At 28.6% G+C, this 57,671-nt stretch carries 53 protein-coding genes, 1 tRNA gene, 1 pseudogene and 1 other annotated feature (1 of these 56 running past the window's edge); of the genes and pseudogenes, 49 read left to right on the top strand and 6 right to left on the bottom strand.

Annotation, left to right across the window (positions count from 1 at the left end; all coding sequences use genetic code 4):
* The 18 genes from mgtA to pyk form a co-directional block, all read left to right on the top strand.
* On the top strand, nt 1-623 hold the end of the coding sequence (gene mgtA / locus T347_RS0103435; protein WP_031543338.1) for a magnesium-translocating P-type ATPase. Its footprint begins 2,212 nt before the window's first position; only the last 623 of its 2,835 coding nucleotides appear in the window; its start codon lies off the left edge, out of view; the stop codon is at nt 621-623.
* Between the two features lie 53 nt (nt 624-676).
* On the top strand, nt 677-1,096 hold the full coding sequence (gene tsaE / locus T347_RS0103430; protein WP_031543336.1) for a tRNA (adenosine(37)-N6)-threonylcarbamoyltransferase complex ATPase subunit type 1 TsaE: 420 nt from the start codon (nt 677-679) through the stop codon (nt 1,094-1,096).
* A gap of 1 nt (nt 1,097) precedes the next feature.
* A complete protein-coding gene (gene tsaB / locus T347_RS0103425) occupies nt 1,098-1,664 on the top strand; it encodes a tRNA (adenosine(37)-N6)-threonylcarbamoyltransferase complex dimerization subunit type 1 TsaB (RefSeq protein WP_031543334.1) in 567 nt (188 codons plus the stop codon).
* Between the two features lie 47 nt (nt 1,665-1,711).
* Nucleotides 1,712-1,801, top strand: a tRNA-Ser gene (locus T347_RS0103420).
* A gap of 94 nt (nt 1,802-1,895) precedes the next feature.
* Nucleotides 1,896-2,537, top strand: coding sequence for a hypothetical protein (locus T347_RS0103415; RefSeq protein ID WP_031543332.1), 642 nt, complete (start codon nt 1,896-1,898; stop codon nt 2,535-2,537).
* Between the two features lies 1 nt (nt 2,538).
* Complete coding sequence (gene proS, locus T347_RS0103410; protein WP_031543331.1) at nt 2,539-3,960, top strand: proline--tRNA ligase; 1,422 nt, start codon at nt 2,539-2,541, stop codon at nt 3,958-3,960.
* Between the two features lie 13 nt (nt 3,961-3,973).
* Entirely contained in the window at nt 3,974-4,618 is a 645-nt protein-coding gene (locus tag T347_RS0103405) for a ribonuclease H1 domain-containing protein (RefSeq protein WP_031543329.1), read from the top strand.
* A gap of 1 nt (nt 4,619) precedes the next feature.
* Nucleotides 4,620-5,552 carry an alpha/beta fold hydrolase gene (locus T347_RS0103400; protein WP_031543327.1) on the top strand — a complete coding sequence of 311 codons (933 nt, stop codon included), beginning with the start codon at nt 4,620-4,622 and terminating at the stop codon, nt 5,550-5,552.
* 16 nt (nt 5,553-5,568) lie between these two features.
* Entirely contained in the window at nt 5,569-7,371 is a 1,803-nt protein-coding gene (gene lepA / locus T347_RS0103395; protein ID WP_031543324.1) for a translation elongation factor 4, read from the top strand.
* Between the two features lie 75 nt (nt 7,372-7,446).
* Nucleotides 7,447-8,247 (top strand): hypothetical protein, encoded by an 801-nt coding sequence (locus tag T347_RS0103390; RefSeq protein ID WP_031543322.1) that lies wholly within the window; start codon nt 7,447-7,449, stop codon nt 8,245-8,247.
* Between the two features lie 193 nt (nt 8,248-8,440).
* On the top strand, nt 8,441-10,282 hold the full coding sequence (typA, locus tag T347_RS0103385) for a translational GTPase TypA (protein ID WP_031543320.1): 1,842 nt from the start codon (nt 8,441-8,443) through the stop codon (nt 10,280-10,282).
* Nucleotides 10,283-10,349: 67 nt separating this feature from the next.
* On the top strand, nt 10,350-11,021 hold the full coding sequence (locus tag T347_RS0103380) for a nitroreductase family protein (protein WP_031543317.1): 672 nt from the start codon (nt 10,350-10,352) through the stop codon (nt 11,019-11,021).
* An 82-nt stretch (nt 11,022-11,103) separates the two neighbouring features.
* A complete protein-coding gene (gene eno, locus T347_RS0103375; RefSeq protein WP_031543314.1) occupies nt 11,104-12,465 on the top strand; it encodes a phosphopyruvate hydratase in 1,362 nt (453 codons plus the stop codon).
* Between the two features lie 73 nt (nt 12,466-12,538).
* Complete coding sequence (locus T347_RS03830) at nt 12,539-13,411, top strand: phosphatase PAP2 family protein (RefSeq protein ID WP_031543311.1); 873 nt, start codon at nt 12,539-12,541, stop codon at nt 13,409-13,411.
* Nucleotides 13,401-13,853 carry a Holliday junction resolvase RuvX gene (ruvX, locus tag T347_RS0103365; RefSeq protein WP_031543310.1) on the top strand — a complete coding sequence of 151 codons (453 nt, stop codon included), beginning with the start codon at nt 13,401-13,403 and terminating at the stop codon, nt 13,851-13,853. The genes T347_RS03830 and ruvX overlap by 11 nt, the downstream gene beginning before the upstream one ends.
* The gene (gene hpt, locus T347_RS0103360; RefSeq protein ID WP_031543309.1) at nt 13,834-14,394 is read left to right on the top strand and encodes a hypoxanthine phosphoribosyltransferase; all 561 of its coding nucleotides are present in this window, start codon (nt 13,834-13,836) and stop codon (nt 14,392-14,394) included. Before ruvX ends, hpt begins: the two co-directional genes overlap by 20 nt.
* 113 nt (nt 14,395-14,507) lie before the next feature.
* Nucleotides 14,508-15,482: a 6-phosphofructokinase gene (pfkA, locus tag T347_RS0103355; RefSeq protein WP_031543308.1), complete on the top strand. Its 975-nt coding sequence runs from the start codon at nt 14,508-14,510 to the stop codon at nt 15,480-15,482.
* A gap of 37 nt (nt 15,483-15,519) precedes the next feature.
* Nucleotides 15,520-16,959, top strand: a complete 1,440-nt coding sequence (pyk, locus tag T347_RS0103350; protein WP_031543307.1) for a pyruvate kinase — start codon at nt 15,520-15,522, stop codon at nt 16,957-16,959.
* Between the two features lie 41 nt (nt 16,960-17,000).
* Here pyk and T347_RS0103345 read toward each other — a convergent pair whose 3' ends face one another.
* Entirely contained in the window at nt 17,001-17,714 is a 714-nt protein-coding gene (locus tag T347_RS0103345) for a type III pantothenate kinase (protein WP_031543306.1), read from the bottom strand.
* A 68-nt stretch (nt 17,715-17,782) separates the two neighbouring features.
* Here T347_RS0103345 and coaD point away from each other — a divergent pair, with 68 nt between their 5' ends.
* The 12 genes and pseudogenes from coaD (at nt 17,783) to T347_RS0103285 (ending at nt 29,575) form a co-directional block, all read left to right on the top strand.
* On the top strand, nt 17,783-18,205 hold the full coding sequence (coaD, locus tag T347_RS0103340; RefSeq protein ID WP_031543305.1) for a pantetheine-phosphate adenylyltransferase: 423 nt from the start codon (nt 17,783-17,785) through the stop codon (nt 18,203-18,205).
* A gap of 245 nt (nt 18,206-18,450) precedes the next feature.
* Nucleotides 18,451-20,385, top strand: coding sequence for a threonine--tRNA ligase (gene thrS, locus T347_RS0103335; RefSeq protein ID WP_031543304.1), 1,935 nt, complete (start codon nt 18,451-18,453; stop codon nt 20,383-20,385).
* Nucleotides 20,386-20,393: 8 nt separating this feature from the next.
* A complete protein-coding gene (locus T347_RS0103330; protein WP_031543303.1) occupies nt 20,394-21,362 on the top strand; it encodes a Gfo/Idh/MocA family protein in 969 nt (322 codons plus the stop codon).
* Between the two features lie 124 nt (nt 21,363-21,486).
* Nucleotides 21,487-23,211, top strand: a complete 1,725-nt coding sequence (gene ptsP / locus T347_RS0103325; protein WP_031543302.1) for a phosphoenolpyruvate--protein phosphotransferase — start codon at nt 21,487-21,489, stop codon at nt 23,209-23,211.
* A gap of 59 nt (nt 23,212-23,270) precedes the next feature.
* A complete protein-coding gene (locus T347_RS0103320) occupies nt 23,271-23,747 on the top strand; it encodes a PTS sugar transporter subunit IIA (protein ID WP_031543301.1) in 477 nt (158 codons plus the stop codon).
* A 211-nt stretch (nt 23,748-23,958) separates the two neighbouring features.
* Complete coding sequence (gene infC, locus T347_RS0103315) at nt 23,959-24,504, top strand: translation initiation factor IF-3 (protein ID WP_031543300.1); 546 nt, start codon at nt 23,959-23,961, stop codon at nt 24,502-24,504.
* Nucleotides 24,505-24,529: 25 nt separating this feature from the next.
* On the top strand, nt 24,530-24,727 hold the full coding sequence (rpmI, locus tag T347_RS0103310; protein WP_031543299.1) for a 50S ribosomal protein L35: 198 nt from the start codon (nt 24,530-24,532) through the stop codon (nt 24,725-24,727).
* Between the two features lie 21 nt (nt 24,728-24,748).
* Nucleotides 24,749-25,105 (top strand): annotated as a pseudogene (gene rplT / locus T347_RS03750) (50S ribosomal protein L20); the annotation flags it as partial.
* A 597-nt stretch (nt 25,106-25,702) separates the two neighbouring features.
* Nucleotides 25,703-26,872, top strand: coding sequence for a phosphatase PAP2 family protein (locus T347_RS0103300; protein ID WP_169734488.1), 1,170 nt, complete (start codon nt 25,703-25,705; stop codon nt 26,870-26,872).
* Between the two features lie 156 nt (nt 26,873-27,028).
* Nucleotides 27,029-28,141, top strand: a complete 1,113-nt coding sequence (locus tag T347_RS0103295; protein WP_031543296.1) for a TDT family transporter — start codon at nt 27,029-27,031, stop codon at nt 28,139-28,141.
* A 64-nt stretch (nt 28,142-28,205) separates the two neighbouring features.
* The gene (locus tag T347_RS0103290; RefSeq protein WP_031543295.1) at nt 28,206-29,165 is read left to right on the top strand and encodes an L-lactate dehydrogenase; all 960 of its coding nucleotides are present in this window, start codon (nt 28,206-28,208) and stop codon (nt 29,163-29,165) included.
* 62 nt (nt 29,166-29,227) lie between these two features.
* Nucleotides 29,228-29,575: a hypothetical protein gene (locus tag T347_RS0103285; RefSeq protein WP_031543294.1), complete on the top strand. Its 348-nt coding sequence runs from the start codon at nt 29,228-29,230 to the stop codon at nt 29,573-29,575.
* A 23-nt stretch (nt 29,576-29,598) separates the two neighbouring features.
* Here T347_RS0103285 and T347_RS0103280 read toward each other — a convergent pair whose 3' ends face one another.
* The 3 genes from T347_RS0103280 to trpS all read right to left on the bottom strand — a co-directional run bounded on the left by T347_RS0103280 (nt 29,599) and on the right by trpS (nt 31,993).
* Nucleotides 29,599-30,636 (bottom strand): formate/nitrite transporter family protein, encoded by a 1,038-nt coding sequence (locus T347_RS0103280; protein ID WP_031543293.1) that lies wholly within the window; start codon nt 30,634-30,636, stop codon nt 29,599-29,601.
* A gap of 157 nt (nt 30,637-30,793) precedes the next feature.
* Nucleotides 30,794-30,970: a hypothetical protein gene (locus tag T347_RS03880; RefSeq protein WP_156952779.1), complete on the bottom strand. Its 177-nt coding sequence runs from the start codon at nt 30,968-30,970 to the stop codon at nt 30,794-30,796.
* A gap of 12 nt (nt 30,971-30,982) precedes the next feature.
* Nucleotides 30,983-31,993 (bottom strand): tryptophan--tRNA ligase, encoded by a 1,011-nt coding sequence (gene trpS, locus T347_RS0103270; protein WP_031543292.1) that lies wholly within the window; start codon nt 31,991-31,993, stop codon nt 30,983-30,985.
* A 146-nt stretch (nt 31,994-32,139) separates the two neighbouring features.
* Here trpS and T347_RS0103265 point away from each other — a divergent pair, with 146 nt between their 5' ends.
* From T347_RS0103265 to T347_RS0103250, 4 genes are all read left to right on the top strand, one after another.
* Nucleotides 32,140-33,111: an alpha/beta hydrolase gene (locus tag T347_RS0103265; RefSeq protein WP_051636045.1), complete on the top strand. Its 972-nt coding sequence runs from the start codon at nt 32,140-32,142 to the stop codon at nt 33,109-33,111.
* A gap of 1 nt (nt 33,112) precedes the next feature.
* Nucleotides 33,113-34,510 (top strand): amino acid permease, encoded by a 1,398-nt coding sequence (locus T347_RS0103260; RefSeq protein ID WP_031543289.1) that lies wholly within the window; start codon nt 33,113-33,115, stop codon nt 34,508-34,510.
* Between the two features lie 144 nt (nt 34,511-34,654).
* Nucleotides 34,655-36,436 (top strand): ribonuclease J, encoded by a 1,782-nt coding sequence (locus T347_RS0103255; protein WP_031543288.1) that lies wholly within the window; start codon nt 34,655-34,657, stop codon nt 36,434-36,436.
* A gap of 113 nt (nt 36,437-36,549) precedes the next feature.
* A complete protein-coding gene (locus T347_RS0103250; protein WP_031543287.1) occupies nt 36,550-37,620 on the top strand; it encodes a TMEM164 family acyltransferase in 1,071 nt (356 codons plus the stop codon).
* A gap of 18 nt (nt 37,621-37,638) precedes the next feature.
* On the opposite strand, the gene T347_RS0103245 is transcribed toward T347_RS0103250, so the two are convergent.
* The gene (locus T347_RS0103245; RefSeq protein WP_031543286.1) at nt 37,639-38,136 is read right to left on the bottom strand and encodes a hypothetical protein; all 498 of its coding nucleotides are present in this window, start codon (nt 38,134-38,136) and stop codon (nt 37,639-37,641) included.
* A gap of 309 nt (nt 38,137-38,445) precedes the next feature.
* Between T347_RS0103245 and oppB the strand changes: the two genes are divergently transcribed.
* The 13 genes from oppB (at nt 38,446) to rpmA (ending at nt 54,421) form a co-directional block, all read left to right on the top strand.
* Nucleotides 38,446-39,789, top strand: coding sequence for an oligopeptide ABC transporter permease OppB (gene oppB, locus T347_RS0103240; protein WP_031543285.1), 1,344 nt, complete (start codon nt 38,446-38,448; stop codon nt 39,787-39,789).
* Between the two features lie 18 nt (nt 39,790-39,807).
* Nucleotides 39,808-40,806 carry an oligopeptide ABC transporter permease OppC gene (oppC, locus tag T347_RS0103235; protein ID WP_031543283.1) on the top strand — a complete coding sequence of 333 codons (999 nt, stop codon included), beginning with the start codon at nt 39,808-39,810 and terminating at the stop codon, nt 40,804-40,806.
* 16 nt (nt 40,807-40,822) lie between these two features.
* On the top strand, nt 40,823-42,382 hold the full coding sequence (locus tag T347_RS0103230) for an ABC transporter ATP-binding protein (RefSeq protein WP_031543281.1): 1,560 nt from the start codon (nt 40,823-40,825) through the stop codon (nt 42,380-42,382).
* A gap of 3 nt (nt 42,383-42,385) precedes the next feature.
* Nucleotides 42,386-44,251 (top strand): ATP-binding cassette domain-containing protein, encoded by a 1,866-nt coding sequence (locus T347_RS03945; RefSeq protein WP_031543279.1) that lies wholly within the window; start codon nt 42,386-42,388, stop codon nt 44,249-44,251.
* Nucleotides 44,252-44,268: 17 nt separating this feature from the next.
* Entirely contained in the window at nt 44,269-47,016 is a 2,748-nt protein-coding gene (gene oppA / locus T347_RS0103220; RefSeq protein ID WP_031543277.1) for an oligopeptide ABC transporter substrate-binding protein OppA, read from the top strand.
* A 95-nt stretch (nt 47,017-47,111) separates the two neighbouring features.
* A complete protein-coding gene (locus T347_RS03825; RefSeq protein WP_051636044.1) occupies nt 47,112-49,718 on the top strand; it encodes a DNA translocase FtsK in 2,607 nt (868 codons plus the stop codon).
* A gap of 48 nt (nt 49,719-49,766) precedes the next feature.
* Nucleotides 49,767-51,527 (top strand): excinuclease ABC subunit UvrC, encoded by a 1,761-nt coding sequence (uvrC, locus tag T347_RS0103210; protein WP_031543274.1) that lies wholly within the window; start codon nt 49,767-49,769, stop codon nt 51,525-51,527.
* A 57-nt stretch (nt 51,528-51,584) separates the two neighbouring features.
* Entirely contained in the window at nt 51,585-52,058 is a 474-nt protein-coding gene (gene greA / locus T347_RS0103205; RefSeq protein ID WP_031543272.1) for a transcription elongation factor GreA, read from the top strand.
* A gap of 51 nt (nt 52,059-52,109) precedes the next feature.
* Nucleotides 52,110-52,994, top strand: a complete 885-nt coding sequence (gene rsmI / locus T347_RS0103200; protein WP_031543269.1) for a 16S rRNA (cytidine(1402)-2'-O)-methyltransferase — start codon at nt 52,110-52,112, stop codon at nt 52,992-52,994.
* Nucleotides 52,995-53,021: 27 nt separating this feature from the next.
* A complete protein-coding gene (locus T347_RS0103195; protein WP_031543267.1) occupies nt 53,022-53,357 on the top strand; it encodes a hypothetical protein in 336 nt (111 codons plus the stop codon).
* 60 nt (nt 53,358-53,417) lie between these two features.
* Nucleotides 53,418-53,498 (top strand) — a sequence feature (ribosomal protein L21 leader region).
* Between the two features lie 7 nt (nt 53,499-53,505).
* The gene (gene rplU / locus T347_RS0103190) at nt 53,506-53,808 is read left to right on the top strand and encodes a 50S ribosomal protein L21 (protein WP_031543265.1); all 303 of its coding nucleotides are present in this window, start codon (nt 53,506-53,508) and stop codon (nt 53,806-53,808) included.
* A 6-nt stretch (nt 53,809-53,814) separates the two neighbouring features.
* On the top strand, nt 53,815-54,129 hold the full coding sequence (locus T347_RS0103185) for a ribosomal-processing cysteine protease Prp (protein WP_031543263.1): 315 nt from the start codon (nt 53,815-53,817) through the stop codon (nt 54,127-54,129).
* Between the two features lies 1 nt (nt 54,130).
* Nucleotides 54,131-54,421 (top strand): 50S ribosomal protein L27, encoded by a 291-nt coding sequence (gene rpmA, locus T347_RS0103180; RefSeq protein WP_031543261.1) that lies wholly within the window; start codon nt 54,131-54,133, stop codon nt 54,419-54,421.
* 28 nt (nt 54,422-54,449) lie between these two features.
* Here the strand turns inward: rpmA and T347_RS0103175 are convergent, their stop codons facing one another.
* Nucleotides 54,450-55,316 carry an HAD-IIB family hydrolase gene (locus T347_RS0103175; RefSeq protein ID WP_031543259.1) on the bottom strand — a complete coding sequence of 289 codons (867 nt, stop codon included), beginning with the start codon at nt 55,314-55,316 and terminating at the stop codon, nt 54,450-54,452.
* Between the two features lie 54 nt (nt 55,317-55,370).
* On the opposite strand from T347_RS0103175, the gene T347_RS0103170 reads away from it, so the two are divergent.
* Together T347_RS0103170 and T347_RS0103165 are read left to right on the top strand one after the other, a co-directional pair.
* Nucleotides 55,371-56,144, top strand: coding sequence for a DnaJ domain-containing protein (locus T347_RS0103170; protein WP_031543256.1), 774 nt, complete (start codon nt 55,371-55,373; stop codon nt 56,142-56,144).
* 32 nt (nt 56,145-56,176) lie between these two features.
* The gene (locus T347_RS0103165) at nt 56,177-57,538 is read left to right on the top strand and encodes a Sapep family Mn(2+)-dependent dipeptidase (RefSeq protein ID WP_031543254.1); all 1,362 of its coding nucleotides are present in this window, start codon (nt 56,177-56,179) and stop codon (nt 57,536-57,538) included.
* Nucleotides 57,539-57,671: the final 133 nt, after the last annotated feature.

The following is a 57,671-nucleotide window of genomic DNA, read 5'->3' as shown; positions in this document are numbered from 1 at the left end:
TTGCAGCATTTTTACCATTTTTACCAATGCTACCATCACAGCTGCTATTACAAAATTTAATTTACGATTTTTCTCAATTTGTTTCTGTAATGGATAGGGTTGATGATACATTTATTCAAAAACCACAAAAATGAAACTCTAAAGAGTTCGTGCCTTTTGCATTAATAAATGGTCCAGTCAGTTCAATTTTTGACATCATTACCTTTGTTATTGTTGGTTGAGGTTTAGGTACAGTTCAAGCATACAATAATAATGATGCAAGCCTATTGGTGGGTATTAATCCAGAAATTGGAGTTGATGCAAAAGACTTAGCACAATCTATTTTCCAAGGATCATGATTTATTGTGGGATTAATTTCTCAAACAATTATATTCCATATTTTAAGAACTGAAAAATTACCATTTATAAAATCTAGATCACCATGACCAATTTTCTTAATTGGAGGAATCATAATGTTAGTTGCTTTCTTAATACCATATATTGAACCAATAGGATCTATTTTCAGATTTGCCCAGCCTTCACTAATTTACATTCCAATCGTGGTTGGTATAATTAGTGCTTATTGTTTGGTGGCACAAACTGTTAAAATGCTATTCATTAAAATTTATAAAAAGTGACTATAATAAAGTTGTTTAAAACAACTTTTTTTATTTATAATTAAATCAATGGAGGAATTATGAAGAAAATAAGTAACTCACTCGAAGATACAAAAAAAATTGCTGAAGAAATTTGTGAAGAATTAAAAAATATGCAAACACCTTTTTATATTTTAATGAGTGGTGATTTAGGCGCTGGAAAAACAACTTTTTCAAAACAATTAATCAAATTACTTGGTGTTGATGAAGTTGTAACTTCTCCAACTTTTGTGATAATGAATCAATACACTTCTAAAAGTGGTTTAACAATTAATCATATGGACGCTTATCGATTGAAAAATGATTCTGAGTTAGATATGTATTTGGACGAATTTGAAAACAGTATAAATATTATTGAATGATATGAGAATATTGATTTAGAATCAAATATTAACTATTTAAAAATAGATATTAAAAATATTGGTGATCACAATCGTGAGTTCACTATAGAAAGAAATTAATATGAATTTATTTATTGATACAAGCAATTGAAATTTTGTAATAATTTTAGAAAAAAATAATCAAATTATTGATAAAAAAATCATTCTTAATACTAAAAAAATTTCTGATATTGCAATGGATGAAATATCTAATTTACTTAATCAAAACTCATTAACAATTAAAAATATTGAAAATATTTATGTAACCAAAGGTCCCGGAAGCTATACTGGCGTAAGAATTGGTCTAACAATAGCAAAAACTTTAAAATCTATTGATAAAAAATATAATATTTTTTTAATTAGTTCCTTAAAATATCAAGCAATGAATGAAAAAGTTATTTCAATCTTTGATGCTAGAGGGAATAAATCTTATATTGGAATATATGATCAAGGTATATCTGTGATCGAAGAAACAATTTTATCAAATGAAGATATTCAAAATATTGTTGATCAATATTCTGATTTTGAAATTATTAAAGATTATGTTAACTTCGACTTTGTTCAAGCTTATTTGAAAGTAAAAGATTCATTTGATGAAGTTAAAAATGTTGATGATATCAATCCGGTATATATTAAAAACTTTATTTAAGAACTTATAAAAGAATACTTTATTATGTATAATATTAAAGTATTAATGGGTTAATACTCAAGTTGGTGAAGAGGACACCCTGCTAAGGTGTTAGGTCGGTTTCCGGCGCAAGAGTTCGAGTCTCTTTTAACCCGCCAGTTTAAAATTCTAAAAAGGATACTTATGTATCCTTTTTTATTTTATTTGGTCTACAAAATCTATATAATCATATATGTTAGAATAGGTGAAAAAATGAAACAAGAAAAAAATAAGTTCAAGGACAAATTTAAAAAGTTTTTTAGAACATTATTATTTTGAAAACCTATTGATTCCTCAATAGAATCAGATTACTTTGAAGATATTTTAAACAAATTATTTTTGGTTAATAAATCTGAAAAAGAAAATATTTTAAAGATTATCGAAAAGAGAGATATTGAAAGTCTACTTTTTTATACAGATAGCAGAAATATAAATCACATTTTAGATAACGGAATTGAATTGTTGAAAAATTTAAAGCTTGATTACAATGAAAATTATCATGTTTGAACTTTTTCGCAAGAAGAGGATTCGATCAATTTAGAGTTTGACGTATCGTCTAGAGGAAATTTTTGAAAATGATCAAATGATTTAGATTTCAATGCATCAAAATTTTGTGTTTTAGCATTAGATCCTCAAAAAATTAAAGAGATATCTGAGAAAGATTGGTTATTTGATATTTCTTTAAACAAGGTAAGTATTTTAGAGGATATTCCACCAGAAGCGATCAAATGAATTATTGTTCGTGATCGCAATGGATATAAAAATGCTAAAGAAGCAATTAAAAGAAATAAATTAAAAGCACAATTATATTTCGGAAGAAATGGTGTTGTTAAAGAAGAACAAGGAGTTAATTAATATGGCAAAGCAATTAGATAAGATTACACCAAGAGATGTAGATTTCTCACAATGATATACAGATACAGTTTTAAATGCAAAACTTGTAGAATATGGACCAGTTAAAGGGACAACTATTTTTAGACCTTATGGTTATGCGATTTGAGAATTGATGCAAAAACAACTTGATTCAGAATTCAAAAAAATTGGAGTTCAAAATGTTTATTTCCCACTATTGATTCCTGAATCTTTATTCAACAAAGAAAAAGATCATATTGAAGGATTTTCTCCTGAAATCGCAACAGTTACTAGAGTTGGTGATAAACAATTAGATGAACCATTATATATTCGTCCAACATCAGAAGTTTTAATGGCAAGCTTCTTCGAAAAAGAAGTTAATTCATATAGAGACTTACCATTAATTTACAATCAATGAGTAAATGTTATGAGATGAGAAAAAACCACAAGACCATTTTTAAGAACTTCAGAGTTTTTATGACAAGAAGGTCATACAGTACATAACTCAGCTCAAGAAGCTGAAGAATTAACATTAAATATTTTAGACATCTATACAAAATTCGCTAGAGAATTTTTATTATTACCTGTAATTCAAGGAAAGAAAACAGAAAAAGAAAAATTTGCGGGTGCTCAAGATACTTATACAATTGAATCTCTAATGCATGATGGTCAAGCATTGCAATGTGGTACATCACATTATTTTGGTCAAAACTTTTCAAAAGTTTATGATATCAAATTTCAAAACAAAGAAGGTAAACTTGAAAATGCTTACTCAACTTCATGAGGAGTATCAACAAGACTAATCGGTGCTATCATTATGACTCACTCTGATGACAATGGTTTAGTATTACCTTCAACAATTGCTCCAATTCAAGTAGCAATCATTGAAATTAAAGAAGACGAAAAAGTTATTGCTGTTTCAAATTCAATCAAAGAACAACTTTCTGATTTAAGAGTTAACATTGATAAAACTGATAAATCATTTGGATTTAAAATTTCTGAAGCGGAAATTAAAGGTATTCCAATTAGAATTGAAATCGGACCAAGAGATTTGGAAAATGGCATGGTTACTATCTCAAGAAGAGATACAAGAGAAAAACAATTGGTTGAGTTAAGTAAGGTTGAACAAACGGTTCGTCAAATGATGAAAGAGTATGATGAATCTTTATACAAAAAAGCTTTAGACAATAGAGAAGCTAGAACTTCAAAAGCCTCAACTATTGAAGAGTACATTGAAAAATTAAAAGAAAATCAAGGATTTGTTTTAGTTCCATTTTGTGGACAAATTGAATGTGAAAATGAAATTAAACAAAAAACTTCAACAAATTCGCGTTGTATTCCTTTTGATGTAGAACAAAAAGAAGGGAAATGCTTCAATTGTTCTAAACCATCAAAAGCACTAGTTTATTTTGCAAGAGCTTACTAATTAGGAGGAAATGATGTCTAAAAAATATTACGCGGTTAAAAAAGGGTTTAAAACTGGTGTTTTTGAAACTTGAGAAGAAACAAAATCATATATTGATGGATTTTCAGGAGCAGTTTATAAATCTTTTAAAACAAAAAATGAGGCGTGAGATTTTTTAAGAAACAAACCAACCTCAGAAGTTAAAGCTAAACCAATTGTGAAAAAGCCTTTTGGATTGGAAGACCTAGTGAGTGCTATTGCGTATACAGATGGAAGTTACCTTTCGGAGGGCAATAATTATTCATATGGAACAGTTGTTTTGTGAAAAGATAGGGAATATTATTTTTCACAAAGATTTAATGATCAAGAAAATGCATCATTAAGGAATGTTGCAGGGGAACTTGAAGGTGCTAAAAAAGCAATGAAATTTGCATTTGATCAAAAGATTCAATATTTGATAATTCATCATGATTATCAAGGAGTTGCTTCGTGAGCAACAAGAGAGTGAAAAGCTAATTTGCCAGCCACACAAGCATATCAAGAGTTTTATGATCAAATTTCTACAAGAGTAAATGTAGAATTTAAATGAGTAAAAGGACACAGCGGTGATCATTATAATGATTTAGCTGATCAATTAGCTGCAAATGCAACTTTTGAATTATATGAAGGAGTTAAATAATATGCGAAAATTTCAATTACAAATGTTAGATGGAAAAGAACTAACAACTTTTGAGTGAAAAGATGTTAAAGAACCGATTGCGGTTATTCAATTTGTTCATGGTTCAGCTGAAAGAATGACAAGGTATAATGAATTTGCTGAAAGAATGAACAAAAAAGGAATCATAGTTGTTGGTGCTGATCATAGAGGGCATGGTGAAAGTGCTGATTTAAGCAATGCTGAACTAGGTTTCTTTGCTAAAAAAAATGGTTGAAACACAATTGTTGATGACTTAAAAGTAGTTAATACTTATATCAAAAAAACTTATGTAGGATTACCAGTTTTTATGATGGGACATTCAATGGGTAGTTTTATGGCTAGAACTTATGCAATTAAATACTCACAAACAATCACTGGATTAATTTTAAGTGGAACAGCTGAAAAACCAAAAGGTTTAATGATGATGTCAATTTTAATTTCAAAAATGGTACAAATTTTTAATGGAGCTAAGAAACCTTCAAAATTTATTTGAAATCTAAGTTATAGATCATTAAATAAAAAATTTGATTCTTCAACAGCAAACGGATCTGAATGACAAACAAGAGATGAAGATATTCAGGGATGATTTGTTAATGATGAATTATGTGGTCAAGTTTTTAGCGCAAGTGCATTTAAAGATATGTTTAAAGGAATGTTATTTAATTCTAAAACAAGCAACTTTAAATTAATGAGACAAGATCTTCCTATTTTAATTGCATCAGGTGATGATGATGTTGTAGGAAATTATGGTAAAGGTCCTGAAAAAATTAATTCAAAATTTGTTAGAAATGGTTATAATTCAAGATTGGTTTTATATCCTAATTTAAGACATGAAATTTTATTTGAACCAGAAAAACTAGAAGTGGAAAAAGATTTAACTAATTTTATTAAAGAAAATTTAAATAATCAATTTTAGAAAAAGGGAGTATCCAATGGATAAGAAAAAAATAAGGAACTTTAGTATTATTGCCCATATTGATCACGGTAAGTCTACTCTTGCTGATCGTATTTTAGAACATACTAAAACTGTTGAAAAAAGAGAAATGCAAGAGCAAATATTGGATTCAATGGATATTGAAAGAGAACGTGGAATTACAATAAAATTAAACTCTGTTCAGTTGCAATACAAGGCAAAAGATGGTGAAGAATATGTTTTTCATTTAATTGATACTCCTGGTCACGTAGATTTTTCATACGAAGTATCTAGAAGTTTGGCAGCTTGTGAAGGTGCTATTCTTGTTGTTGATGCAACTCAAGGAGTTGAAGCACAAACACTTGCTAATGTATATTTGGCACTTGATAGTAATTTAGAAATTATTCCCGTAATCAATAAAGTTGACTTACCAAGTGCTGATGTTGAAAGAGTTAAAGCTGAAATTGAAAATATCATTGGTCTTGATTGCAGTGAAGCACCTCTAATTTCTGCTAAAACAGGTTTAAATATTGAACATGTTTTAGAAGCTATAGTTAATAAAATACCTTATCCAAATGATGCTGATGATTTTAAACCACTTAGAGCTTTAATTTTTGATAGTTACTATGATAAATATTTAGGTGTAGTTATGTCAATTAGAGTTAAAGAAGGAACAATTAAAGTTGGCGACAAAATTCGTTTAATGTTCAACGGTGCTGAGTATGATGTTACTGAAGTTGGTGTTAAAACACCAAAAATTTTAAAAACCGGATCACTAGAAGCTGGAGAAGTTGGTTGAATAGCTGCATCAATTAAAAATATTAAAGACATTAACGTTGGTGATACTATTACAAATGCTGATAAACCAGCAGAAGAACCACTACCTGGTTATAAAAAAATGAAACCAATGGTTTATTGTGGAATTTATCCAGTTGATACAAATCGTTATCAAGATTTTAAAGAAGCGCTAGAAAAAATTGAATTATCTGATTCGTCATTAGTTTATGAACCAGAAACATCACAAGCATTAGGGTTTGGCTTCCGTTGTGGTTTCTTAGGACTATTGCATATGGAAGTTATTCAAGAGAGATTAGAGCGAGAATATAACTTAAATCTAATTGCAACAGCCCCATCTGTTATCTATAAAGTATTTTTAACTAATGGAGATGTTATCGAAATTGATAATCCGGCTAAATTGCCAGATCCACAAAAAATCTTAAAGATGGAAGAACCATTTGTAAACGTCAGAATTGCTACACCAAAAGATTCTGTTGGTGATTTAATGAATTTATGTCAACAAAAACTAGGTATCTATAAAGATTTAGAATATGTTGATGATCAAAGAATGATTTTAGTTTATGATATGCCACTTGCAGAAATTATTTTTGATTTTTTTAATAAATTAAAATCTATATCAAGAGGATATGCTTCTTTTGAATATGAATTAATTGGTTATAAAGAATCAAAACTAGTAAGAATGGATATTTTACTTAATGGAGATATGGTTGATGCCTTCTCAATGATTGTGCATTCATCATTTGCATATTCACGTGGTTCAGCCTTAACAGCTAAATTAAAAGAATTAATTCCTCGTCAAAACTTTGAAGTACCAATTCAAGCTGCGATTGGAAATAAAATTTTAGCAAGAGAAACAATCAAAGCTTACCGTAAAGACGTTACTTGAAAATTACATGCTGCTGATAAATCTCGTAGAAAAAAATTACTACAAAAGCAAATTGAAGGTAAAAAGAAAATGAAAGAAATTGGTAGTGTAGAAGTTCCTCAAGAGGCGTTTGTTGCAGTATTAAAATTAGATGACTAATATATAACATTTTAATCTAAAACAATTTAGGGACTAATGAGGGAAACTTCATTTTTTCTTTAAGGAAAGGACAATATGAATAAATTTGAATATGAAAAAGATTTTTTTGACATAGTTGATGATGAAGTATTTTTAATTGAATATTATCCTGAATTCAAAGGAGAACCGACGGCTAAATTAATTGGTGATAAGTGAAGAGAAATATTTAACTATTCAGAATATAGAGAATATATTAGTGATATATTTTCAAAAATTAAGCCAGTTTTTATCGGTCTAGAATCTGATCAACTACCAGATGGTGTTTCAGATATGTTGATTATTAGAATGAATGCATTAACAACTGTTGCATATGATTATCAACAATTTTATTTAACTTTATTAGAAGAATATGGTTCGAAACCATTAAATGAATTAGGGATTGATGCTTTAATTGATCGTACATATTTTGAATTGATGAATGCATATGTAGAAAGCTTTCAAAATACATTATTAAACATGGAAATAGTAGAACCATTCAGCCTATTTTATAAAGATTTAAAAAATTTTTTCGAAGATTTTCAAGTTGCAAAAACTTCTGAACAAGTTAATGAAAAAATATATCTAATTCAAGAGAGCCTATCTGATTTTATTGATTCACTTGATGAAACTGATATTGATTTAGATCCTGAAGAGATTGCTCTTGCTAATGTATTTTTAAAATTTGCAACTTATATTGAAACAATTATTTATTACTTGATAGTGGTTCATGAAACTTTACAAGACAAGGCAGAAAAAAATGCTGGTTTAGTAAATGATGAGTTAAAACTTTACATTCTTGAGCGCGATGAAAGAATTCAAATGGTCGAAACTATGAATAGTCATATTGTAAAAAACTAAACAAACTTTAAAAAGTTTGTTTTTTTATTTTCTTAAAGTTTTATCAAAATTACCAAGTAATGATCTTTTTACCTACTTTGTTCGATAGTTTAATGAAATTTACCACAATATCGCTCTTTTAGAAAGGTTAGCACTTTTTTAATTAGTTAAAAAATGGTATTATTTATAAGTTAAATAAATAAAAGGGGAAAATATGTCAAATCAAAAAATTATTAACATTGCTGTTATTGCTCACGTTGATGCTGGTAAATCTACATTAGTAGATGCATTATTAAAACAAGGTGGAGCATTCAGAGATAATCAAGAACTTATAGCTCAAGTTATGGATTCAAACGATCAAGAACGTGAACGTGGAATTACAATTTATTCAAAAAACTGTGCGATAGAATATAACGGAATTAAAATCAACATCGTTGATACTCCTGGCCATGCTGATTTTTCATCAGAAGTTGAACGTGTTTTAAAAACAGTTGATACAGTTATTCTTTTGGTTGACTCAAGTGAAGGGCCAATGCCACAAACAAGATTCGTATTACAGAAATCTTTAGAATTAGGATTACGTCCAATTTTAATGATTAACAAAATTGATAAAAAAGATCAAAGAGCTTTAGAGGTTGTTGATGAAGTATTAGAACTATTTATGGAATTAGATGCTAACGACAAACAATTAGAATTCCCTACTTTATTTGGAATTGCTAAAAACGGAATTGCACAATATACAATGACTGAAGAATCAGAAGATTTATCACCATTATTTGAGACTGTAATTAAACAAGTTGGAGCATACCCAGAAGAATTAGCAAACAATTCAACAAGATTACAAGTTTCTACATTAGCGTATGATTCATTTATTGGTCGTTTAGGAATCGGAAGATTATTTGAAGGATCTATCAAAGAAGGTCAAACAGTTACTGTGGCTACTAATGATGGAAAAACAAAATCAGGTAAAATTTCAAAATTAATGATTTATCAAGGATTAGCAAGAGTTGCTGTTAAAGAAGCTTTCGCAGGAGAGATCGTAACAATTGCTGGTATTGACGATATTTCAATTGGTGATACTATTTGTGATCCTAACGATGTTAGACCAATGGAACCAATTACAATCGAAGAACCAACAATGTCTATGAACTTTTTAGTTAATACTTCACCATTTGCTGGTAAAGTAGGAAAATTTGTTACATCAAGAAACATTCGTGAAAGATTAGACAAAGAATTAGAAGTTAACGTTGGATTAAGAGTTGAAGCTTTAGAAAACTCTTCAATTGAAGGATTTAAAGTTTATGGTCGTGGTGAACTACACTTATCAGTACTTATTGAATCAATGAGACGTGAAGGTTTTGAGTTGGCTATTTCTAAACCAGAAGTAGTTTTACATAGAGATCCAATGAGTGGTGATATTTTAGAACCAATGGAAAAAGTAATTATTAACGTACCAAGTGAATACTCAGGAACAGTTATTAATAAATTAAACCAAAGAAAAGGTTTAATGATTGATATGGATTCTGATGGAACAAGAGATAAAGTTACTTATATCATTCCTTTAAGAGCATTAATTGGATTCCGTTCAGAATTTACAAATGATACTCATGGTGAAGGAATTATGGTTAGATCATCACATGGTTTTGAAGCTCACAAAGGTGAAATTGAATCACGCCAAAATGGTGTAATGATTTCAATGGCAAACGGTAAAGCTTTAGCTTATGCATTAGGAAACTTAGAAGAACGTGGAATTATTTTCGTTTCTCCTCAAACTGAAATTTATGAAGGAATGATTGTTGGTCAACACTCAAGAGATAATGATTTAGATGTTAACCCAACAACTGGTAAAAAATTAACTAATACTCGTTCATCAGGAACAGATGATTCAGTTAAATTAACACCACCACGTACTATGACACTAGAAGAAGCTTTAGAATACATCGAATGAGATGAATTAGTTGAAGTAACTCCAATCGACATTAGATTACGTAAAAGATGATTATCACAAGTTGAACGTAAACAACATAGAAATGACAATAAAAAAGTTATTAACTAATAACTTATTAATGTAAAATTAAAATAACTCAATTATGAGTTATTTTTTATTAAAAAAAAGGAGAAACATGAAATTAAAAGATAAAACAGTCGCTGAATTGATGACAGAAAGACACAGTGCAAAACTTTTTCAAAAAGGTTTTAAAATTGAACAAGATATTTTAGATTCAATTGTTGAAGCTATTCGTATGAGTCCTTCAAGTTATGGGATGATGAATCAAAGAGTAATTGTCTTAGTTGACGGTGAATTTAAAGAAAGTTTAAATCCAATCTTTTTTGGAGCACCAAATCATTTAACTGCTTCAGCACAAATTTTAATTATTACAGATAAAGCTGATAAATTAAAAAATGAAACTATGCCACTTACTATTAATGCAAAATTTGAAGGTAAACCCGAAGAATTAAAAGCAAAATATTTCGAATCTTTTGCAAAAATTTGAGATGCAAAATTTGGAGCACCAAACGATATGAATCATGCTAATTTTTGATCACAAAAACAAGCATATATCGCATTAGGGATTGCTCTTGTTGCAGCTGAACAGTTTGGTATTGATGCATGTCCTCAAGAAGGATATGATCGAATTAAATTAGAAGAACTATTTAGATCAAAAAATCTATTAGCAAATGATGAGGAAATAACTTTAAGTATTCTACTTGGTAAAATTGAAGGTGAAGAAGGAATTGGTTACTTTAAAAAAGTAAGAAAAGATAAAAAGGACTTTGTTAACTACATTAAATAAGGTATTGCCTTATTTTTTATTTTTTAGTTGTTTATTCAAATAAACATAATATAATTATCTTATATACATAAGGAGAGAAAATATGTCAAAAATTGTTAAAATTTTAGGACGTGAAATTTTAGATTCACGTGGTTTACCAACAGTTGAAGTTGAAGTATGAACTGATTTTGGTGGATATGGTGTTGCTAAAGTTCCTTCAGGAGCATCAACTGGTGCTAATGAAGCTTTAGAACTAAGAGATGGTGATAAAAAACGTTTTGGTGGAAAAGGTACTTTAAAAGCTGTAGCTAACGTAAATGATAAAATCGCACCAGTATTAGTTGGAATGGAAGTTCAAGATCAATTAGCTTTAGACCAAGCTATGATTGATTTAGATGGAACAGAATTCAAAAAAAACTTAGGAGCAAACGCAATGTTAGGAGTTTCTTTAGCTGTTGCTAGAGCTGCTGCTAATGAATTAGAAATGCCATTATACAAATATATCGGTGGAGTACAAGCTAAACGCTTACCTGTGCCAATGTTAAACGTTATTAATGGTGGAGAACACGCTGATTCAGCAATCGATTTCCAAGAATTTATGATTATGCCAGTTGGAGCACCAACTTTCTCTGAAGCATTAAGATGATCTTCAGAAACTTTCCAAGCTTTAAAATCATTATTACATGATAAAGGTGATATTACAGCTGTTGGAGATGAAGGTGGATTTGCACCAAACTTCGCATGAGCATACGAAAATGAAGATTTAGCTTCATTCCAAGCTAAAACTCCAGCTGAAGTTGCTTTAGACTTATTAGTTGAAGCTATTAAAAAAGCAGGATTTAAAACAGGTAAAGATGGAATTATGATCGCAATGGATTGTGCTTCATCAGAATTATTCTTAGAAGATAAAAAATACCACTTCAAAAAAATTGAAAAAGTTACTGGTCAATCATGAACAATGACTTCAGATGAAATGATTGCTTACTTAGAAAAATTAGTAAACAATTACCCAATTATTTCAATCGAAGATGGATTAGACGAAAAAGACTGAGATGGATTTAAAAAATTAAATGATCAAATCGGTGGAAAAGTACAAATCGTTGGAGATGACTTATTCACAACAAACCCAAGATTCATTAAAGAAGGAATCGCTAAAGGTGTTGCAAACTCAACATTAATTAAATTAAACCAAATTGGTACATTATCAGAAACAATTGAAGCAATTACTATGACTCAAAAAGCTGGATGAACAGCTGTAGTTTCACACCGTTCAGGAGAAACTGAAGATTCAACAATCGCTGATGTTGCTGTAGCATTTAATACAGGTCAAATTAAAACAGGATCAATGTCAAGATCAGACAGAATTGCTAAATACAACAGATTATTACAAATCGAATCTGAACTAGGTAAAAACGCAATTTACGATGGATTTGCAACTTTCTACAACTTATCAGAAATTAAATAGTATTAATTAATTTTAAATAGAACCTCGGTTCTATTTTTTATTTGATAAAATAAATTAATAAAGAAGGAAAAATATGGGTAAATTAAGACTTAAAAAAGATTTAAAAACTATCAATTTAATACTAGTTTCATCGATGATTACTTTATTTTTAACTTTGTTTTTAGTGGGAACTTTCAAAGATTTACAAATTAGTCAAAGTATTGGAAACAAAGATAGTTTTTATGGAGTTTTATTTGATTATTTTGGATTTGTAGCTCCTTCAACTTATGCAATGATAATTGTTTGTTTAACTTTTAATTTTTGAAAACAAAAGAAAAAATTAAAATATATTTTACCTTTAGAAGTTCTAACGTATTTACTTGTTGTTGGTATATTTACTTACTTGCTTATTGATGATGTTGACTTTAAAAAAACTAATGATCTTTGATCGTTTGTAATTAACGCATTAGTTTATTTATCAATATATGCAATTATCATTTATTTTTTTAATAGTAAATTTAATAAAATTGAATATAACAAAGAATTTGCTTTTAGAATTATTATTGCTTTAGTATTTATTTTATTAATGACATTAACAACTGAAGTTTTAAAAAATATTTTCAACAGACCAAGACCAAGAAGTGTTTTAGAAGGTGATGTTATTTATAGAGAATGATGAAATATTTCTTATTCTGGTGTTGGTGGTAAATCATTTCCATCAGGTCACACAACGGCTGCTATTCTAATCATTAGTATGGCATTAATTTTTAAAGACCAAAAAATTAAAACAATGTTCATAATATTGGGGTTATCTCAAGCGATTTTAGTAGGTATGTCAAGAGTTGTTATCACCGCTCACTTCCTTTCAGATATTGCAATGGGAGCATTAATTTCAACAACATTTTATTTATTGACAGAAGAGTTAATAATGCCTAAAATTTTAAGGAGAGTTAATCATGGAAAGTAAAATTTTAGGATTAGATATTGGTTCTAAAACAGTTGGGATAGCAACATCGAATGGTGTTGTTGCAAATCCTGGACCAACAATTAGATTTGAAGAATGAGAATTTGAAGAAGGGGTTCAAAAAACTACTGATTTAATAAATGAATATAAAGCAGAAATACTTGTTATTGGTTATCCTAAAAATATGGATGGATCAATTGGTGAAAGAGCAGAAATGGTCGACTACTTCATTGAGGGAATTTTAGCCTACAATCCTCAATTTACAGAAGCAAACATCATCAGAATAGATGAGAGAAGAACCACAAAAATGGCTAAAGCAATTATGATCGAAGCTGGAATCACAAGAGAAAAACAAAAAAGATCTAAAGATTCCTTAGCAGCACAATTAATTTTGGAACAATATTTAAACATCAAGGAGAAAAACAATGAAGCACCCACTAGTTAAAGAAATCATCTTTTCAAGAGAACAAATTCAAGAAAGAACAAAAGTTCTTGCTGAAGAAATTAGTCAATATTATAAAGAACAAAAAACCGAATCTTTATTATGCATAGGATTACTAAAAGGATGTATTCCATTTTATGCTGAATTTATAGCTAATTATAATGGTAATTGTGAAACTGATTACATGGTTGTTTCTTCTTATAGAGGAGGAATTAAAACATCAGGTGAACCTAAAATATTATTAGATGTTAATACCCCTTTAAAAGATCGTGATGTTTTGATTATTGAAGATATTATCGATTCTGGTTTTACATTAGAATACATTAAACATTATTTCATTAATCGTGGTGCTAAATCAGTTAAAATAGTAACTTTATTAGATAAAAAAGTTGGTAGAAAAGCTGATATTAAACCTGACTGATATGGTTTTGATGTTGATGACGAATTCATCATTGGATATGGCCTTGATTATCAAGAAAAATTAAGAAATTTACCATATATAGCAACTTGTGATACAGATAAATTAAAAGACTGAAAATGATAATTTTAAAAAGAAGTTTGAACCTTTCAAACTTCTTTTTAAATACCCCTTTTAACAGATAATGTTATATAATTAATTTGTATTATTTTTTCAATAAAAAGAAAGAGGAGTTAATTATGATTAAAAAAATCGGAGTTCTAACTTCAGGTGGAGATGCACCTGGAATGAACGCAGCAGTTGCTGGTGTTGTTAGAGCAGCTCATGCAAAAGGAATTGAAGTTTACGGTGTTCGTGACGGATACCTTGGTTTAATAAATGGTTGATTTGAAAAGTTAGATATCGACTTTGCACAAAACATTATGAACCGTGGTGGAACAGCATTAGGATCAGCTAGATTACCAGAATTTAAAGAAGTATCAGTAAGAGAAAAAGCTGTTAAAAATTTAAAAGATTTCGGTATTGAAGCTTTAGTTGTTTGTGGTGGTGACGGAAGTTACATGGGAGCACAAAGACTAACTGAAATGGGAATCAATTGTATAGGTTTACCAGGTACAATTGATAACGATATTGTTTCATCAGATTACACAATTGGTTTTGATACTGCATTAAACACAATTGTTGAATCAATCGATAAAGTTAGAGATACAATGCAATCACATAATCGTTGCGGTGTTATTGAAGTTATGGGTAACCAATGTGGTGACTTAGCTTTATATGCAGCCATCGCAACTGGAGCAGAAGTTTTCTCAAATTCAGAATCAAAATTATCAGAAGATGAAATAGTAGAACAAGTTACTAAACTTAAAAAAGCTGGAAAAAGAAGCGTTATTGTAATTGTTTCAGAAAACATTTACGACTCTGCTGCATTAGCTAAAAAAATCGAAGCAGGATCAGGTTATGTAACAAGAGCAACAGTGTTAGCTCATACACAACGTGGTGGAATTCCAACAGCAATGGATAGACATTTAGCTGTAACAACAGCAACATATGCTGTTGAACAATTAGCTGAAGGAAAAGGTGGTTTATACGTTGGATTAGATGGAACCGATCTAATCGCTAGAGATATCGAATCTACATTGAATATGCCTAGAAAAGATCAATCAAACAAAATTAAAACTTTTAGATTATTAAATTCACAATTCGGAAAATAATCTATAAAATAAACATATACATAAGGGAGAAATAAAAATGACTAAAAAAGAATTAGCTTCAAGAATTAAGCGTACTAAAATCATTACAACAATTGGTCCATCAACTCATGAACCAGAAAACATTAGAGAATTATTTGATAACGGGATGACAACAATCCGTTTAAACTTCTCACACGGTGACTTCGAAGAACAAGGATACCGTATTGAAGGAGCTAAAAAAGTTAGAGAACAAATGGGTAAACCAATCTCAATTTTATTAGATACAAAAGGACCTGAAATCCGTGTTGGTAAATTTAAAGATGGAAAACAAGAAGTTCACGCTGGACAAGCAATTACAATCTTTACAGATGCAGAATCATTTGCAAATAAAGAATGTGGTCAAGGAGAGATGACTGTTGCTTATGATATGTCAGTTGATTTAAAACCAGAAAACCAAATTTTAATCGATGATGGTAAATTAGAATTAACAGTTGTTTCTGTTAAACCAGGAATCGTTGAAACAGTAGCTTTCAACAATCACACAGTTAAAACAAACAAACGTGTTAACTTACCAGGTGTAGATTTCTCAATGCCGTTCTTAGCTGAAAAAGACAGAAACGATATTTTATTTGGATGTAAAGTTGGAGTAGACTATATTGCAGCTTCATTCGTTAACTCAGCAGATAATGTAAAAGAAATTCGTCAAATTTTAGTTGATGGAAATGCTGAAGATATTCAAATTATTTCAAAAATTGAATCACAAGTTGGATTAGATAACATTGATGCAATTATTGAAGCATCTGATGGAATCATGGTTGCTCGTGGAGATTTAGGATTAGAAATTCCTTACTACGACGTACCATACTGAGAAAAAATTATTATTAGAAAATGTAGAGAAGCAGGAAAAATTGTTATCGTTGCTACACAAATGTTAGAAACAATGACAGAAAACCCAGCTCCTACTCGTGCTGAAGTAACAGACGTATACATCGCTACAGAATTAGGATCAGATGCAACTATGTTATCTGGAGAATCAGCAGCTGGTGATTACCCATTCATTACTACAAAAACAATGGCTACAATCAACAAACGTGCTGAAGTAGAATTCTACAATAAAATGTACTACACAAAACAACTTGAAAATGCTAAAAAAACTGCTGGTAATGGTCCACGTGCTGAAATTGCTTCTGACTTAGCTGACAGAACATTTGATGGTAGCTACCAATTTGCAATCGTTTTATCAAGAACTGGACAATTATTAAAAACAATTTCAAAATTCAGACCAAACGTTGCAATTTTAGGAGTTTCAGAATCAGAAAGATTATGAACTGCATTTGGTGCATGACACTCAATCTTCATGAATAGAACAAAAGACTTAACTGCTTTAGAAGAAGATCTAAATGGTTTAAGTGATATTGCTAAATTATGAGGAGCAAAATCAGGTGAAAAAATTCTAGTTGTTAGAAATAAAGACATTAGAGAAATCACTGTTAAATAATTAAATCTTATAATATAAAAAGAGAACTATTAAGTTCTCTTTTATTTATTTAAACCTTTAAAAATTAAATCATAATCTAGTTCATAGTTATTTTTAATTATGAATTTTTCAATAAGTTTAGCATTACCACCTGTAAAGATGACTTCAAACTTACAATCAAATTTATTTGAAAGTGATTCGATTTGTTTTTCAATCATAAATCAGTGACCATTAATTGCACCAATATTAATTGAATCAAGAGTATTTGTACCAATAATTTCTTCGGTAGGACCAAATTCTAGTTGATCTAATTGAGCTGCTGCTGATATCAACGAGTTTAAACTATTTCGTATTCCTGGTGCAATAATTGCTCCTGAAAATTTACCATTTCTTACTAACGAAAAAGTTGTAGCAGTTCCAAGGCTAATGATGATTCCATTTTTAAATTTATCTTTAACAGCTAATAGATTGGCAATAAAGTCTTCTCCTAATCCATTAACTTCAAATGCAAATAAATCATTAGAATAATCTTTTAATTCCTTAACATTTATTACTTCAAATTTTTTAAAATAATTTTTAACAAATTCTCCAATTGCAGGAACCACTGATGAATAAACAACTTGACTTACATTTGTTAAATCCATTTCGTTAAAACTTGCTTTAATTTGATCTAAATTTTGTTTAGTATTAATTCTTAATAAGTCTGAAAAGTTATTTTGGTCAATTTTTTTGATATGAATCGTTGTATTTCCGATATCAATTAATATTTTTTTCATATTTAATATCTCGTTTCTTCATTTACATTATAAAATGAAGTTAACTAAAATGTAAGTAGGAGAATAAGATGAAAGCAATTTATCCAGGAAGTTTTGATCCAATTCATGAAGGACACTTGAATATAATTAAAAAAGCAACAAATATTTTTGATGAAGTTATAATTGTAATTACAAAAAATATTAATAAAACTGCGAAAAAGTCTCTTGAAGAACGTCAAAAGAATGTTGAAAATATGATCAAAGATTTAAAAAATATAGAAGTTATGGTTAATGCAGATATGCTTACTATAGATTTCGCCAATAAAGTTAATGCTAAATTTATTATTAGAGGATTGCGTGGCGATGAAGATTTTAAAAATGAGATTAAAATGTATGATGCAAATAAATATTTAGATCAATCTATTGAAACAATTTACTTAATTTCTGATGAAGAAAAAAGACAAATTTCTTCATCATCATTAAATGAAATTAATTCTTACAAATTAAAATAAATGTATTATAATAAAAGTAATTAAATATTATTAACATATGGACACGATATTTATTGAGACCTTAAAGAGAGTTGATGGATGGTGCAAGTCAACGGGATAAATAAATTATTACTACCATGCAAAATGTTACGTCAGTACACGTTACGTATATAATTAAGGCGCCTCATTTGAGGCGTAAAATTAGGATGGTACCGCGAATAATCGCTCCTATGTTATAGGGCGATTTTTATTTTTTAGGAGGAAATATGAAAGTAAAATTATTAGATGGATCAGTTAAAGAATTTGATAAATCATTAACTGTTAAAGAAATAGCAACAAATTTAGCAACAAGTTTAGGAAAAAGTACAGTTGGAGCAAAAGTTAATGGTGTCTTTGTAGCAACAGACTACATTATTGATAAAGACGTTAATTTAGAACTTATTACAAGTAAATCAGAGTATTTTAACGATTTTATAAACAGAACAGCGTCTCTTATTACTTCAGTGGCTGTTAATGAGTTATTTGAAAATGTTAAATTAGCTAAAAATTATAGTGATGAAGAAAATAAAGAATTTTCATTGACATTTGAAGTTGAACCAAGAATTAAGTTAGAAACACTTGCGGCAATTCAAGAAAAAGTAAATTCAATTTTAAAAGAAGGAAAAGTTATTTCTTCAAAAATTACTCTTGAACAAGCAAAAGAAATGTTCAAAAATAATAAATACCAATTACTATTAGCAGAACAATCAAATGAAACTTTTGGTTTTGTAATGACTTATACATTAAATGAAACAACTGTTGTAATGAAATCAGGAATAATTTGTGACTTAAAAAACATTAAAGTAATTGAAATCACACAATTAACTGGATCATACTGATTAAATGATGCCGATAATATTATGCTACAAAGAGTTCACGGAATGGCTGGAACAAACCAAGCTGATTTAGATGCTAAAAAAGCAGAAATTGAAGATAGAAAATCACGTGATCACAGAGTTATTAATCAGCAATTAGAAATTTTTGGATTTGATAAATTAGTTGGTCCAGGATTACCATTATGATTACCAAATGGAGTTGTTATTAAAGAAGAAATTAAAGCTTATTTAAAACAAAAAAAATGAGAATATGATTATCAAGAAGTAACAACACCGGTAATTGGAACAATTGATTTATATAAAACTTCTGGTCACTGAGAACATTATGGTGAAGATATGTTCCAACCATTCAATGGTGGTAGTGGTAGTGAAGAACAATTTGTTGTAAGACCAATGAATTGTCCACACCACGTTGCTGTTTATAAAACACAAAGCAGATCATATAGAGATTTACCATTAAGAATTTCAGAAAACGCTATTCAACATCGTTATGAGTCTTCAGGATCATTAAAAGGTCTTGAAAGAGTTCGTGCAATGGAATTAACAGATTCACACATTTTTGTTAGACCAGATCAAATGGCTGCTGAATTTAAATCAATTTACCAAATGGTTTCTGAAATCCTAACAACTTTCAATATTGAAATTGATTACTTGAGCTTTTCAGCAAGAGATCCAGAAGATAAAGTTAAATATTTCCAAGATGATAAAATGTGAGATGAAGCTGAAAACGCCTTAGAAAACGTTTTAAAAGAATTAAAATTAGATTATAAAAAATGCATTGGTGAAGCAGCATTTTATGGTCCAAAATTAGACATTCAAATCAAAACTGCACAAAACCATGAAATTACAGTTTCAACAATTCAATTAGACTTCTTATTGCCAAGAAAATTTGATGTTACATATATTGATGCAAATCAAGAACAACAAACACCAATCATGATTCACTGTGGTCAAGTTGGAACATATGAAAGATTCATTGCTATTTTATTAGAACAAAATAAAGGTGTGTTACCACTTTGATTGGCACCACGTCAAGTTGAAATTATTCCAATTGGTGGAGAAGAAAACTTTGAATATGCAAAACAAATCAAAGCAGCTCTTAAAAAAGAAATGATTAGATCAAATGTTGATTTAAGAGATGAGAGATTGAGTTATAAAATTCGTGATGCTCAAACTCATAAAGTTCCTTACCAATTAGTTATTGGTAATAGTGAAACAAAAGATAACACTGTTACTTTCCGTAAGTATGGAAGTGAAGAACAAACAATAACTAATTTAAATTCATTTATTGAAAAAATAAATGAACAAATCAAAAGTAAAAAGTAGGAGAAACTATGATTAAATTCGGGAGCATCGGTACAAACTTTATTGTTGATGAGTTTGTTCAAACAATTAAAACAATTAAAGAGATTGATTATGCTGTTTGTTATTCGAGAAAAGAAGAAACAGCAAATGAATTTCTTAAAAAAAATAATCTAACAACAGTTCAAATTATCACTAATCTAAATGATTTTGTAGGTAAAGTTGATTTTGTTTATGTAGCAAGTCCTAACGGTTTGCATTTTGAACAATCTAAATTCCTACTAGAAAATAAAATTAATGTGATTGTTGAAAAACCTTTAACTTTTACAGTTGCTCAAGCTTTAGAGTTGAAAAAACTTGCAAATGAAAACAATGTATTTTTATTTGAAGCTTTTAAAACTAAATTCGTACCAAACTTTTTCCAAATTAAAAAAATTCTTGAAAGCGAAATTCCTAATAAAGTTCACTTTAGCATGAACCAATATTCATCAAGAATGAATGATACACAAAAGGGAATTTTCAATTCAGTGTTTGATGCTGAATTAGGAAAAGGGTCAACATACGATATGTTGATTTATCCTGTTGAATTAGCAATCGCTTTATTTGGAAAGGTTAAAAAAATTGATTATATTTATAATCAAAGATTAGCCAATGGCGTAGCGATTTCAAACATTGTTGTTTTGATTCATGAAAGTGGTTTAGTGACAACAATTGATTGTTCAAAAAATTCACATGATATAGCACCAAGTCAAATATTTTTTGATAAAAAAACTTTAGTTTTTGATCGATTAACAAGAATTGAAAATTTAACTCTACACAATTACATATTGAGAATGGGACCGATCAAATTCCCGGATTCTGAAATCAATAGTCATATGTATTATGAATTTGTAGAATTTTTAAAAATCTTCAATGAAAAAAATGTTATTGAAATGAACAGAATTTTAGATGAAGCAATTGATGCGATTCAAATATTAGAAACAGTTGAAAATCAAAAATAAGGATTTCTCCTTATTTTTTTGTTTAAATACAATCGTTTTGGAAATTTTTTCCTTTTAGATATTTATCAAAAGGAAAAAATGTTTATAATAATAATTATATGACAAATATAGTGAGGGAATAATTATGAGTAAAAAAATGAAAGGTATTGGAGCTAGTGAAGGTGTTGCCGTTGCTAAAGCTTTAGTATTAAAAGAAGAAGAAATTAAGATAGTTAAAACAGCCGTTACTAATGTAGAAGGTGAACTAACTAAATTAGCTGATGCTATTTCAAAAACAGTTGCAGATTTAGATGGTTTAAGAGAAACTACACTAAAAAAATTAGGTGAAGAAAAAGCTGCTATCTTTGAAGCACATAAAGATATTGCAGCTGATCCTGCAATCAGAGAAGAAATTGAATCAATGATTAAAAATGATTCAGTTAATGCTGAGTTTGCTGCCCACACAATTACAAATAACTATTTTGAAATGTTCGCTGCAATGGATGATTCATATTTCCAAGAGAGATCAGCAGATATTAAAGATGTTGCATCAAGAATGATCAAACACATCTTAGGAATCAAAATTGTTGATCTTTCAACAATTGCTGAAGAAGTTATTATTGTTGCTGAAGACTTAACTCCGTCACAAACAGCACAATTAGATAAAAAGTTTGTAAAAGGATTTGCTACAAATATTGGTGGAAGAACTTCTCATGCTGCTATTATGGCTAGAAGTTTAGAAATTCCTGCTGTTTTAGGATTAAAATCAATTACTCAAGATGTTAAAAACGGTGAAGTTTTTGCGTTAAATGGAACAACTGGTGAAATAGTATTAGATTTAAGTGATTCTGATACTGCTGAATTTGAAAAATTAGCAAAAGAATTTGCTGATTTAAAAGCAGAATTAATAAAGTTTAAAGATAAACATTCTTTAACAAAAGACGGAATTGAAAAAGAAATCGAAGGTAACATTGGTTCACCAAATGACACAGAAAGTGTTATTGAAAATGGTGGAGATGGAATTGGTTTATTCCGTTCAGAATTTTTATACATGGATAATGATCACTTCCCAACTGAAGAAGAACAATTCCAAGCTTACAAATCAGTATTAGTTGACATGAATCAAAAATTAGTAGTTATTCGTACACTAGATATTGGTGGAGATAAAAAATTATCATACTTTGAATTCCCACATGAAGAAAATCCGTTTTTAGGATACCGTGCTGTTAGATTCACATTAGATCGTCAAGATATTTTTAAAGATCAATTAAGAGCGTTATTAAGAGCATCAGCATTTGGTAAACTAGGAATTATGTTCCCGATGATTGCAACAATTGATGAATTTAAACGTGCAAAGGCACTTGTTGAAGTATGTAAAGAAGAATTAAAAGCTGAAGGTGTTGCATATGATAACAACGTACAAGTTGGTATGATGGTAGAAATTCCAGCAGCAGCAGTACATGCTGATAAATTTTCAAAATATGCAGATTTCTTCTCAATCGGAACAAACGACTTGATTCAATACTCAATGGCTGCAGATAGAATGAGCGAAAATGTTTCATATCTATACCAACCAACAAATCCATCAATTTTAAAATTAATTAAATTAACAATTGAAGGTGCACACAAAAATAATAAATGAGTTGGTATGTGTGGAGAAATGGCTGGTGAAATTCAAGCATTACCATTGTTAATTGGAATGGGATTAGATGCATTCTCAATGAGTGCAACTTCAATGTTAAGAGCAAGAGCTATTATGAGCAAAATTGATTCAAAAGAGGCAGCTATATTAGCAAATAAAGCATTAGATTTAGAAACTGAAGAAGAGGTATTAGCATTAGTTAATGAATTCTTAGATGATAAATTATAATATATATAATACTTTTTAAAAAATAGAGTTAAAATAAGACTAAACAAGGAGAATATAAAATGGGATTATTTAGTAAAAAAAATAAAGGGATTGAAATTTATGCACCAGTTGATGGAACATTAATTCCTTTATCATCAGTTGAAGATGAAGTTTTCGCTGAAAAAATGATGGGAGATGGATTTGCTTTCGAACCAAAAAACGGGGATTTTGTTTCTCCAATCGAAGGTAAATTAGTAACTGTATTTCCTACAGGACACGCTTACGGTATTCAACACAAATCAGGATTAGAAGTATTAATCCACATTGGTTTAGATACTGTTACTTTAGAGGGTAAAGGTTTTAAAGCAGCTGTAACTCAAGGTCAAGACGTTAAAGTTGGTGACGAATTAGTTAAAGTTGATATTAAAAAAGTTGCTGCTGAAGTTCCTTCAATGAAAACACCATTAATTTTTACAAACCAAATCAATAAAGCAATCGAAATGGTTGCAGTTGATGGTCCAGTTAAAAAAGGTGACTTAATCGCAATTATTAAATAAAAAATCGCTTCGGCGTTTTTTTGTTTTTATATGAAAATTATTGTTTTAAATGCTTAAATGTTATATACTATTATTGTTTAAAGAAGAAGCACTCAGCTCACCACTAACGATTAAGTGAAATGGTAGTAAATTTATTTTAAGAATATCTAAATAAAATGTGCTTTCTAATTCTTTAACGGCACATTTTTTATTATTTTAAGGAGAACATTAAATGGATCAAAAAAATAGAAATTCAAGACCTGTTAAAAATCAAGACCCAATTAATCAATTCATTAGAGCAAGAGAAATTCTTGTTATTGATGAAAATGGTGAAAAACGTGGAATAATGTCAAAACAAGAAGCACTAGCTATTGCTGATGCTGCTGGATTAGATTTATTCCAAGTGGGTCAACAACCTGATGGTGTTGCAATTGCTAAAATCGTAAATTACGGTAAGTATAAGTACGAGCAACAAAAGAAAATGAAGGAAGCTAAAAAAAATTCTTCAAAAACTGAAAACAAAGAAATTCGTTTAACAGTTAACATTGGGCAACATGATTTAGAAACAAAAGCAAGAAAAGCTAAAGAATTTTTATTAGATGGTGACAAAGTTAAAATCTCATTAAAATTCAAAGGAAGAGAAATTGCATATATCGATCTTGGTCATGAAACTTTGAAAAAGTTTTATGCACAAATTGAGGACGTAGCTAAAATTGAAAAAGAGGCAAAATTAAACTCAAGATTTTTAGATATGTATGTAGTGCCCAAGAAAAATTAGTAAAGGATAGCGAGGAAAAAAAATTATGCCAAAAATGAAAACTAAAAAATCATTAGCAAAAAGAGTTAAAGTTAAAGCTAATGGAACAATGACAAGAAGTCGTAAAGCTGGTAATCAACACCGTGCTACAGGTAAAACTACTAAACAAAAACGTGGTTTAGCTAAAATGACAATCGTTCACAAAACAGACGTGAAAAGATTAAAAGGTTTATTACAAAAATAGGAAATAGGAGGAAAATAAATTATGGCAAGAGTTAAATTTGGAAAAGTAACTAGAGCAAGAAGAAAGCGTTGAATTAAACGTGCTAAAGGTTACTATGGAACTAAAAAATCTTCATACAAAAAAGCACATGAACAAGTAGTTCGTTCTATGGCTTATGCGTTCATTGGACGCAAACAAAAGAAACGTGATTTCAGACAATTATGAATCGTGCGTATTAACGCAGCTGTTAGACCTTATGGTTTATCATACTCAAAATTCATGAATGGTTTAAAATTAGCAAACATTGATGTTAACCGTAAAATGTTATCAGAAATTGCAATTAACAACCCTGAACAATTTAAAACAATTGTTGAAACTGCAGCAAAAGCTTTAGGATCAACAGTTAAAAAAGTTGAAGTTAAAAATCCTGAAGTTAAAGTAGAAGCTAAAAAAGAAGCTACAAAAACAGTTGCTCCTAAAAAAGTTGTTGAACCAACAGTTGCAACAAAAGAAGTAGAAGTAGAACCATCAGTTGATGAAGCACACGCTTTCTTAGACAAAATGGAAGACAAATACTCAGAACACTTAGCTAAAACTCATCATGATGAAGTTGAAGTTAAAGAAGAAGCACATGTTGATAAAGTTAAAAAAGAAACAGTTAAAAAAGCCGCTCCTGCAAAAACAACAGCTGAAAGAGCTGCAGTTGATGGATCACACGCAATTACTGAAAGACGTTCAGAATTACAAAAATATTCAAACAAATTACGTTCTATGGCTAAAGAAGCTAACATTTCTTTAAAAGATTCAAACTTAAGAGATATGACTAAAAAAGAATTAATTGTTTATATGAAAAACGTACGTAAAGCATTATCTAAATAATAAAAGTAAGACCAATTGGTCTTTTTTTATTGCTATTTTTTAAAAGTGGTTTGATATAATTGAAACATGAACTTTAAGATTAGAAAAACCGAAGATAATTATTGATATAAATTATCTATGACTATATTATTGTTAATATGTATGATAATTTTTGTAATATCATCGTTTTTTGATGAGAAAATTGCCGAAGTTTATTCTAGAATTACTAATAATCAATTTGTAAAATTTTGAATTGTTATAAATGATGAATTTGGTGATGCTCAATTTTTACCTCTTGTGTTTTTTGCAATTTATATTTTGATTGAATCACTATTATTTAATAAAGTTAAGGAAAACAGAAATTTAAATAATATCGGATGAATTATTATAGTTATTTTAATTGTAGTGTGAGGTACTAATCGAATAATTCCAACTGTAAATGCTTTAAATGATGATAGCGGCTTTGGTAGTGGAATTGATGCTGAATATTTAATCACAAATGATTTTAAATTTATTTCAAGAATAATTATTTGTTTTGTTGAAGGAACTTTCTTAATCTGGCTGTTGGTTTATACTAAATTAAAATTAGTTTCAAAAGATAATTTTTTAAAAACAAATTATTGAGTTAGTGCAATTAAAACACTTGCGTTTATTTTCTTTATGTATTTGATTGTAATATTCTTAAAGATATCAATGGGAAGACCATACTATTTAAATACTAATTTTGAAGAATTTGTTGGTAAAATAACATGAACCAATGGAATTGCTACAGATATTACATTAACTGATGAAATGTTACTTTTGGATAATGTTGATAAACAAGCCATTTTAAATTCTATTAACAATAATATTTGAGGACCAGCAGAATATAAAGAATGATATCAACCAAACGGTAGTTTTTGAGGAAATATTGGCATTATGCTTAAATCTATTTTCAAAGGAATTCCAATAGAAGAAATTTCAAACCCAGGTTATTCAAATATAGATTTTCCTTCTGGTCATACAACCACAACTTTTATGCTTTTTGGTTATGGATATTTTTTACAAAATTCAAAATTAAAAAACTCTAAGATAACTAAATTTTTATTTAGCTTCTTAATCATATATTTATTAAGTATGATGAATTCTTTGGTTGTTGCAAGAACTCACTGAATGACTGATGTTGTATTTAGTACAATCAACGGAGTATTTTGATTATTTATAACAGGACTGGTTATTGACTATATAGTAAAGAAAAAAGAACACAAAAAAGTAATTATCAATAAGAGAAATAATCGCTTAATAAAAGATAAAAACAAAACAAATTAAAATAAGAATATTACCTTAACCAGTAATGTTCTTATTTTAAAATTATGACGCTTTTATACTAAAGTTTTTGAGTGCTATAATAATAAATGTACTTATTCGCAAATAAGATCTTTTCTAAATTTTTAAATATTAATTAATTATAAAGGAGATGACAAAGTGAAAGAACTCTTTGAAACAAAAAAACAAAACATGTCAACACTCCCAATCGCTTTAAGTGGAACTGCGCTTGGTGTTATGACATTGGCTAACTCATGAAGTTTATGACTAGAGCAATATAGTCATATTGCAGGGATTGTAATAACCTCAATCGGATTTGCAATTTTAACAATTTTATTAGTAACAATAATAATTAAATATATTCTACATCCACATCTTTTCATTCAAGAATTAAAAATGCCAATTATTGGTTCTTTAATTCCAACATTATTTATGGCAACCTGAGGGTGAGCAGCATTTTTATCTAATCAAAATATTCAAGCTCCATGAATTGGTGAGATTATTTGATTAATAACATTACCGGTATTTTTAATTTATGTAACTTCTTTTATGGTGTATCATTTAAAAAACTTTTCCATGAAATCTATTTTTCCAACATGATTTGTAATATGAGTAGGAATTGTAGTTTTTTGTGTTACTTCATCTGATATGGGTAAAAATCTACAAGGACTTAGTGAATTGCAAATGCAAAATGCTCAATATGGTTTTAATAAATTGGCTGAAGCTGTCTGATATTTAGGGTTTGGCGGATACATGGTTTCACTACCAATTATTATTTATAAAGTATTATTTATTGAATTAAAAGTTTCAAAAAATACTCTATTGACATACGGTATTTTTGGAGCACCAGCAAGTTTATGTTTGGCTGGCTACTTGACGATAACTAGAAATGGTAATCTGGCAGGATTAACAGTTAATGAAGGAATTTTATGATTCTTATTTGGATTAGCAGTTTTATTAACCTTAGTTGATCTAATTATTTTTTCTTGTCTTATAACATTGAAATTCATTCCTTTATTTGCATGTTTTACTTTTCCACTAGCGATTTCATCTTTTGCAATGGGTAAAGTTTCTAATTTTGCAAATTTACATTATTATAATGATTTGGGAACGATTTTACACTGAGTGCATTTAGTCGAAATAATTATTACAACAATTATAATTTCTTATATTACTATTTCATTATCTGTTTATAGTATTCATAAAATAGCTCATCATCATTTAAGAGATGATTATCATAAAAATCATAAAATTATAAAATGAATGATATAAATAAGAAATATTATTTAGTTCTTTTTAGTGCTAAAATAAGTATATAAGTAAAAGGAGAGAAAAAATGAAAAAAACATCTAACAAAATTGTTTTAGTTGGAACTGGTGCTGTAGGAATGTCATTTCTATATTCAGCTGTAAACCGTGGTTTAGCTGCAGAATACGTATTAGTAGATTTAAATGCAACTGCTGCTGAAGGGCATGCAATCGATGTATCTGATACAATCGCTGTATTAGATACACCATTTACAATTAAACAAGGAACATATGAAGATTGTGCTGACGCAGATTTAATTTGTATTACAGCTGGTCGTCCACAAAAACCAGGAGAAACAAGATTACAATTAATTGAAGATAATTCAAGAATTATGAAAGGTATTGCTGAATCAATCAAAGCTAGTGGATTTGATGGTGTTACAGTTATTGCATCTAATCCATGTGATGTTTTAACAACTATCTACCAACAAGCAACTGGATTTGACAAACATAAAGTTGTTGGAGCAGGAACTACATTAGATTCATCAAGATTAAGAAGATTGATTGGAGCTAAATTAAATGTAGCACCAAATTCAGTTAATGCATATATTATGGGAGAACACGGTGATTCATCAGTAGCTGTTTATTCAAGCGCATCAGTTATGGGAAAACCTTTATTAGATTACGTTAAAGAAGGCAAAATAACAGAAGCTGATTTACAAGAATGTTGAACACAAACAATTAACATGGCATATGAAATTATTAATCGTAAAGGTGCTACATACTATGGTATTGGAGCATGTTTAGCTACAATTTCAAAAGCAATCTTAGGAAATGAAAATGTTACTTTAATGGTTGGAGCATTATTAGAAGGTCAATACGGACAAGAAGGATTCTATACAGGAGTTCCTGCTGTTATTAATTCTAATGGATGAGACAGAATCATTGAATGAAACCTTACAGACGCTGAGAAAAAAGCATTTAATAAGTCATGCGACGAATTAAATACAAACTACCAATCAGTTAAAAAAGCTGTATTTGGAAACTAATAATTAATTGAAGACCTTTTGGTCTTTTTTATTTATAATCTTATTAAGATATAGAGGTAAATATGGCGATAATTGATAAAGAAAAACAAATGGTTGTATTTGATCAAGAAGAATACGATCAAGCATGAGATGCAGCACCAAAATTAATTAATAAACCAGAAGAAGAATTTAGGTTATGTTACACATGTCAATTCCATATAATTAGAAACCAAAATGATTTACAAACTCCTGATGGTGATTATAACTGATCAATTGATTTAATAAATATTAAAAAGCCTGAGTTAACAGGTTCTAATTATATTGCTGTACATTCTAACTGTATACCAAATAGAAAAAAGGACGATGCTCGAAAATTATTAAAAAAATACTACGCTGTTCAATGAAAGTATGATGAAGAAAATGATAAATAAAAAAACGCAGTAATGCGTTTTTATTATTTTTTAGTTCTACTTGCTAGCTCTTCTGTTAAAGTTCTAATTCTGTATTGTTTTACTAATAAAACTTCGTATTCTTTGTTGTATCATGACATGATTGCTCCCATGATGTAAGCACCAACTCAGTTTCCGATAAATACAGGAATAATGTTAAATACAATTAATGCTCAACCCATGTCGTTGTTAATAACAACTTCAGATCCGGTATTTGTTAATGGCGCTAATATTCCTACTCATACACCATATCAGTTAGCAACACAGTGTTGGTAACCTCCAATTGCAAAGAAGAATAAAACCAATAAGTACATAATCATTGTTGCAACAGTATTTCCTTTAGTTGATTTAGCACCTTGTGTTGCTAAACAAATTAAGAAATTACATAAAATCGCTGAAGCGAAGATATAACCAATTGTTTGGAAAGTTTTACCTGTTGTAAGAGAACCAATTCCCCCATTTTGAATAGCAGTACCGATTCAGCCAAGTTTATCTCTTGAAAAGTGATCATATAGATATTCAAATTGCTCTGCATTAAATGCATTTGCCAACAATAGTATTGAAACAAAAATTCCGATACCAACAATATTTCCGATATATACTAGACCACAAGCCTTGGCATAATTTCTTCATCTCTCAACACCTTTGAACATTGATCGATTAATTCACATATGAGCAGTTACAAATCCTCCACCAAGGAAACTGATTAACAAAATTACTCCTGAGAATAATAAACCAGTCATTAGTTTTTCTAATGAAGGATTTCCTAATTTGTATGAAGCATATAATACTGCTGTATATGCTGCTCCAATTCAGAATCCAGCTAACATACCTGCTGAAAACTGTTTTAATGTACTAAATCTCAAACCATCAGCAATAACTTTGAATGTTTGTACATAACCATAATGACTATAAGATAAATCGTGATCATCTAATTTAGAGTAATCTATTGATTCAAGTTCTTGAATCTCTGCTTTAAGTTCATCATCTGTGTAGTTTTTAATAATTTTTTTACTAAAAATATTTTTAATGTTTACTTTCATATAACCTTTCTCTTTTTGGTTTTTCCACCACCCGTAAAAACGGGTTTGCTATTAAGCAAACATTAATAAAATTATATTCCCATTGTATTTTTTTGCAATAACTATTTTATAAAAGAAAGAAAAAAAGCTGATCATATTTCAGCTTTTTAATTTTAATTTATTTATTTTTATTTCGACGACTTTCTTGTTCTTCTAAAATTTGTTCTAAGTTGTTTGAACAACTTGATAATGGACTGTCGCATTGTGCATTAGACATTTCCATTCACTCAGCATCAGTTAACTCATCTAAATATTTATTGTAAGCAGCCACTCATGTTCTTGTATCGTTAGGCATTATTTTGTCCTCCTATTTACGTTTGTAATTTAGTCCCATATTATTTTGAACTTTTTGCAATTTCTTATATGCTATTTTTCTAGCTTTATTAGCACCATCTTCTAATCATTGTTCCATTTCTTTTGAGTTATAAAGTTCGTTATATCTATTTTGAATTGGAGTAATCATTTCAACAATCGCTTCAGCAACATCATCTTTAAGATCTTTATAATTTTTATTATTTCAATGTGCTTCAGCTTGTTCTTTTGTAATTCCTTTTAGAATCATATAAATATTCATCAAATTAGTTACACCTGGTTTATTTTCGAAATCATATTTAATTAAATTTTCGCTGTCAGTTACGGCAGCTTTGATTTTTGATCTAATTTCTTCAGGTTTATCTAACATAGTAATAATCGCTTTTGGATTAGTTGATGATTTAGACATTTTTTTTGTTGGATCTTGTAAATCCATTATCTTAATATTATTTTTTGTAATCAACGCTTCAGGAATAGTGAATAAATCTCCAAACTTATTGTTCATTCTTATAGCAATATCTCTAGCAATTTCAATGTGTTGTTTTTGATCAACTCCAACGGGAACAAAATCAACATCATACATTAAAATATCGGCAGCCATTAGAGTTGGATAAGTAAATAATCCAGCAGGAATAGATTCTTTTCCAGAACTTTCAACTTTTGCTGACTTATCTTTGAATTGAGTCATACGTGATAATTCACCCATTGTTGATTGAGTATTCATGATTCAACCAAGTTGAGCATGCTCCATTACATCACTTTGTAAAAAGATTGTAGATTTATTAGCATCCATCCCACAAGCGAAATATAAAGTTGAAACTTCTTTTAAATTTTTTCGAAGTTTTTCTTTATCTTGAGGCATTGTAATTGCATGTAAATTAGCAATAAAAATATACATATCATATTCATTTTGAAATTCGACTCATTGCTTAACAACTCCTAGGTAATTACCTAAAGTCATCGTACCACTCGGAGTGATACCAGATACCATTTTTTTCTTAGTCATATGTGCTCCTTTTCTAATTAATATTATTCTACTCCATTTGTAAAAAAATAGATATTCTCATTTTTTAAAAGAAAATATTTTATTCTTATATGGAATGAGAAATTAAGCGTTATAAGAATATAATGAATTGTAAGGGAGAAATTTAAATGAAACAATATCGATATAACTTTATTAAAATAGTCATTACAATCTTATTATTTCCGTATATATATTTTAAGTCTAAATCAATCTTTAAAGAATATGAAAAATTCTGCCATGATTATAAAAGATCAGGCAAAACCGAAACCGGAATAGAAATGAATTCGTTTGAATTTTTAAATTATGAATTAGATGAGTTGAATATGAATCACACAACTTTAAAAAAAGATTTGATTCAAGAATATTCAATTAAAACTAGAAAAGGAAACATTTCGTGTTTTAAAATGATTAATCCAAATTCAAATAAATGAGTAATTGGATTACATGGTTGAACAGGAAATAAATATTCATCATTAAAACTCACTGAGCATTATTACAATCAAGGATATAATATTATTGGATTTGACAGTTATGCGCATGGAAAAACATATGGATCAAAAACAGATATTGGATATTCTGCTATTCCAATAATTGATGAAATCATCAAACAATTAAAAGTCGATCATAAAGTTCAATCAATTGGCCTAATTGGAAATAGTATGGGAGCATCGACAAGTGTGTTATATGCTCAAAAAGGCAAACATAAGATTGATTGAGCAATTGCTGACTGTGGTTTTGATAATTTACAAATTTTGTATAGATATTATATCCAAAATAATTGATCACACATTAATTGAGTTATTTCAGGATTCAATCTAAATAAGCGTTTTAAGAAAGTATTAACAATTGCACCTTCTGATTATGATTTGATTAAAAACATGAAGAATGCAAAAGACATTCCAATTATGTTTATTCACGGAACTGCGGATAAATGAATTCCATGAGAGATGTCTCAAGCGATGTTTGATGAAAAAAGTAAATTTGATTCTAAAAATGAAATATGGTTAGTTAATAATGCTGATCACGTAGAATCTATTGCTAAAGAAAATGAAAACTATAAATCTAAAACATTAGCGTTTGCTAGAAAGTGAGAAAAATAAAGTGAAAAAACTAACAAATAAATTTGGATTTTGAACAACACTTGCGATGACTCTTACAGCAACAATCGGTTCAAGTCTATTAATTTCTTTTAATCAAGTAATGTTCTTATCAAAAGAAAACTGAATATTCATGATTATTGCATGAGTAATCGGAGCAATCATTATTATTCCTGAAAATTTAATGATGGCTGAAGCTGGAGCATCATACAAAATGAATGGTGCTTCATATGGTTGAGTTAAAAGAGCAAATTGAAATGTACTTGCATTTTGATTCGGTTGAGTTTTAATATCAATGGTATCGGCTGCTTCAATTGCATCTGTGTCAATGGCTACTGGAGATATGATCGCTTCAATTGTCAATAACAAAGACGTTTTAGCGGTCGGTTCTTATGAATCAAAAGCTGTTGGAATTGGAATTTTGATAGTCCTAGCAGTGACACAAATGTTTATTAAAAATTCTAAAAAAATTATGCAACATTTATTTACTGTAATGACAATGTTACCTATTGCCTTCATTTTAATAATGGCGATGGTTTATGGTAATTTACACCAAAATACTGAAACATCTCAAGAAATTAATCAATCAATGAGTCAAATTTTCTTAGCTTCTGGTTTATTAATTCCGGCAATAACTTTTACATCATATGGTTATTCAGGAACTGAAGTTTCTATCTTTATGGCTCAAGATATTGAAAAAGCTGAAAAAAATGTGCCTAAAGTAATTGCTTCAGCAATTGCAATTATTGTAGTAATTTATGTATTATTTGGATTAGCCTTATTAACATTAGCACCAACCAGTGCTCTTGGAGATCCAAATTCAAAAGTTCCAGACATTTTAAACATTCCTGATTGAGCAAAATTAACATTTCAAATTTTAGCAATATTCTTATTTGTTGGATCACTTTCTTCATTTTTGGTTTATCAAACTGCTTTTGTTGTTAAATTAAGTGAGGAAAAAGAAATTGGTAAAATTTTCCAAAAAAGAAATAAAATTGATTCTGCTTGAGTAGCAACTTTATTATTAATAGCAATGGCATCAGTTTATGTATTTACAAGTAATTTATTTAGTATTATTTCCTACTTTACAATGGCAACGAGTTTATTAAAATTCTTGACTTTTGTTACAATTATTCATTTACGAAGAACTGATAAAGAGTATAGAAAAATTTGAAATAATAAAGTGTTTTGAACATTTGCAATTTCTTCAATATTATTTGCTATATTAACATTCTCTGGAAGCATAATGGCACAATTCTACATGTCATCAGATGATGACGTTGTTATCAAGAGTTTGATTAGTCAATCAATTGTTCTTGGAGTTGTATTATTATTGATTCCGATTGGTATTGTCAAAACAAAAATTATGAACAAAAAAAACAACAATCTTGCTAACAAATAGCAAATGTTGTTTTTTTGTTGTAAAATATTGATAATAAATTCTTTAATAACTAATCTAACGATATTCGCGATTAGTGAACTAAAATAAACAGATAATATTAATTGTTTATAAAGATTAAAATTGAATAATAGAAAGAGGTATTTTATGTCAAATATCAGATTTATGGCCATTGGTGGTCAAGATGAAAGAGGAAAAAACATATTTGCATTAGAAGTTGATAAAGATTTATTTATTTTTGATGCTGGTGTTAAATTTCCTGACAAAGGAATTTTAGGAATTGATGTTGTTATTCCTAAATTAGATTTTATTAAAAATAACAAAAAAAGAATTAAGGGTATTTTTATTACAAATCCTTCAGCTTATAATTCAGGAGCTATTTCATACATTTTAAAAGAAAACGATTTACCAGTTTATTGTAACGAATTAACAACTCTGGTTTTGAAAATTAAAGCTCAAAGATTACGTGTTAAAACAAATGATAAAAATTTTAATGTGATTGAAGATAAACAAATTTTAGATTTTGGTAACACAAAAGTTGAAGTTTTTAGAACAACATCATCATCACCACAATCATTTGGTTATGCAGTACATACAGATATGGGATCAGTTGTTTATTTAGGAGATTACATTATCGATGGTCAAGAAGAATCAAATTTTTCAACAGATTATGCACATATCGCTAAAATTGCTGAAAACGGTGTATTAGCTTTAATTGCTGATTCTGAATTTGCATCAAGAACTGGATTTACTGTTCCAAATCACAAAATTGAAAGTTACATTTCTTCACCATTTAAAGAAAAGAAAACTAAAATTGCTGTTGGTATTTTCGAAGAAGACATTTTCAAACTTGGTGAAATCGTAAGAGCAGCTAAAGAAAATGGACGTAAAATTGCTGTTTATGGAAGAACAATGTCTGCAATTTTAGAATCAAACATGATTCATCAAAACTTAACAGTTACTAAAAACGATTTAATGACAATTGAAGAATATATGGAATCAGAAAATGGTGTATTAATTATTTCAGGTACTGGTGATGTTCTTTATTCAAAACTTGCAAAGATTGCTAATGGAAATGATAATGTAGTTGAATTTGGTCCAAATGATTTAATTGTACTAGCAACACCACCTGCTGCGGGTGTTGAAAAACGTCATGCACAAATCTTAGATGAACTTGCAAGAACTGACGCTAGATTAATGGCTTTATCAGATAAAAACATTTGATCAATGCACGCTTCTTATGAAGATGTTAAATTAATGATTTCTTTATTTAAACCAAAATTCTTTGTTCCAGTTAAAGCTTTATATAAAGATTTCTTAAAAGCTGAAAAAGCAGCTATTGAAGCTGGTGTCAAATCAGAAAACGTTGGAATTATTGATAACGGTCAAATCTTAGTTTTATCTAAAAAGAATTTAGCTGTTTCTGAAGAAAGAGTTGATTCTGGAGATATCTTTGTTGATGGTGTTGGTGTTGGAGATGTTGGTGCAGTTGTTTTAAATGAAAGAAAACAATTAGCAACTGATGGTGTTATTATTGTTGGTGCAACAATAGATTCTAGAAATAAAGAACTAGTTTCATTAATTGATACACAAATGCGTGGAGTTCTTTATATTAGTGAAGAAAATCCTATTTTCAAAATATTGCAAAAATCTATTGAAGATATAATTGTTAAAGGTCAAGAAGAATTTAAAACAAATCCTAAGGCATATGATTTAAATGAAATTAAGCGCGAGATTATTTCGAAAGTAAGATCTTCAATTAAACAAGAATCTGGTAAACAACCAATTGTTCTTGCGATAATGAATGAAATTGATGGTAAAGAATATATTCCTAATATTAGAAACACAAAAAATGTTTCTAATTATCAAAACCGTAATAATAAAAACTGAAATCAAAATAATAAATCAAAAATAAATAATAAAAAATAAATTTCTATAAAACCAAATTATTAAAATAGTTTGGTTTTATTTTTATTCATTCTTTAAAAAATGATTGTATTGATATGATATTATTTATAAGAATATTTTAGAAAGGATAATTTATGTTTTTTGCAGAAGAAGGAAATTTATTTGACTTTGTAAATAATAATCCATGAGGATATTTTCTTGGTTTATTTGTTTTTATTAGTTCAATAGTGGTGCTATTTGTGTTTAAAGATTTTTGAGCAAAAACTGCTCAAAAAAATAATGGGGCATATGTTAGATATCCAATTGCTATAATTTTAATAGTTTCACAAATTTATTGATATGTTGTTAGAATTAAACAAGTGGTTGATTACGATTTTACAACTGAATCAGGAACCTGAGACCAGGAGCGTTTTAACTTGTTGATATTAAATAACGTTTTTTACATGGAAGTATGTAATTTGGTTGCTTGATGTGGAGTATTGATTTGCTTATTTCCTAATGCAACAAAAAGATTATTCGATTCAACATTAACTTTAGCTCTTATCGGACCAGTCATGGTTATGATAGTTCCATCTAAAGGTGGATTTGATATGGACTTTAATTCAGTTAGATATTGACAATTTTATTACGGACATTGATTATCTATAATGGCTTATGTTTATCCATATATGTTTGGAATAATTAAGTTTGAATGAAATAAACAATACTTAATTAGATCATTTTCATTTGCGTGAATATTTTCAACATTTGTAATGGTATGAAATTTATTATTTGCTGTTGAACCAATTGATGAATTAGATCAATGAGCTTGAAATTTAAATGGTGAACAAATGGGATACCCGGCATTCATTTTCAGAGATGTATTTAACAATACTGGTTTTGGTTATTTACCGATGTGAGCACAATACTTTTTATTAAATTTCTTGATAGGACCAATAGCGGTATTTGGAATATTCATGCTATTATATATTTTCAGACCTTTATATATTAAAAATGGAAATATTAAATCAGAATATCGATTAACACTGGCTCGAGATTTTAGGAAACTTGTTTCTGAATTTGAGTTAGAAAGATTTAGCTTAATAGCTAAATATCAAGCTAAAAATGCCCAAACAATTGAAATTAAGCGAGAAGATTTTTCTAGAAAATGTAGCGAAGCTGATCAAAGATGAGAAAAAAGAAGACAAAATAAAGGATCACAATAATTGTGATCCTTTCATTATTTATAATAAAACCATAAAACAAACAGTTGGAGCAACCATTAATAAAATAGTTAAAAAAATTATTTTTTTAGCAAGAAAAACTTTCGCTTCTCACTGTGTCAATGTTCTTTGGTAACGTCTTCTTTTATCATTAAAATGTTTTTCAGCCTTTTTATTCCTAATATAACTAATTATCATGTAAGCCAAAACCAAAGCTACAATAATTGATAATGCCGTTCATCCGGCTGCACCATAATATGAATCGACCCCAACATTAATATTGATATTACTTCTGAATGCATAACCCATCAAAAAACTAAAACCTGTTGCGACTATTGATGCTCCTAAAGCAATCAGTCAAGATCATCATTTCATTTTCTTAGTCTTACGATAATCTAGTATTTTTGCATTAAAACCTAATCCAGAATAAGTTGAATCAAGAGCTTCTGCCACTTCTTGTTTATAGACTTTTTTTTGAGATTCTCTTAAATCTTTCAATGTTGGCTTTTTATTATCCATACGTACCTCTATATATTTAAATGATAAACATAATGTGATAGAAATTTAAACTTTTTTAAATAAAAACTTTAAATGTTATTTGAAATAAGGTATATTTATAACAATATATAACAATTTAATACAGAAAGGATGAGTGGTTATGCGTAATCAAAACTTTATAAAAGTTCATAACTCTTTTGCTCGCCTTATCTGACTGACAAACTATAAATTAGCATAATTATCTAATTTAAATATTATTTTTAATTGAAAAAAATATCTGAAATAGGATATTTATTATTTTTATATAAAATTCGAAAGGAACTCAAAAATATGATTAACAAAGATAATAAAACAAGTGAATTCACTATTAAAAACAAATCAAATTCTAATAATATTGATATTGAATCAGTAAATTATTCTTTGGATGAAGAATTAATTTATGGTGAATCTACTTGATTAACAGCTGCAAAATATAAATTCGATGATATATCAGCCGATATGTCAAGATTCTTTAGACAACATCCTTTAATCGGATATTCATTTAAACGTATTGTTTATGGATTTGCAACTTTATTATTTGCTATTATTGCACTATTCTTAATTGTTAATGCTGTAACCGATGTTAATCAGTATATGCCCGATTACTGAAATAAACTTGGTTTAGGAGAAGTTGGATCAGATAAATATAATGAATATCTAGCAGAGCGTATGAAATTATTTGGTGTTTATGGTTCAGTTGGAGAAAGATTATTAACTTACTTAAGAAACCTAACTCCATTTATTCCTAAATACATTGTTACAGGTCAAGAATTTGAATTTTCAGCAATAATTGATACAAATCCCTATTCAACAATTCACTCATTTGTATGAGCTGATGTTGTTAAAGCAAATCCAGAACTGGATTGAGGTAATATTACAGAAAATGTAACTTCAAAAAGAGTTTGAGTACATTTAGGTGTTGTTTCATCTAAATCAATTGGACAACCTGGTCAAACAGAAATTATGACATTATTTAATGAAGCTATTCCATATTCATTTGCATTTGGATCAGTTTCAGTAATTATTTCTTACATGATTGGTTTACCATTAGGTATCCAAGCAGCAAAACGTAAGGGTAAAACATCAGATAATATAATCAATGGTACAAATATTTTATTAGTAGCAGTTCCTGGTATTGTAATCATTATTGGTTTCTACTTATTAAGTATTTCCGCATTTGGTCATTCGGCTATGTTCGAATCTGGTTCATTCTGAACTAAATTTTGACCAGTGGTCGCATTAGTCACAATGATGACACCATCGACAGTAATTTTAACTAGACGTTATGTAATCGATGAAATGACAGCTGATTATACTAAATTTGCATACGCTAAAGGTATGGGAGAAACAAAAGTTTACTACATCCACATTTTTAGAAATGCTGGAATTAGAATTTTAAGACAATTCCCAATTGATTTAGCTGTTACATTGTTCGGAGCATCAATCTTAACAGAACAACAATGACAAATTCCGGGAATGAGTCCATTCATTGTTAAAGCAATTTCTGGAGAAAAAGATTCATTCGTTATTTTAGGATATATATCATTTGCAGCATTTATCAAAATATTTGCTACATTAATTTCTGACCTGATGATGGTTTGAATGGATCCAAGGGTAAGTTTAGGTAAAAAATAGAAAAGAGGAGAATGATTTATGAAAATTGATAAAGACGACTTTCAGCGTAAAAATAAAATAAATTTTGATGAAATAGATCAATCTCTTTTCACTTTGGTTGGAGCTAAAGAAGAGGAAAGTGAGCAGTTAAAGACAAAACAGTATAGTTATTGAAGATCGGTTGGAAAATTATTAATTAAATCTCCAATATTTATTATCGCAATTTCAATATTGATTGCTTTCATCTTATTATCATTAATTGTTCCGATCGGTCACGAAGCGACTCCATTGATTAAACCAAATCCATGAGGTGACGGAACAGTAATAATTGATGGTAGTCCAATGGCACCAACATGAGATTTCTTATTTGGATTGGGAACACAAGGTGAAGACCTTTGAATTAAAGTTTGAGCAGGAATGCGAACAACACTATTATTCTCATTCTTATTAGCAGCAATCCAATTGTTTGTAGGTATTTTATTAGGTTCAATTTGAGGATATTTCAAAAAAACTGATTTATTCTTTGTACAAATAACAAACTTATTAACTTTAGTTCCGCAATTAATTTTATTATTATTCATTATATTTATTTTTGACATAGGATATTGACCAATAATTTTTGGGGTATCACTACAAGCGTGAATTGCAATCGCAAGTACGGTTAGGGTGCAAATTATGTTAGTAAAAAATACTGACTATAATACTGCTTCTGTAAGTTTAGGTTCTTCATCAGGAAGAATTATTTCAAAAAATATTATGCCAAGAATTTTACCAGTAATTGTTCAAGCGGGAGCATTTGCTATTCCGAATGCAATTTCAATTGATGCTTCATTAACATTCCTAGGATTTGGATTTGTTACTGGACGTAAACAAACCTCACTTGGTCAAATATTAAATGAAATTATGGCTGGTACATTGTGACAAGACTTCCCACATTTAATCATTATTCCTATTGTATTAACAACCATTGTATCAATTATTTTCTTCGTAGTAGCAAAAGTATTTGCTGACTCATTAGATCCAAAAAACCATAGATAATTAACAGGAGGACATTATGGAAAACAAAAACAAAATTTTATCTTTAAAAGATATTGTCGTTAAATTTAGAGTGCGTTCAAAAATGCTAACATCAATCCGTAATGTTACATTCGATATATATGATGGAGAAACTGTAGCTATTGTTGGTGAATCAGGTTCTGGAAAATCAGTTTTAACTAAAACTTTAACAAATATGATTGAATCAAACGGATATATTGCCAGTGGTTCAATTATGTATTATCCAAATCAAGATACAATTAATAATGAAGAATCAGCTTTTAGATCTGAAGTGGATTTAATCAAATTCCATAAAGGAGCACTTTCAAAAGAATCTCGTAAAGCAATTAAAAAATATAACTTTTCAAGAATTAAAGATGCTAAAACTGCAATCGGAATTATTAATAAAGAAATTGAAGCTGGAATTAATCTTAAAGAAAACCAAATTCAATTAGAAAAACAAAACGATATTATCGAAGATGCTTATCGTGAAATGGCTTCATTTAATCGTTTATCAAAACGTACAAGATTAAAAGTTTCTTCAATAGTTAAACAATTAATTAATAATAAAAACTTAAAGAAAATTAAAAAATCTGAAATAAATTCAGTTTTAAATTATTTAAAAAATGAAGAATTTTTAACAGAATTTGAAACATATTTACAAATCATATTACAAGATTTGAAGGAAAATAGAGTTCCTGAAAGTGAACAAATATCTTTATTAAGAGAAATTTGAGAATTCCAAGCAGGTTCACCTTTTATAAACAAAATTAAAGCTAATAAAAGTCTTAAAAAATTACGTGGTGGAACAATTGCTACAATTTTCCAAGACCCTATGACATCTTTAAACCCACTACTATCAGTTGGTTACCAAATTTCAGAAGTATTACGTGATCACCAAAACATGTCACGTGCAGAAGCTAAAATTGAAGCAATCAAATTAATGGAAAAAGTAGGTATTCCAAACGCAGAAAATCGTTATAAAGATATTCCTGGTAAATATTCAGGTGGTATGCGTCAACGTGTGGTTATTGCTATTGCATTAGCATGTAAACCTAAGATTTTGATTTGTGATGAACCAACAACAGCTTTAGATGTTACAATTCAAGCACAAATCTTAGACTTAATTAAAGAATTAAAAGAAGAATACAAATTTACAGTTATTTTTATTACTCACGATTTAGGAGTTGTGGCTAATATTGCTGATCGTGTAGCGGTAGTATATGCTGGTCAAATTATTGAATATGGAACAACAAATGATATATTCTTTGATCCAAGACATCCATATACATGAGCATTATTATCTGCTTTACCTCAATTAGGTATTAAAGGAGAAGAGTTATTTTCAATTTCAGGAACACCACCTTCTTTATTTAATGAAATTAATGGTGATGCATTTGCACCAAGAAATCAATTCGCATTAGCGCTTGATTATCAAATAACACCTCCAATGTTTGAAATAAATGAAACACATGGAGCTAGAACTTGACTTCTTGATCCACGTGCTCCTAAAGTTTCAAAACCTAAACAATTAAGTAAGCTTAAAGAAGCTGTTGAGCAACATAAGGTAGGTGAATAAGTTATGAAAAAAGAACAAAAAGAAGCAATTGTTCAAGTTCGTGACTTAGTCATTGAATTTGGAACAGGTAAAAAAGCTGTTAAAGCTGTTAAAGGTGTGACTTTTGATGTATTCAAAGGGGAAACTTTTGGTTTAGTAGGAGAATCTGGATCAGGTAAAACTACTGTTGGACGTGCTGTTATGGGAATTCAACCAATCAGTGATGGAACAATTTACTTTAATAGTCGTGTTGCTTATGGTGCACCACCTAATTTACACGAATTAAATTTAAAAATTAAACGTAATTTAAAAATTATGCAAATGAATCAAAACACTACAACTGTTCGTTTAAACGAGTATATTGCTGAATTCAAACGTATTTATTATAAATACATTGAATCAATGTATTATGAATTTAAAACAGGTGAAGTTAAACCATATACTGATGGTGTTGATCGTAAAATTGCTGAAGGTGTAAATTTAAAAGATACTAAAATAATCAAAGTTAAAAAAGATATCAACCTTGAATACATCAACGAAGCAATTGAAGATAATCTTAAAAGATTATTAAAAGTAATTCGTTTACAACAAAAAACAATCAGATTCGTTGATAGAATTTCTGATTATGCAGATGTAAATGTCGATTTAGAAACTGCAATCGTTAAATATCAAAAAGAAGCGTATGAATTTGTAATTGGAATTAAGGATTTAGAAAATAATATTCATCAAAACATTCAAGAAATGAAAGAAATTCGTGAAAATTTGAAAAAAGGAGAATATACTTCAGTTAAAAAATTCTTTAATGATATGGGATCAAAAGTTGAAGAAGTAGTTAGATATCATAAGTCTATTTCTACATTGTTAGAAATGGCTATTAAAAAACATAATTTTAATATTGATTTATCAGTTGATGGTAAAGCAAAAAGAAAACGTATTTCTTCAATTAATTTTCAAATTGAAAAAAATAAAACAAGAAATAATATTTTATTAGTTGAAGAATTCAATAATATTTTAAAACTAATGGAATATCCAAATGTTCAAAAACAAGTTAATAAATCTGACAACTTTAAATTACCAAATAAAAAAGATAAGCATAATCTAAAAAAACAAATGCAAATGATTTTCCAAGACCCTGCTTCATCATTAAATGATCGTATGGCAGTTGAACAAATTATTGCAGAAGGTTTAGATAACTTCCCAGAAATTTATAAAAATGACGAAACTAGACAAGTTTATGTTGATTGATTTAACGCAAATGAAGAAGATGAATCAAAACACATTACTTTGAAAAAACTTGATGATTATAAAGTTAAAAAATTCCTAATATTAGAATTGTTAACAACTGTTGGTATGTTACCAGAACATTTATCAAGATATCCACATGAATTCTCAGGTGGTCAAAGACAACGTATTGGTATTGCTCGTGCATTGATTATGAAACCAAGTTTCATAGTAGCGGATGAACCAATTTCAGCACTTGACGTTTCAATTAGAGCTCAAGTTATGAATTTACTAGCAAAATTCCAAAAAGAATTTGATTTAACATATATTTTTATTGCTCACGATCTATCAGTTGTTAGATTTGTGGCTAATAGAATTGCTGTTATTTATCGTGGTGATATTGTGGAATTAGCAGAAGCTGATGAATTATTCTTTAATCCATTACACCCATATACAAAATCATTATTAAGCGCAGTTCCATTACCAGATCCGGAACAAGAACGTAATAAAGTACATTATAAGTATCAACCAGAAATTGAACATGCAGATTATATTACAGACTTCCCTCAATGAGTTGAAGTTAAAAATGGTCACTATGTTTATGCAAATGAACGTGAATTAAAAAATTACAAAAAACAATATAATCAATATTTAAAAAATAATAAATAAAAAGGAGAAAGAGTATTATGAAAAAACTACTATCGACATTAATGGCTTTTGGTGTAATTGCATCATCTACAATGACTGTTGTAGCTTGTGGTCCAGTTACTAAGACTAAACTAATGAATCGTTCGATTGATACATCAGTATTCAAAGGAACTTTCAAATTTCCTATGACTACTTGATCACATTTATCAACTCAACAAGCTGAAGATGCTATTATTTTGACTCAGTTACAAGATACTCTTTTAACACCTAATAGATATAATGAATTCGAAGGTTCTTTAGCTTATGATTGAAACTGAGATTCTGAAAAACTTGTTTGAGAATTTGATATGAAAACCAGTGAACTGGCTAGCAAATTAAATTCTGAAGGTATCAAAATAAATCCTGCGGTATGAACTGGTAAAAACGATCCTAAAGGTGATTATATAAAACAACATGAAATTGGTACAGATGGAATGTTAGATGCTTATAGATTTATTTTTAATCCAAATAACCTTTCTGCTGCAACAGCAGCTTGATCTTCAGTAATTCTTGGTGGAGTACAACTTGTTGATTTTATCGATAAACTGATCATTGGAACTCCGGAATTATTTGATAAAAGTTATGATTCAAAAAATTCTAATATAACTCAAGATATGCAACGTGTTATTTCTACAAAAGCAATTGATGTTGCAATCGCTTACTTTAATATGTATGTTGATGAAAGTGTTGATATTTCAAAAAGAGGAAATATCGAAATCAAAACTCCTGATGAATTAGATTGAACAACAGAAACAACTGTAGTCGAAGATAAAACAATTGTTGGTTATAAATTAACAAGTAAATCTCAAACTTGATTACAATCTCTAATTGAAGATAAAAAAATTGAATCAACAGGTGAAACTGATGAAAACATGTATAATGCATATATTAATAGAGCTAAATCAGAAGGTAAAGTAATTAAAGCTGCCGAAAATGGTTATACACTTCGTATGGCATTACAAAACCCTTCACCTTATTTTGAATCAATTGCTGCTTTCAATACATGAGCACCAGTTCCTCCAAAAGCTGTAGATTATAACAAAGCTGGTTCATCAAGTTATCATTATGGTGAAAGTCCAGATAACATTTGATATTCAGGAGCATATGTTATTGATAGTTATGCTCCAACAAGAAAAATTGAATTATCTCAAAATCCATACTATTATGAAGAAAAATATTTCGAAGAAGAAAATTCTATTAAAAAACAAATTTATTACTACATGGGTAGTGCTGATGTTTCTAAACCTAGATTATTATTTGAAGCAGGAGATATAAGTGAAGTTGAATTATCACCAACTGACTCTTCTGGTTGAAATCGTTATGTAGGATCAGACATTCAAAATCCTGCTTTTGAAGGAACACACCCAGTTAAAAAACCAAACTCAGGAACATGATTCTTAATGTATAACTTTGGTAGACTTGATGATAAAGGTACTTGAACACCCGAATCTAAAGCATTACACTTAACTTCTGTTCGTAAGTTAATCGGTTATGTAATGAATAGATCTCACCTAGCCAGTTTCTATTCAAAAGCTATGGATGGTGAATCTAATGAAGTAGATAAATTAGGTAATAGAACATCAAAATTGGTGAGAAATACTTATACTTCTGAAGGATTTATCCCTTATGGAGATGATAATAATAAACGTGATTATGCTTTAGATGATATTGGTGAAACATACAATAAAGTATTCACTTCAAATGAAACCCAACCTGAAACTAAAGTAAATGAAGAAAGTATTATTAGAGACGGTTATGATATGTATCGTTTTAATGATGATATTATTATTGGTGATCAAGCTCATTTCTTTGGAGAAACTGCTCAAGATATTGAACTTGAAAATGAATTTAAGAAATTGGCAAATCCTGAAGTAGAAACTTTAGAAAATGTTAATGCAAAAATTTCAATTTTAACTGAAAAAGTAGCGAATGATTTATACGCATTGATAGGTAAAAAAAGCATTACTTTAGAAATTTTGACTAACGGTAATACTAAAACAACAATTAATAGATCAATTCAAAACATGATTGATGATTTTAATAAAATGGTTAATGCTGATGGAAAACAAGTTATTCAAATTATCGAAAAAACTACAACAGACGCTGCCTCTTATAGAACACAATCTGAGCAAGGTAACTTTGATTTATATACAGGTGGTTGATCACCGGATTATACTGATCCTTATAACTTTTTACATACAATTATTTATAATGGTGAATATAATAACTATCAAGCACTAACAAAAGTTATTGAACCAATAAGCAATGATCAAAGCAAACTAAGAGGTGATGAACCAACTTTACGATATAAAGCGCAAAAAACTACTGGAATGACTTCAGAACAAATTGGAATATTAAACGATAACTTACTAGCACCGCTTGATAATTATACTCAAAACGTATCAGCAGCAAACTTGATTGGTACACCAGCAGATAGATATAAAGCTTTCGCAGCTGCTGAAGTAGAAGCTGTAATAAATAGACAATTTATTTTGCCAACTTATTCACAACGTGATGCTGAGACTATGTATCTTTCATACACTGATCCATTTACACGTGCTGCTTATCCATCTGGAGCTAGTCAATACAGATTATTTGGAGTTCTTATGTCAGAAAGATTGTTAACTAATGAACAATTTATTAAACGTAAAGAAGAACATCAAGATCAAATTGATAACCCAGATAAAAAAGTTCATTACTTTACATACCAAACTGATAGACCTGATCCTAATGAACCGACGATTTAACTCGTTGGTTTTTTAATGTTTTTATATGCTACAATCAAAATACTTTTAAAGTCTATTTATTAAAATAGAGGTATAATAATATTATTGGAGGATTTATGGAAAATCAAAAAATAATTACAAATGAAAAATTTAATGATGATAAAATTAAATCTTTCACTACTTATAAAAAAACTAGAAAACAGGATTCTATATCTTGAATTATAATAGGTTTATTCTTATTCTTTTTTACAGCTATTTCAATGGGAAGAATAACTATAGTTGGTCAATTTTTTGATGATGTAATTTTCAATTTAATTTTTGGTTGATTTAAATACCCTATGTATATAATTTTATTATTTGTTGATATTGTTATTTATGCAGGTGTAAAGTTTAAATTAAAGAAAAGATTGATTGCAATGATCATATCAACTTTCGTTTTATTATGTTGATTGATTTCAATATCATTAATGATTGATATTTATCATAATCAAAGAACTTTTAATGAGTATTCAATTAAAGAATTATGACAAAAAGATATTTTCACAAATTCTTTTGGAATTTATTTTGAGGAATGAAAAAACAACGCTATTTTTACAACAGCAAAAAACTTTAAAGTAATTGATTATTTCATTACGAGTGGTGGATATTTTAACACTTACTCTGGTGGTGGATTAATTGGTACTTTAACAGCTGGTTTAACAGCTTACTTATCAATTCCAGGTTCATTTATTTTGATGGTCATATTGATGGGAATTAATACTATGTGAATTCTTACAGGTGATGCTTTATATTTCTTTAAGCCTAAATCAAAAAGACATGGTAAGAAAATTAGAATTTTAAAATTAAAATCAAAAGAAAATCCTAATAAAAATATTAACAATGTTGATCAACTTAATAAAGAAGAAGTTATTCAAATTAAAAAAGACAATAGTTTGTGAACTGATTTGAAAGTTTTTGATAATATGCAAGCACTTGATGAAGCAATTGAAGAATCAGACATTACTATTGAACTACCGTTTTATGGTAAAAAAACAGAAATCGAAGTTGCGAATGTTGAAACACCGGTTATTGCGTTTGAAAAAGATGAGACAGTTAATCAATTGGAAAAATTTAATTTAAATGAACTTGAAGAAGAAGCTACATTTTTTGTTGATAAAGAATTGAAAAAAGTTACTCCGTCTAATGAAACTTTATTTGAAAAAAATTCTTCGCAACAAGTTAAATTTACACAAGAAATATCAGATGATGATTTTTTTGATGAACTTTATGAAGGTAAAGATGCTACTGTATATGTCGAACCTCCAAAACCAATTGTAAAAATAAATAAAAATTATAAAAATCCATCAATCGATTTACTACAAAAATTTGACAAAGATCCAAACAAAGAACTTGCTAATAAAAAAATTGCTCAAGAAAAAGCTGATGCCATAAATGAAGTATTTAATCATTTTAATGTTAAGGCAAACGTTATAAATACAATTATTGGACCATCTGTTACTAAATTTGAAATTCAACCTGATATTGGAACTAGAGTAAATAGTATTACTAAATTAGAAGAAGATTTGAAACTGGCTTTAGCTTCAAAAACAATTCGTATTGAATCACCTATTCAAGGAAAAAATCTAGTAGGTATTGAAATTGCCAACCCAAGTGCTGAGATAGTTTCTTTGAGAGAAATGATGGAATCTATTCCTAGTTCTAAAAAAGATGAAAAACTATTGTTTGTGTTAGGTAAAAATGTTTTAGGAGAACCTCTAACAGCAGAATTAAATAAAATGCCACACTTATTAGTGGCTGGTTCTACTGGTTCAGGTAAATCCGTAATGATCAACACACTAATTTGTTCAATTTTATTAAGAGCTAAACCAATTGAAGTAAGATTTTTGATGATTGACCCTAAAAAAGTAGAACTTTCAGGATATTCAGGAATTCCTCATATGCTAACACCAGTAATTTCTGATATGAAACAAGCTTCTAATTCTTTAAAAATGATTGTTTCAGAAATGGAAAGACGTTATGTTTTATTTACTGAAAATGGCGTTAAAAATATGGCTAGTTTTAATGAGAAAAATCCAAATAATAAATTACCCTTCATTGTTGTTATTATTGATGAACTTGCTGATTTAATGATGACGGGTGATCGAAAAGGTGTTGAAGAATCAATTATGAGAATTACACAAATGGCTCGTGCTGCAGGAATTCATTTAATTGTAGCTACACAAAGACCATCTGTTGATGTTCTTACGGGAACAATTAAGTCTAACATTCCAACTCGTATTGCATTCATGGTAACAACAGGTACAGATTCTAGAACTATTTTAGATTCATCAGGAGCTGAAACTCTTTTAGGTAGAGGAGATATGTTATTTTCTCCACCAGGGGGTAGTGATTTGATCAGAGCGCAAGGTGCATATATGTCTGATAAAGAAATTGAAGATATTGTTTCATGAACAATTCAACAACAAGAACCATTTTACTCAGAAGAATTTTCTGAAAATAATTTATCTGGTGTTGGACCTGGAGCACCCACTGAAAAAGATCCGATGTACGACATTGTTAAAACTCATGTTCTAGAGATTGGTGTTGTATCTGCTTCACAAATTAAAGGTTTATTTAAATTGGGTGATGCACGTGCTGCTGGTATTATTTTTGAATTGGAAAGAGAAGGAATTATTGGACCAAGACAAGGAAATAAACCAAGAGAAGTCATCATTAAAAAATAAAATCGGTTAATACCGATTTTTTATATAAAATTATTGAAAGAGGTAATTATGAATTTAGAAGATAAAGTTAAAAATTTACCTGATAAACCAGGTTGTTATATTTACTACAATAAAGATAAAAAAGTTATTTATGTTGGAAAAGCTAAAAATTTAAATAAACGTGTTGGTTCATATTTCAATAGAGTACATAATATAAAAACTACAAGATTAGTAAGAGAAATTTTTGATTTAGATTATTTCGTTGTTAAAAATGAAATGGAAGCTTTAATTCTTGAAGAAAATTTAATTAAAAAATATCGACCAAGATTTAATATTTTATTGAATGATGATAAAGCTTATCCTTATATAACAATCACAAACGAAAAAGATCCTCAATATAAATATGTTAGAAAATATAATAAAAAATCATTAAGAAGTTACGGACCATTTCCTTTAGGATCAAATGCGAGAGAAATAATGACCATATTAGAAAGAATTTACCCCCTAAGACGCTGTAAAGGCAATTTAGGTAAGCCATGTATCTATTTTCACATTGATCAGTGTTCTGGGGCTTGTTTTAAAGAAGTAGATCAATCGTTTTATAAAAATAACATTTCTCAAGTAGATAAATTTTTTAAAGGAAATGTTAAAGAAGTTGAACAAACTTTAATTAACAAAATGCAAATAGCTTCAAATAATCTTCAGTTTGAAGAAGCTCAAAGAATTAAAGAAACAATTAAATCTCTGAAAATAATTACTTTTGATCAAAATGTTGAATTGAATTCACAAAAAGATACTGATGTGTTTAATTATCATATTTCTAATGAAAATATTGCCCTTGTTGGTTTATTTTTTAGAGGCGGTAAACTGATTTTTAAAGACGAACATATTCAAGAGTATTTTGAACAAGACGAAGAAGCAATGTTGTTTAACTATATAGATGCAATATATACAAAAAACAACATTCCACATAAAATTATTGTGCCCAAATTTAGTAATGATATATTGATTAATGATCAATTAAAAACAGTTATAACAAAACCGATTAATAAAGAAGAAATTGGTTTAATTGAATTGGCATATAAAAATGCAGAAGAATTAAATAGAAAATCTTTAATCAAATCGCTAAGTGCACAAACAAATAAATCTGTTGTTTTAAAAGAATTACAAACTTTAATAGATTTAAATGTTTATCCTAATCATATTGAAATGTTTGACATTTCAAACATTGGTAATGAATTTGTAACTGGAAGTTGTGTTGTTTATAAAAATGGAGTTCCTTCAAGAAATGACTTTAGAAAATATAATATTGAAATAGAAGATGCTTCAGATTACCACAGAGTTAAAAACATGATTTATCGAAGATTCCAAAAAGCTTTAGTAGAAAGAAGAGAAATGCCAGATTTAATCATCATGGATGGTGGAATTATTCAAATTAATGCGGCTAAAGAACAACTTAATTTATTAGGATTAGAAGAATTAAATGTTATTGGTTTGGTTAAAGATGATCACCATAAAACTGATCATTTAATTGATTTAGATGGTAAAGTCGTAAATATTAAATCTAATCGAAATCTTTATAATTTTTTATCTGGAATTCAAATTAGAGTTGATGAATATGCTAAAAGTGGTTTTAGGAAAAAACAAAACAAAAAATTCTTAGAAACTGGATTGGAAAAAGTCACTGGATTAGGTGATAAAAAAATTCAAAATCTTTATAAAAAATTTGATTCTTTAGAAAATATTAAAAATGCTTCTTTTGAAGAATTGAATTCAGTAATTAAAAACACTAATACTACAAATAATTTGATTGAGTATTTAAAAAAATAAAACTTTCAATAAATAAATATTGTATAATTGTTAAAGATGTTTCAAAAAGGAGAGAAAATGGCAAAAGAAAAAATTATTTTAACTCAAGAAGGTCTTGAAGTTCTTAAAAAAGAATTAAAAAACTTGTTAGATGTTGTTAGACCACAAGTTATTGAAGAATTGGTTGAGGCACGTAATCAAGGTGATTTATCTGAAAACGCAGATTATGATGCAGCTAGAAATAGACAAGCTGAAGTTGAGGCTCGTATTAAAGAAGTTGAGGCTATGATTTCTCAAGCTCAAGTTATTGAGAATAATTCAGGAAATAAAAATGAAGTTAAAATTGGTTCAACAATTGAATTTGAGAATCAAAATTTAAAAACAAAATCGACACTAAAAATAGTTGGAGCTATTGAAGCTAATCCATTTGAGGGTTTAATTTCAAATGAATCTCCAATTGCTAAAGCGATGTTAGGATTCACTAAAGGCGATGTTGTTGAAATTAGTGATGTTGCATCACCTTACAAAATTAAAATTTTATCAGTTAATTAATGTAAAATAACTTGTGAAGACAAGTTATTTTTTTATGAAAGGAATATAGTTATGAGAGTTCAACAAACATTTAAAAATAATAAACCAACTATTTATTTAGTAGGAACACCAATCGGTAATTTAGATGACATGCCACCAAGAGCTTTAAAAGTTTTAGAAGAAGTGGATTTTATTTTTTGTGAAGATACAAGAACCACAAGTATTTTATTATCTAAATTTGAAATTAAAAATAACTTAATTTCATTGCATATGCATAATGAATTTCAAAGAGTTGTTGAAGTTAATAAATTGCTTGAATCAGGTAAAAACATTGCAATAGTCAGTGATGCTGGAGCTCCTATTATTTCAGATCCAGGTGCTACTTTTTTAAATGAACTTAAAAAACAAGATTTGGAATTTAATATTTCATCAGTTAATGTTGGACCAGCTTATATTCACGCTATTGTTGCATCAGGATTTATTTCTAAACAAAATTTATTTTACGGCTTTATTGAATCAAAAAATGAAGTTTCTAAAAAGAATGAATTATTAAATATTGTTAAAAAGTATAATGATGAAAATATAATTGCTTTTTATGAATCTGTTCATAGAATTAAATCTACAATCAAAATCTTAAATGAATTATTGAATCATGATCAACAAGTTGTTGTGGCTAGAGAAATCACAAAACTTAATGAAGAATATATTAGCGGTAATATTTCAGAGGTGAACGAATTTATTCAAAGTGATCAATTTATTGAAAAAGGTGAGTTTGTCATTGTTTTAGATAAATATCAAGTTCAATCATTAGAGTTGTCTAGTGAACAAATAGCTAATAAAGTTAAAGCATTGGTTGATGATGGGTATAAAACAAAACAAGCTTGTGAATTTGTGGCCAATGAATCAACATTTTCTAAAAATGAAATTTATAAAATTTATTTAGATTTTTTCAAATAACACACTAACCCTTTGTGGAGGTATAAAATGAAAAAATTAAATAAAGAAGAAATGCAAGAAATTAAAGCCGGATTTGTTATCACAGGAGCTCTACTTGCTGGAATAGCTGCAATAATTTCATCACTTACACATGTGGGTACGTCTGTTTCACAAATGAATTTAGCGAATAGAATTTATGATAGTAACCCGATTAAAGGATCTTTAAAGGTTGGAGAAATGAATTTATCATGAGATAACACTGTTTTGGCAAAGCAACAGCAACCAACACAAGTTACACTAACTGAGTTAAAGTCTTCACCAATTCATAACGAAGATCTTTCATCAATAGAAAATCAAAATTTTATTACAAATGATTTTCTATAAAATACACATAAATATTGCTATTTAGTGCCGAATTATAGTATTATATATATGTTGAAAACAAAATAGTTTCAACCGCTCTTACTAGTATGTTAAAAAAGCAGAACTTAGTTCTCACGTACGAAGGCGAGTCTAGACTGGAGGAAGAAAAATGTTCGCAATCATTAAAACTGGTGGAAAACAAATTAAAGTTGAAGCTGGACAAGAAATCTACATCGAATTAATTAAAGGTGAAGAAAATGGTACTGTTGTATTTGACGAAGTATTAATGATCGATGGGAAAGTAGGTACACCAACAATTGCTGGTGCAACTGTTACAGGTACAATCGTAAAACATGGTAAAGCTAAAAAAATCCGTGTAGTACGTTACCACCCAAAGAAAAATGTTAATAAAGTTTATGGTCATAGACAACCTTATACTAAAGTTAAAATTGAAGCAATCAATGCTAAATAATTTTATATGGTAAAAATTAATATAAATTGAAAAAATGAAGATATAACAAAAGTTCAAATGAGTGGACACGCAAATTCAGGTGAATATGGACAAGATTTAGTTTGTGCAGCTTTCACTGGAATTATGAGTGGTGCTATGAATGCAATGGATGTCTTTCATAAAAATGATATTGATATAAAAGTTTTAGAAAACGAGATTGTTATCAATGTATTAAATACAAATAATCAAGATTTACAAACGATGTTATTGATGTTGAAAGTTCAACTAGAAACAATAGCAGTTCAATATCCAAATAATGCAAAATTGAAGGAGGTACGTTAATATGCGTTTCTTATTAGGATTACAGTTCTTTGCTTCTAAAAAAGGAGTAGGGTCAACAAAAAACGGTAGAGATTCAGAATCAAAACGTTTAGGAGCTAAAAAAGCTGACGGTCAATTTGCTAATGCTGGATCAATTATCTTTAGACAAAGAGGTACAAAAATTCACCCAGGTCAAAATGTTGGACGTGGTGGAGATGATACACTATTCGCATTAGTTTCAGGTATCGTTAAATACGAAAAATTCGGAAAAAACCGTACAAGAGCTATTGTTATTAAACAAGAAGCTAAGTAATAAAAAACTGGTCTTATAACCAGTTTTTTTATTTTCAATATTTATTTAGAAAATTAACAACACCATCATCTTCAACATCATCAGTTATTGCAAAAGCAATTTCTTTTAATTCGTCAATCGCATTGCCCATAGCGATTGAATATTTATGATTTTCAAAAACATCAATATCGTTTCAACTATCTCCAAAAAAGATTACATTGTCTAAAGTTAAATTCGTACCATCAACTTTATTTATTTCTTCGATCATTTTTAATAATCCTGTAAATTTGTTTAAATGTGGAATAACTATATCAGCTGAATTCTTTGTTCAACACATAACTTGAAATAAATCCTCATCAATAACTTCTTTTAATTCACTGATTACTTTATCGAATTTGTCGTCATCATTAGTTTTAAAAATAACTTTTGGAGAAGTTATATTGTCAAGAACTTCGGCATTTGCAACTGCAAAATTTTTTTTAAATTTTGAATTAGATAAATTAGCAAATTCATCTAAATTCTCTTGTGAACCAAAATATATTTTACTTAAATCTGAATCTAAGAAACTTCAAAAGACATTATTTCTTTTAAATACATTAACCATGGTATTAACCATTTTATTATCGAATACACCAGTTGTTATACTTTTTTTTGTTTCAAAATCATGAATAACACTACCACTATTACCGATAAATCATTTTGTTTTATCATTTAATTTAGGATTAACACTTTTGACAAATTCCTCCATGTGATTTGGCATATTACCTGTATTCAAAACAAAATAACAACCGTCGTCAATAAATTTATTTAACTCTTTAATTGTTTTTTCACTAAGGTATGGCTTTCTAGTTGTTCTCAATGTTCCATCAACATCACAAACAATCAATTTAATCTCGTCATTATTAATTTTAATCATTTCTAATCTCCTGTTTCTTATATAATATAAGAAAATGAAAGGTGTTGGTTAAAAGTGTTAAAAATAGGTTTAAGTATTGCTGGTATGTTAGTATGTTTAATATTAATAATCATCGCTGCAATTTTGATTAAAAAGAAAACCAAAACTGAAGAATTAAAAAATGATAGTCAATCTGTTAAAAATAAAATATGAAGTTCTAAAAATAAAACAACAGTTCAAATTCCTAAATTTAACTATTATGAAATTTATGATAAGTTTCCTTTCAATAGTGAATTTATAGCAACAAAAGAATATTTGATTAAAAAAAATAATTTAGAATTTGAAGAAATTAATTTAATTATTAAAACATTAAAACAATTACAATTTGAATTTTATTCAAATTGGTCAATTGTTAATCATGAAATTTTGATTAAAAATAAAAACCCATACAACTATAAAATATTATTAAATTTTTATAAAGATAAAATTACTGAAGAATTTTCTAAACAAATAATTCCTCTTGTAATTGATAATCACGAGGATGAGGCACGGAAGATATTGATAAATATTTTTGATGAATTAAAAAATATTTATAAGCAAATTCACCAGAAGAAAATATCATCACAAAAATTTGAAGAAGATGAGGATATTGAAGTTAGAGATCCAATCTTAGAAGCATTTTTAATTTTAGAAATGAATGAAACTAACGATTTAGAATTAATTAAGAAACAATATAAAAAAATGGCTAAAAAATATCATCCAGATATAAATAAACATAAAAATGCTAATGAAAAAATGTCTATGATTAACGAAGCATATACATTAATTAAAACAATAAAAAAAATTTAATGATAAAATAATAACCAATAGGAGAAATAGTTATGAAAATTAACACAGAAAAATTATTATCAGAGTATTTTGAACAAGCTTATGAACACACTAAAAACTTATTAAAAATACCTTCTTTTTTAACACCCGCAGAACCAAATGCCCCATTTGGAAAAGGTACAAAAGACGCTTTAGATTATGCATGTAATCTTGCTAAAGACTTAGGATTTGATGTACACCAAGATTCACAAAATCGTTATGGATTTTTAGATTATGGTCATGGAGAAAAAACATTTATTATTTTATGTCACTTGGATGTTGTTCCTCCAGGTAATATGGAAGAATGAATTACTGATCCATTCACACCAATCGAACAAGACGGTAAATTAATTGGACGTGGTTCATTTGATGACAAAGGTCCAACAATGATGAACTTATTTGCATTAAAATACTTAAAAGATAATGGTTTTGTATCTAATGAATACAAAATTAGAATTGTATTTGGATTAACAGAAGAAACAACATGAGAATCAATTAGATTTTATCTAGCTGATCATGGTATAGCTGATGCTGGTTATGTTCCAGATGGTGAATTCCCAGTTGTTTATGCAGAAAAATGAATTGTTGATTTAGATGTTAAGTCATCAACAAAATGTGATTTTGAAATTAAGGGTGGTTCAGCATACAACATCGTTAACGATTTAGTTTCTTATAAAGGACCAAAACAAGAAGAAATCCAAAAATACTTAACTGAAAATAATATTAAAACAGAAATGAAAGATGGATTACTTTTAGTTAAAGGAGCAGCTGGTCATGGATCACTTCCATGAGTTGGAGTTAATGCAGCAACTTGATTAGCTAAAGCATTATATGAAAATGATATTCACCACCCAACAACTGATTATTTAGCAGAAAATGCTCATATGAATTACAATCATTCAACTATCTTTAAATCAATTAAAGATGAAACCGGAGATTTAACTCAAAATTTAGGAATCATTGATATTAAAGATGGTAGTCAAAGAATGGCATTTAATTATAGAGTTCCAGTTTTCACAGAACCAAAAGAAAAATTCATTCCAGTAATAACAGAGTTTGTTAAAAAATATAATTTAGAAACTGAAGTTATTGCTATTGAAGACAGTGTTTATGTACCAAGAGATTCAGATTTAATTAAAGGTATCATGTCTGTATATCAAGAAGTTACAGGTGATATGGAATCTCAACCACTAGCAATTGGTGGTGGAACTTATGCTAAATCAATGCCAAACATCGTTGCTTTTGGAGCTGAGTTTGATATTGAACAATCTACAATGCATGCTTACAATGAATATGTAAAAATTGACGATCTTAAAAAGATGTTAGAAATTTATACAAAAGCAATTGTATTATTAACAAAAATGACACAAAAATAATTATTACTCAAAACCTCATTCAAAGTTTGAATGAGGTTTTTTATTTGTTCGAAATAATTTACTAATTTAAGATGCTTCACCTTTTTTGTTTTTTCATAAAAAACCAATTTTCACTTGACGGGGGGGGGGGGGG

This window comes from Mesoplasma photuris ATCC 49581 (genome assembly GCF_000702725.1).
In the GTDB taxonomy this organism is placed as follows: Bacteria; Bacillota_I; Bacilli_A; order Mycoplasmatales; family Mycoplasmataceae; genus Tullyiplasma; species Tullyiplasma photuris.
This window is presented reverse-complemented; position numbering and strand designations above follow the sequence as displayed.